Consider the following 44,829-nt stretch of genomic DNA (forward strand, 5'->3'; position numbering starts at 1 on the left):
CTTAAGGTTAATTTTTTATACTATAAAGTGAAAATATCAACATAAATAATAAAATATCCAACTATAAAGTGATAAATTTGTTTTGGGCTTAAGGCCTTTTTAGGGGTAAAGATGCATCATAACTGCCTGAAAAATTGCAGTGCAGTGAGTTGTTCGAAAACAAAGGTGACATGACACTATTGCCAGTTAAATCGGGATAGTTGAGCTGTCCTGTTGTGCTTTACTTTGAATTTTCATGATACAGGAAATTGTGAGAAGTATACCTCTATTTTGTAATATTGGGTCTATCGGCATATGTTAATATCTTTGCTGTATAACAAGCCTTAAATTATTTACTAAGGTACTTCAGGGGGAAGTCGGGTTTGGACAACCGTGATGAACGCCTCTAAATAGTGGTTGACATTGTATTCTCCTCGACAGCAAATCGTATACGCGAATTTTTCGAGTTGAGGAACTGGCAATTCTGCTTGTACGCACTCCTGAAACGGTTCGTCAGAGCTATCTTCGTCCGCTTTTGCTTGATGGGCGGATCTCAATGATCCGTCCCGATGTTCCCAATGACCCAGAGCAAGCGTATCGGGCAGTTGAGATAGATGAATGATGAGGAGAGATGCCGTCAGGAACAGGACGGATCAGTAGTGGGTGAGCAAGTATATGAATGAATGATCGGACGACATAAAATTACAGAGTAATCAACCCAACACGATGATGACACAGAACCAACTTTCAGATAACGGCTCGATTCAAATATCCGATAGTGAACTTGATGAGCTTCAAAATTTTCTCATGTCGGATGCCCTCCCTGGAGGGGCAATGTCGCTTGACACACTTGATGGATTTTTTACAGCATTGGTTATTGGGCCGGTAACCGTTCTCCCCAGTGCATGGTTGCCTTTGGTTTGGGATATGAGTGGAGGAGGAGAAGAACCGGAATTTGAGAGTCAGGAACAGGCGCAGCGCATCGTAGAATTGCTGATGAAGTTGATGAACAGCATTGTCGAGTTGTTGTCGAAGTATCCGGATTATTATGAGCCACTGCCAGATACGTATTCGTATGAAAGTGAGGTAGTCAGGGACTCGCTGATCAAGCTCTGGGCGATGGGATTTATGATCGGCGTCAGTTACAACGAAGCTGACTGGGAACCGCTCCTTTCGGATGAAGCCGCCTCAGTACTGCTATCTGCGATTGCTATGCTCGGCATAAGGCCCCACGATGCAGTTCCGCTGCCTACTAAGAAGTTTCGGGAGATTTGGGAGAATGTGCCTGATTGTGTGCTGGCACTCAATGAGTTCTGGCGCCCCTTCCGACTCGGTGAAATTATCAGTGCCAGGGGGATGGCAGGAGCCGGGCGAATCGGACGCAATGATCCATGCCCCTGCGGCAGTGGAAAGAAGTTCAAGAAATGCTGCGGGAAGTGACGTTTTCTGGCAGAATACGCTCATTTATTGATCCGTCACTTCAAGCGGCTTTGCCACTTCTTTGGATCCCGGGATGTATTTCATCGACATCCTGTTGTGCTTCCGGTGCGATGATGAGTTCAGCGGACATAACGGCTTCGTGCCCTGAGTTTTACCTCGGCCCAAGAAAGTCCCGAAGCCGGGTTGTTCGCCAAATTAGCTTTTCGTCGAGCCAACTCCTTCTTTTGCCATTCATATACAGGAACCTCTGATGGGGTCATCGCCAGATCATCCCAAAGGTCTTCTACCAGTTGAAGCTTCTCTGGTGGACTCAGATCAAACACAGAAACAGTATTGGTATTCATTGTTACCCCAGCGGTTCAGCGATGTTTTTGCAGGTTGATATGGAAAAAGCTGATGCGTAATGAATAAACAGGCAGTTGTTTGTCTACTCATTTGAAATTGAGACCATGGGCCTGACTGAATATATACTGGCGAAGGTGTACCTCCATTTTCTGGCATGGCATTACTTAACGATAAAATTTACATATTTTTTCATGATGCCCAAAGCCCTCGAATTTCATGCTATGAATAACCATGCGCCTACGTGCTTGTTGATGACACAGGTACGGTATTGCTGGCCTACAGTGCATTTTTGCGCATATCAATTAAACAGAGTGCTGCGGTCAAGATATCCCTTGTTCACGAGGGTCGTTTCAACCAATCTTGTTGAAACATTGAATCACTATAGGACTTATTCCTCGAAGCTCTGCTTCGTGATAGAATTCTTAAACATAAACTCATACCCCGTAGCTCTGCTGCGGGGTAGTTGATTGCTCACACTAATGACCATGATTCGTTGTCCAAGGGATACCTTTTGGTTGCCACGCTCTTTGCCGTGTTCCAATTGATGCTTTTCATTTCGATTTATCACAATGTGTGCAGTTTGGCAATGGCACACAACTTGTTTTTGCATGTGGTAAAGTGCTGCGCATAACCTGCGGCGCACGCCTTTCCTTGTCAGACTGCAGTCTGGCTGTCAGGTTGATGCGCCTGTTGGGCAGACCTTTTCGAGGCTGGCTTTATTACGCGAAGGTAGTCGGAGGAGGAGAGGCTCGGGCCCATCTTCGTGCCCAGCACCTCTTCTGGACACACGCTCGTGCACGTCAGACAGAGCACGCACTCTGTCGACAAGACTGGCTTGCCCTCCTGCACGTAGCGCATGACGTCGATGTCCATCGGGCAGTTGACCGTACACTTGGTACAGCGGGTGCACCTGTCGTTCTTCGGTGCGATTCGTGTCATCGAAACACTCGCTGACGGCTTGAGGAACCCGACGATAGGACAGACGTACTTGCAGAATGCACGGTTGTCCTTCAAGACGACCGCGAGCACGATTCCCGAGCCAAAGTAGAGTAGATTGCCGATAAGGAACCACCACATCTCCGGAATCATGAACATGCTGGTGTACTGTGGTGTATCGGTCTGGATCGCCTCTTTGTAGATCACGATTCCGTGCTGGCTCTCGACGGTGTAGCCGAAGATGAACACCAGACTCGCGACGAGTCCGAGAGCAAGTGCAAAGTGGAGATAGCGCAGGTGTCCCCAGCGTCCCGGAACCCGTCCGGGGGACATCTTCCAAGGCAGGAGGTCGAGTACGGCGGCTGTCCAGCATGCCCACCCGCACCAGCCTCTGTTGAAGAAGATGGGTCCGACGATCTTGGCTACGAAGTAATGGATAGCAGCGGCTTGGAAAACACCAGCGAAGACCATGAACCAGAAACCCTCGATCTCCATATTCTCCGGCACGATGACGCCGAAGCTCAAGTAGATCAGCCCGCAGCCCAGCCCGAAGAAGAGGTATCCGCCCACCAAGACCTGTGACAACCTTCGCGCCCAAGGCTTCTTGTCTCTGGGGAGCAGAGGCCAGAGACCCATCCCGAGCGAGATCGAAAGCCCGATTATCGCGAAGTTGATAAGATAGAAGGGCTGATCGAACGCCTGCCAGAACCCGATGGCCACAGTAGTGAACACAGCCATCATGAGGAACATCAACTTGAATTCGGCCAACTTCGGTCTGATCATGGTGCTGACTCCTTGAAGGGCGGTGCTCCTGAAACACCTAAACCGCAGATTTTTGAGATGAAACCTATATAATACGTCAGTCAAAAACTACTCAGAACGCTGCCAACCGCTTTCACATAATTTGCGTAAATCTCTTAGAGCTTGTTCGTGAATAAATCGAATGGCACTTGAACGCTAAAATAGCATCAGTTTTACCAACTATTTTTCATTTTTGATACTGTTGCTATAGAGGCGAACATGCAACGCTGCCTGAAATAATTCCAGTAATTTCGTACCGTGTTGTAATGGTTGAAGCACTACAGCCGACATTAAAACCGTGTGCGAATGAGCAATCATCTCATTTTTTCTCATCGCTTGTCTTGTAACCAACAACAGCCTGATGAAAGTATAGCGAAATAATGGAAGGCCATCAAAAAAAATAGCGCGATAACTATCCGATAACTACTCCCTAAAGCGCCTGTTTTCAACAATCTTGTGTTACAAGAAAGCGGGATGTAATCTGATCGTGGACGCTACATGTGATATGTGATTATACAGACCTGAACGCACAGTTCTGATTAACGGTAACCTCTTTATTTTCAGCGGATAAAAGCTGTATAGCACAAAAACACCCCTTGCAGGTGTGCTTTTGGCGACTTATACGATAATGGTCAATGTGCCGACGACAGATCTACAGGCTCCTTTTTCTGTATCCTGATCAGGAGCAGCAGCGGCAGGCAAACCGTAAAGAGGAATGCTATCAGCATGAAGGCGTCCATGTAGGCAAGGTGGTAGCTCTGGGCTGTGAGGGTTCCTTCAAGCGCTTTGAGTGCGACGGTTTCTGCTCCGGCTGGTGATAGCCCGCCCCGGATTGTGGCGGCCTGTTGCAGCAGGTTGATCCTTTCTGCGGCTGCCGGGTCGTAGGGAGAGAGGTGGCTGAGCAGCTCCACCCTGTGTGTTGCCATGCGGTTGGTGATGTAGGTGTTGGTGAGGGCGATGCCGAATGATCCGCCGAGCTGGCGCACCATGTTGTTGAGTCCGGTGGCCTGCCCGATATCTTTGCCGTGCAGCCCTGATACGGCAAGCATGGTGACGGGAATGAAGATGAATCCGAGCGCCACACCGCGCACAAGCAGTATCCAGAAGAAGTTGGATGAGCCGGACTGCATGGTCTGCTGGCTGAGTTCAAAGCAGAAGAAAATAAAGGCGCTCATGCCAACGGCCATGAGTAATTTTGGTGAAACCCCCCGTTGCAGGGCGATGCCGAGGGGGAGGGAGATAATGCCGGTGACCATGGCGCTTGGAAAGAGTACCTCCCCGGTCAGCAGTGCGGTAAAGCCGAGCAGTCGCTGCACAAAGACTGGAAAGACGAAGAGTGAGCCATAGAGGCCGTAACCGACAATAAAGGTGAGCACTGCCGCAATGGCGAGGTTTTTGCTCCGGGCCAGGACGCGCAGATCGACGGCGGGCTCTTTGGTGTGCAGTTCCCAGAAGACAAATGCAAGGAGGGCTGCCACAGCAATGAAGGTGAAAATGGTGATATAGGGTGTGTCAAACCAGTCTTTCGATTGACCTCGTTCAAGGATGAATTGCAGTGAGCCGATACCGACGGCGAGAAGTCCGATGCCCGTCCAGTCGATTGTTGTCACGGCATGGCGTCCCTTTGGTTCTCTGAGATAGGTGAAGGATGACCATGCGGCAAGAAGCCCGACCGGAATGTTGACGAAAAAGCACCATTCCCACGAAAGGTAGTCAACCAGATAGCCTCCAAGCAGCGGGCCGATGGTGGGCCCGAGCACGAGCCCCATGGAGAAGATGCCGGTTGCCTTGCCCCGCTCTTCAGGGCGGTAGGTTTCGTAGAGGATGGCCTGTGAGGTTGGCAGAAGCGCACCGCCGCCGAGTCCCTGAATGAAGCGGAAGAAGACCAGTGCCCAGATGTCGGTTGCCAGGCCGCAAAAGAGCGATGCAAGGGTAAAGAGCAGGATGGAGCCGATATAGTAGTTCCGTCGCCCAAGCAGATTGCCGAGAAACCCGGAGAGGGGAATGACAATGACGTTGGCGATGGCATAGCTGGTGACCACCCATGAGACATCCTCGATGCTTGCGCCAAGGTTTCCGCTGATCTGCGTGATGGCGACGTTGACAATGGTGGTGTCGATCAGCTCCAGCATGGCTGAAACGATAACCGTCAGGGTTATGATGATTTTGCGCAGTCCGGTGTCGTAGGTCTGGGCTGTGTTCGGCAGCATTGCCGCTACCGATGTGCCTTTCTGTTGTTCTGGTCGAGCCATGCGTCTATGAGAGCTATAAATTTATTTGACCTTTATCTCGACTACAACGTTCATGCCGGCGGAGAGTGGGCGGCTTTTGTCGGGCTTTTCGGTCAAGATGATTTTTACCGGAATACGCTGGGTGACCTTCACAAAGTTTCCGCTTGCGTTATCGGGGGGCAGCAGTGCGAATTGTGCGCCGGTGCCTGAAGAGAGCGACTCCACCTTTCCCTTGAACTCTTTGCCGGGGTATGCGTCAACCTTGATGGTGACCGGCAGTCCGGGAGCTATTTTGTCGAGCTGGGTCTCCTTGAAATTGGCTACAATCCAGAGATCGTTGCTTCCTACAAGAGCGATAAGCTGCTGGCCGGGGGCTACGTATTGCCCCGGCTGGACACTTTTTTTTGCAACGTGACCGGAGGCAGGAGCGGTAATGGTGGTGTACGATAATTGAAGCTCAGCCTGGCGCAACTCGGCTTCGCGTTTTTTTACCTCAGCTTTTTGCAGGGGCACCAAGGCAAGCGATGCCTGGTACTGGTTTCCGGCAGCAGCATATTGTGCAGAGGAGGCCTGTGCACCGGCCTTTACAGCATCGAACTCTGCCTGTGAAATGACATCCTGCTGACGGAGATTTTCGTTGCGGCGCAGGTCAGCCTGCAGCTTTCTGCTTGTTGCTCCTGCCGCATTGGCTCCCGCTTGTGCAGCATTTGCCTGATCGGCTGAGGCCGCAACGGAGGCTTGTGCACTCAGCAAGGCGGCTGCGGCAATGTCGCGGCGAACCTCATAATCGGCAGCTTCAAGCCGTATCAGGGTGTCGCCCTGTTTGACCTCCTCGTTATCGCTTGCCAGTACCGCATCAACTCTTCCGGGAACGCGTGAAATAACCGGATAGATATCTCCAACGATCTGGGCATTGTCGGTTTCAACGTAGAGGAAGGAGTGGTAGAGCTTGCTTCCACCCCAGATCAGGGAGAGGGCGACAAGCAGGCCGATAATGACCATGCGCAAAGGGCTTTTCGCTTTCGCACTCTCTTTTCCGGATGGATTTTTTTCAGCCATTGTGTTTGATTCAGGTTGTTCCATGGTCTTTTTTGTTGTTATTAGGTGTTTTCAGAATGACGACGGGACATGCAGCATGGCGCAAAACGGCTTCAGCAGTGCTTCCTACCAGAAGACGGGCAATGGCTGTGGTTCCGTGGGAACCGAGGATAATCATATCCGCATGGTGCTCTTTTGCGTAGTTGAGAATGGCTGCGGCGGGTTCGCCGTGCTCTACCGTAAAGAGCGCAAGGGCTTTGTTTTCGGAGAGGATGTCACTGTATCGCGAAAATTCATGCAGTTGCTTTCTGAGCATTCCGTTTTCACGCTCTCCTCTTGGCACAACAGAGAGGACAATGAGTTCTGCGTCACAACAGTGCATCGAGGCTGCATAATGTACGACGGCATCAGAGGAGGCAGAAAAATCGACTGCGCAGATAATTTTTTTTCGTGGCTTCTCCATTTTACCAGAAAACCTCCCCGGTTGTCCGTTTCAGCGTATAGTTGTTGATCACATAAGCGTAAGCGGCCTGCAGACGGGCAAGTTCGGCCTGCGAGAGGGCAGCTTCCGTATCGAGCAGGTCGAGCGCTGTGGCCATGCCGTTTTCATAGCGGGCCCTGACGTGACGTGCTGCAAGTTCAGCCTGCTGTACCTGTACTCCGGTTGTTGTTATTTTTTCCGAAGCTGTCTGAAGAGCGTGGATGGTTTCCTCGACATCAGTTTTTACCTGCTGTTCGGTATCGATTCTCCGCTGGGTGGCAGCCCGCATCCGGGCGGCGCTCTCCTGGCGCTCTGCGCTGGTACGGAAGCCAGTAAAAAGCGGGATTTCAAGGTGGATGCCAGCGGCAACATTATTGCGCATCTCATTGATATCAGGCTGGTAGCCGTTCGTGATGCCGTATGAGATGCTTCCGGTAACAACGGGTACTCCCTGTTTCATGGCAAGGGAGCGATGCAGTTTTGCTGCAGCTTCATTTTCTCTGGAGAGTTGCAGTTCAAGACGCTGCTCCAGAGCCTGTGCGACAAGTCCGGAGCTTACCGGAACGTTCGGGGTCAGAGCAAATGATCCCTGAAGCATCAGGGGAGCGTTTGCCGCTATGCCGGTCAGGCGCCGCAGGGTTAACTGGCTGCGAAGAAGCTCATGCTGGAGATCAAGGGTTCTGTTTCGGGCAGCCGCAATACGTACTTCGGTGGAGAGAACATCGAAGCGGGTGGCCGATCCTGCCTGGTAACGCTTTGTCGTATAGTCGAGAGCCTTGCTGAGTGCAGCAATCTCTTTCTCTTCAACCCGCAAACTTTCCTGAAGAAACAGAATACCGTAAAAGAGCTGCACAGTTTGATACGAGAGCTCCCTGCGGGCAAGTTCCAGCGACTGTTCCGCTGTTTTTTTCCCGCTCATTGCCAGATCAACATTGGCGCCTCTTTTTCCGAAATCGAGCAGGGTTGCCTTGGCCGTTACTTTGGCGTCGTAGTTGTCGTTCGGCATGAATTGAATCTCTCCGCTGCTGCCGAAACTTATTTTTGATACGGTGTCGAGCCAGGTGTATCCGGCGCTGGCGCTTACCTGAGGGAAATATGCGCTTCTGCTTTGGGTGATGCGGGCATCTGCTGCGGTAATCTCTTCCGCTGCGGCTTTTAGCGCCGGGTTGTTTTCACGGACAAGATGAATGGCACGATCAAGGGTGAGGGGCGCTTCTGCCGGTGCGCTGTCGGCTGTTGCAGGCCTTGGCCATGCAAGCATCAGCGCTGTTGCAGCGATACCGGCGGTTCTGATCAGTATACTCTTCGTTATCATAAAGCTTTTGTTTGTTCCGTTATTTCCTGTGCTACTTTATAAAGCAATTTATGTGCCAGATCGTTCAGATGAGGTGATAATCAGTGGGTTTGGTGCTTTGGCGGGTGTCGTTTTCCTCCCACTTCTTACGAAATTCTTAAATAATCAGAATATTCTGTATCATGTTTTCTTAAATTTCAGGAATATCAATTTCCTTTTTGTTGTGCCATGAGCAACTCATCCGTCCATGAGGCCAGCATGCTGATGCAGTACATCAGCGATGCCGTCGGCTCCATCCGTGATCCCCAGGATCTTTTTCGAACGGTCATCGACAAGCTTCGCCTTGTCTTCGAGTTTGATTCCGCCGCCATTCTCACCTTTGACAAAGAGTGCCGGTACAGTAATCTCTTTTTTGAAATGCTCCGCTTTCAGCTTCCTGAAACCATTGATCGTAACAAGAGGCTGATTGCAGGCTCCTGGATTGAGCCGCATCTTGGTGATCTCTCCGTTTCAGTTATCGGTATCGAGGAAGCTCTGGAGCTCTATCCTGCGGATATGCCGCTTCCGCAGATCCTCTTTGACCTCGGCATGCGGCAGGTGGTGCTTTCGCCACTGCGTACCGGGGGAAAGGGTATCGGCTTTCTCTGTTTTGTTTCAAAGGATGAAAAAAGATGGTCAGAGAGTGAAAAAGAGCTGCTTGCCACACTTTCATCACCGATCGCCGTTGCGGTCAGCAACGCCCTTGCCTATGAGGAGCTCCGGCAGCGTGAAGCGCAAACCGCTATGCAACTTGCCGTCAACAATGTTCTGCTGACCATCAAGGATAGAAACCGGATGCTGTTGGCCGTTTGCGAGCAGATCGACAAGCTTGTGCCCTGCACTTTCCTTGGCATTCGCGTCATGGGCGAAGATGGAAACTACCGCATCTTTGATAATTTCATGCGTGATCAGAGCGGGGGTTTTGTGCCGGTCTCTGCGATTGAGGTACTTGATGTTGATGATATTGAGGCGATAGCAAAGGAAAGTTTTTCCCTGATTTCCAATTCAGGCTGTTTTTGTGGTGATGCGTTTCTCCGGCTTTCCCGGCAGTACCGGATTCTCGCTCTCGTCAAAGAAAAATACGGTATCTGCTCCCTGCTTACGGTTCCGCTCTGGGATACACCGGGAAGTCGTGCCGGACTGATTATCTCCGACACCTCCCGCTCGTTCGAAGAGCATGACCAGGCAACCGTCAACCTGATCGTGCCCCAGCTCTCTTTGGCCTTGCAGAACTATCTCGCCTTTGAGGAGATTGATGAGCTGCGCCGCAAGCTGGAGGGCGAGCGCACCTGCCTCATTGAGGAGATCAAGGCAGCGCATAACTTTGAGGAGATCATCGGTAACAGCGCCTCCCTTTCTGCGGTATTGCGCCGGGTGAGCCAGGTTGCTCCTACCGATGCCACAGTGCTGATTCAGGGTGAAACCGGCACCGGCAAGGAGCTTTTTGCCCGAGCCCTGCACAATCTTTCAGCCCGCAGCAAGCGTGCGTTAATCAAGGTTAACTGTGCGACTTTGCCTGGGCCGCTCATCGAATCGGAGCTTTTCGGTCACGAAAAAGGGAGTTTTACCGGCGCCACAGAACGCCGGATCGGCAAGTTTGAGCTGGCCGAGGGGGGGACGATTTTTCTGGATGAAATTGGTGAACTCCCTCTGGAGCTGCAGGCAAAGCTGCTTCGCGTGCTTCAGGAGCGTGAGCTTGAGCGGCTTGGCGGACGGCAGGTGATCAAGGTTGATGTGCGTGTTATTGCGGCCACCAACCGTGATCTCGCGCGTGAGGTTGCCGAAGGGCGCTTCCGTGAAGATCTCTTTTTTCGGCTCAACGTCTTTCCCCTTTTTATTCCGTCACTCTCTGAACGCCGGGAGGATATTGCCATGCTTGCCGCCCATTTTGCCGCCAAATTTTCAAGGGAGTTCGCCAGGCCGCTTCGCACCTTCAGGGAGAGCGATATGCAGCGTCTGGTCGCTCGGGAATGGAAGGGCAATATCCGCGAGCTTGCCCACCTGATCGAGCAGGCGGTTATTGTTTCTGAAGGGGCGTCGCTGGATTTTTCAGCACTCCTCTCATCGTTGCCCTCCGTTCAGGATGCGCAGCACTCTCTGCGACAGAAAACCATGCGCGATTTTGAATCGGATGTAGCCATGATGGAGCGGGAGTTGATTCTGGATGCTCTCGACCACTCAAACGGCCGGGTGAGCGGTGAGGGTGGCGCTGCAGAAAAGCTTGCCATGCATCCGAAAACGCTCTACTCCCGTATTGACAAGCTCGCTATCCGTAAACGATACCAGTAGGCTGCGGGGAGTGTTGCAGCTTTATCCGAGAATCGTTTATCCACAGAACTTCCGGATGGCTGCCGCCACAATCGGAATGCCCTCGGCGATCTGCTCCGGGCTGTTGTTGCAGTAGGAGAGGCGCAGGGAGTTGTTGCGCTTCCCTTCAGGATCAAATGTTTTTCCGGCCACAAAGACCGCGCCACCTTCGACGGCTTCCATCATGATTCGGGTTGCATCAGCCTCATCCGGCAGCGTGAGCCAGATGTAGAAGCCTCCACGAGGTTCGTTCCACTGCACATAATCAGGCATATGCTCCCTGAGAGCGGCCACCATGGCCTCCGCCCTTCTCTTGTACTCCTGCCGTACTCCCGCAATATAGGTGTAGATTTGACCTGAACGTATGAAAGCATCGGCCAGAACCTGGGTGAAGCTTGGTGAGCAGGCATCGGCAGACTGCTTGATAAGCTCGCATTTCTGATAAATTTCATCGGGCGCGAGCATCCAGCCAAGCCGTAAACCGGGGCCGAGAATTTTCGAGAAAGAGCCGGTATAGCAGACGTTGATCCCTGCCGGATTGATTGCCTTGATCGGCTTTAGGCGCGGGCGATCCTCTTCATAAAAATAGAGGTCACCGTATGCATCATCTTCAATGAGCGGAATATGCTGGCCTTGAAGCGCATTGATGAGCTGCGCCTTGCGTTCAGCAGTGTAGAGCAGCCCTGCCGGATTATGGAAATAGGGGGTGATATAGAGAAATTTTGCCCTCTCTTTCCGGTCGAGTTCCTGCTGCAGCGCCTCCATTGAAATACCGTCGCGATCAACCGCGACCCCTCTCAGCTCCGCCTCACTGGCTCGGAATGCCGAAAGCGCCCCGATAAAGCAGGGATTTTCGACAAGCACAGGCTCCCCCGGATCAATAAAGGCTTTGGCCAGCAGGTTGAGCCCCTGCTGGGAGCCGGTGGTGATAAGCAGCCGGTTCTCTTTAACCGGTAACCCCTTTTTTTCAAGGAAGCCGCCGAGTGACTCAAGAAGTGAGGGAAGACCGGGTGTCGGGCCATACTGAAATGCCGCCTGCTTCTTTTTCAGGTCGAGCCCACGGAAAAGCTCTTCAACTGCTTCCACGGGAAAAAGCTCATTGCCGGGCATTCCCCCCGCAAAAGAGATGATGTCGGGCCTCGACGCAAGGGTCATGAGATCCCTGATTTCCGAAGAACGAAGCGATGATACAGCTTTTGAAAACCTTGGCATTTTCTCCCTTTAAACCTGATAGACATCCCCTTCCTGCAGCAGTTCCATTTTATGCTCCTGCAGGACAGCGATAATTTTTTCCAGTGATTCCGCCCTGATGATGACCGTTGCCTTGCAATTCCCGGAAGCGAAGGCGTACATGTAATCAATCGCGACGTTGTTATCCGAAATGATCTGCAGCGCCTTGTGCAGGCCGCCTGGTTTGTGGGGAATAATCATCCCGACAACCTCGGTCACTTTGACAGCAAATCCCGCTTTGCGCAGCACCTCAGCCGCCGCCTCGGGACGTCCGACAATCATGCGCAGAATGCCGTAGTCGGACGAATCGGCAATGCTGAATGCCGAAATATTGATATCGTTTTCGGCAAGAATACCGGTCAGTTCGGTGAGCCGCCCAGTCCTGTTTTCGAGAAACACCGACAATTGCTTGATAATCATAGCAGTACCCTTTTTTATAATAAGTTATGGCATCTGTGCCACAAAAATTACAGGATGAAAGCTTCTACCACCTGTTTACCTCATCATGACAAGAACTCGTCAAAACAAGTTAAAAACCTGAAACAAAAGAGAATGCAGGAACATACAAAAAAGCCTGCACTCGGAAATAAAAAAAGCCGGGCATAAACCCTTTTTCACAAGTTTGCTGTTGATCGAAGCTCGTTTTGCGCTGTTCGAGCTGGTTTCCTCTTTTATTGATGTGGAATATATTGTATAATGCGTGTATACTTCCCTCTCTTTTCATAGCGGTGTGGCTTTGGGCTTTGTTTAACGATTTTGCCGATCACTCTTAATTATCCCTGCACTCTCTGACGGTTTTGGTAATAGGGTGGCCGCACAGGCGCCTTTACTCTGCAATCCGGATACAGACTTTTTTTATAAAGCATAGTTCTCATGTTAATCGTCATTTAACATTATAAAAAAGGAGAAAAAAATGGCAGCAAAAAAAGATGGAAATCCAAAGGAGTACGGTGAGTTGTGCCCTTCCGGCAGGGTTCGTACGGCGATTATTAATGGTAATACGTTCAGTTATAAATCGCTTCAGTATACCGAAGTTGATGGCATGGCCATGTTCGAAGGCGATATTGTTCTCGGAAAAGTTGCCGATGTCGATCGTGATACTGAAATTCGTAAACAGGAGATGCAGGGGGTTATTGCACGAGGAATTATTATTACCGGTAATCAGTACCGGTGGCCCAATTGCAAAGTGCCCTATACCATTGATCCGGCTCTTCCAAATCAGGCGCGTGTCACTGATGCCATCGCTCACTGGGAGGCGAATACCCGCTTTCGATTTGTACTGCGAACTGCAGCAAATGCGGCAAGTTATCCAGACTGGGTAACCTTCAGGTCTGGCTCGGGGTGCAGCTCCTATGTTGGTCGGCAGGGTGGACAGCAATTTATCTCTCTTGCATCAGGTTGCTCAAAAGGTAATGCAATCCATGAAATTGGTCATACGATCGGCTTTTGGCATGAACACAGCCGTGAAGACCGGAATGCCTTTGTCACGATTCACTGGGACAAAATCATGCCGGGATATGAGCACAATTTCAATCAGCAGATAGCCGATGGCGATGATGTTGGCGCCTACGAGTATGGCTCAATCATGCACTACTCTCGCGATGCCTTTTCAATAGATGGTTCCGATACGATTACCCCCACTGATCCGTCAGCGTCGATTGGCCAGAGAACAGGGCTCAGCCCTGGTGACATAGCAGCGGCAAACACTCTTTGTCCGTTAGTTGTTTGTCCTGCGGCACCGAAAATATGTCCTTCGTCGCCAATTATCCAATGTCCTGCGGCACCGAAGGTATGCTCTCCAGCACCCCTTATACAATGTCCTGCGGCGCCAAAATTGTGTCCGCCATCCCCGCTGCAGTGTGCTGCTGGCCCCAATTGTGCTCCGGCACCAAAAATTGTATGTCTGCCATCACCGCTCCTTAAATGTCCTCCGGCTCCGAAAATCTACTGCGGGGCGGCTCCTTTGGTTAAACCTTTTCCGGGGGAAGAGATACGCCGAAAAGGTTATTCCCTTGATCCATCAACCGGTACCGGGCAGGGTGGTATGAACCAGATCCCCCAGATTGTCATCAACATTAATTTTAATGGCTATCAACCGCCGACAGTCCAGACGAATTATTCAGGAACAGATCCCTATGCTGATGAAAACAGTGACTGGACAGCTTCCGAGTACCCGGATCCGGGAGATTGTTGCGATAATTCCATGACTGATGAATCAGTCGGGAGTTCCGGAAATTTTGATCCGGAATGTTCAGAGTAAATTGATAAGTCACGGTTAACAACTACGGCAGCATCAGCTTTGGCTGGTGCTGCCGTTATTCATAATACATATATGAGTTATCCCTATTTCCCGTTTTCTCTCTGCCAGCAGGAAGATGGTCAGTTCATGCTCTCTTCGCCATACGGGGAATGCAAGGTCAATCGCGATGCAGCAGCAATCCTCAGGTTGTGTAACGGCAGTCGCTCTCTCCAGGATATTGTTGGAAAACTGCAGGCTCGTTATGATCTGGATCATGCCCTGATGCATGTAAAATCTGAAAAACTTATCAATAATCTCGCAGCCAAAGGGCTGGTATGGATCAAAGAAAAACCCATGCGCTGGTTCAACGCACCTCCGCCCCAAACGATATTCTGGGAGGTTACCTCTCGCTGTAATCTTCAGTGCCTGCACTGTGTTGTTTCCGCAGGAGAGAGTGTGACTCATGATCTTTCAACTCGGCGCTGTCTGGAGTTGATTGATGAATGGGCGGCCATCGGAGTACAGGAGATCACTTTCAGTGGGGGAGAGCCACTGCTCAGAGAAGATTTATTCGAACTGGCCGCAGCCGCAAAACAGAGAAATCTCACGATCAGTATGGCAACAAACGGTACCTTGATGACGAGGGATGTGGCTCGAAGATGCAAAGCTCTCGGTTTTGATGTGCAGATCAGTCTGGACGGATCGACTGCGGAGATTTACGGAGCGGTTCGCGGGCGTAAAGAGGCGTTTGCTGATGTCATGGAAGGAATTCGCAATACGCTTTCCGAGGGTGTTAACCTTACCGTCGGAACCGTTTTGACAAAAAATAATGTCGATGATATACCGGAGTTGCTGAAATTGGTGGAACGTTCCGGAATTCCTTATTTCCGCCTGATTCCCTTTATCCCTTCCGGTCGGGGACAACAGAACCGTGATCTTGAGCTTGATCCGCTGCAGGTAAAAAAAGTATCGGAAGAGCTTGTCGCACAACGGGATCTCTGGTCGTTTACCATTCTTCCGGTTGAATTTGAGCTCACTTTTTCAGCTCCTTCAGGCGCATCACTTGATCGGTCAAGAGCAAGTGAATGTGGTGGAGCTACTCACTATTGTACCGTTACTCCGTCAGGTGCTGTTCTTCCGTGCCATTATTTTGAAGGAGTGGTCACTCACTCAGTGAGAAACCGTTCATTCATGGAGGTCTGGAGAAATTCCCGCTTTCTTAACTATTTTCGCAGTATTGAGATTGGTGATATCAAGGGATACTGTCATGATTGCCGTTGGCTCGCTGATTGCCGGGGTGGTTGCAAGGCTGCAAATTTCAGTTATAAGGATCCTTTCCAGTCAAACAGGCACTGTTGGGTTGTCAGGGAGAACCAATAAGAGATCGCCGATGTCCTGAGGTCAATCACTTCACCATTATGAGGAAAGAGCATGATTGTTTCATACCGTATCTCGTTTCCTGAGCCTCTGATTCTTCCTTCAGCGGCTTCTCTCCGTATAGAAATCCGTGATACGTCACTGATCGATGCGCCATCCGTCACCCTTGCGGTAACGCTGTACCATGCAGATCAGCTTGCGAACAGAGCGTTCATTATCGGAACAGTTGAGCTGCCGGAGCAGATTTCGCCAAAAGCTGCGATAACGCTCTGGGCACACCTCTCCCTGAGCGGTGAAGTTCGTGTCAACAAGGAGGACTTCATCACGACAAGTGCATACCCCATTATGAAAACCGATGAGCATGGTCAGGTTGTTGTTGCGATGCAGCCGGTTGACTCATCGGCCCGTGCAACCTGACCGGCTGAGCTCTTCTATTTGAGTTTTCGTTTGTCCACAACCCGCTGTGCCTTGCCCATGCTGCGCTCGATGGTGCCGGGTTCAACCAGTCTTATGGTTGCGCTGATGCCAAGGACGCTTGCAATATTGGCCTTGATGCGTTGGCGGAGCCCTTCAAGTTCCTTTATTTCATCCGAGAAGAACTGTTCTTCAATCTCGACCTGGATTTCAAGAATGTCGAGGTTGTTTTCTCGATCGACAACCAGCAGGTAGTGCGGTTTGGTTTCGCTCATTTCAAGCAGTACTGATTCTACCTGCGAGGGGAAGACATTGACGCCGCGTATAATGAGCATGTCGTCTGAACGGCCTACGCATTTTTCCATTCGTACCAGTGTTCGACCGCATTCGCATTTGTCGGCATGGAGGCGGGTCAAATCGCGCGTGCGGTAGCGGATCAGTGGCATTGCCTCCTTGGTGGCCGGCGTAAAGACCAGTTCGCCCAGCTCTCCGTAGGGCAGCACAACGCCGGTTTCGGGGTTGATGATTTCCGGAATAAAGTGATCTTCAAAGATATGCATCCCTTTCTGGCAATGGCACTCCATCGAGACGCCAGGCCCGATGATTTCGCTGAGGCCGTAAATGTCGTATGCCTTGATGCCGAGTAATTGCTCAATCTGCGTACGCATCTCCTCCGTCCAGGGTTCTGCGCCGAAAACGCCGGCCTTAAGCTTGAGGTTGCGCCGGTCGATCTTCTCTTCAACAAGAGCTTCGCCAAGGTAGGCGGCGTATGAGGGGGTGCAGGCAATCACGGTGGAGCCGAAGTCCTCCATGAGCTGAAGCTGTTTTTTTGTATTGCCACCGGAGATGGGTATGACGGAGGCTCCCACTTTTTCAGCGCCGTAGTGCAGGCCAAGCCCGCCGGTAAAGAGCCCATAGCCGTAGGCAACCTGGATGATGTCGGTTTTACCCACTCCTGCCATGGTGAGCGAACGGGCAACCACTTCGCTCCACATCTGGATATCGTTGTGGGTGTAGCCGACGACGGTAGACTTTCCTGTTGTGCCGCTTGAGGCGTGGAGACGGACAATATCGGCCTGCGGTAACGTAAAGAGGCCGAAGGGGTAGTTGTCGCGCAGATCCTGTTTGGTGGTGAAGGGGAGCTTTTTCAGATCATCGATGGTGGTGATGTCGCCGGGCTCCATCCCCGCATCCTGAAGTTTTTTACGGTAGAAGGGAACGGTGTTGTAGACCCGTTCTACCATAGCGCTTACCCTTGCTCCCTGCAGTTTGCGGAGCTCTTCGCGCTCCATACACTCGTAATGCTCGTTCCAGATCATGACACAGTCGCTTGAGGTTGAGATAATTCCACTCCTTTTCTGAATGCCCGGATGTTCATGGCAACAATTTCTTCCCCTTTTGCCTGAAAAAGGCGACCGATGGCCTCTTCAAGTTTTTCCTGATCGATGCCGGTAAAGGGGGCGGCGGCTCCGAGCATGATCATGTTCGACGTTCTTGGGCTGCCAGCCTTGCGGGCAAGTTCCGGGGCGTTGATCAGTATGGGCTGGTTTGTGCGGTAGAGTTCCCTCATAATTTCCTCCATTGCCGGATAGCCCTCCATATTGATGAAGGGCTCTGTTGAGGTGACGACCCTGCCATTTGTAGCGAGAAAGGGCAGATAGCGCAGCGCTTCGAGCGGTTCTACCGAGAGGATCAGGTTGGCCGTGCCTTCTGCAATAAGGTCGGAGTATATCTCCCGGTCAGCAATACGGAGGTGCGACTGCACCGCTCCTCCCCGCTGGCTCATGCCGTGCACCTCTGCCTGACGGATGGTGAGGCCGCTCTGCAGTGCGGCTTGGTCGATCACTGCCGCGATGGTGAGTATTCCCTGTCCGCCGACTCCGGCAAGAATGATGTTGGTCTGCATGGTCTCGTTAAGGGTTGATTGGCTTGTTTCGCTTTTTCCTTGCAGCAGTTTCAATACATTCGCGCTGTGCAATCACCACCGATACTCCATTCCAGTTGATCTCCTCCTGGAGTATGGCAATGTTCTCTGCAAGATGCGATTTCAGTGGGATGATGGTTCGCAGATGCGCCTCTTCAACGCCGAGCCCAATGCATATTGATAATAATCTTGATCCGTTGGCCGAGGAGTCCTGGCCACCGGTCATGGCTGTGGTATCGTTATCGGCGATGATAATGGTCAGGGGAGTGCGGTCGTTGACGGCATCGAGCAGGCCGGTCATGCCGGAATGGGTGAAGGTTGAGTCGCCTATGACGGCCACTGCAGGTCGGAGTCCGGCGTCTGCTGCGCCTTTAGCCATGGTAATGGATGCGCCCATATCGACGCAGGTGTGAATGGCGTTATATGGCGCAAGAGCGCCGAGAGTGTAGCAGCCGATGTCGGAAAAGACATGTTGCTCCTTGCATGAGCTCATGACGGTGTTGAGCGCTTCGTAAAGGTCGCGGTGTCCGCACCCTTTGCAGAGTTCGGGCGGTCGGTTGACCATGATGGACGGTATGGCCAGTACCTCTTTTTTTGCCATGCCGAGCGCATGAGCGATGCTGTCGGCATTGAGTTCTCCTGCACGGGGGAGTGTGCCGTCGAGGCGTCCCCTGATCTGCTTGCCGTTCTGATGGCCAAAATATCCTCGCAGCAGCTCTTCATAGACCGGGTAGCCCTCTTCAGCGACAAGGATGGTCTCGCAGGTGTTGAAGAGCGCTTCGATCTGTTTCCTCGGCAGAGGGTAGTGGCCGATTTTGAGTATGGGAAAGTCGAGGCTGTATGCCTGTCGCACCTCCATCACATAGTTGAAGGCAATGCCGAAAGCAAGAACGCCTATGCTCCCCCTGCCGGGAAGGAGGCGATTCAGTGATGAGTTCTCGGACAGCTCTTCAAGCCGATCCTGGATGCCGAGGAGGTTGTTGTACTGACGGCGGGCATTCTGTGGCATCAATACAAAGCGTTCAGGGGCATAAAGGGCGTTGAGCGGGTTTTGCGCACGAGTTGCCGTGGCTTCCACTCCTGCGCGAGAATGCGCAAGCCTTGTAGTGAGCCGGAGCAGCACGGGCAGTTTGACCGATTCCGAAAGGTCGAAGGCATAGCGTGTGGCATTATAGAGCTCCTGCTGTGAGGCGGGTTCAAGGAGCGGTACCATAGCAAATTTGCCGTACACCCGGCTGTCCTGCTCGTTTTGCGATGAGTGCATGGAGGGGTCGTCTGCTACAGCAACCACCAGTCCACCGTTGACACCGGTAATGGCCGAGTTGATGAAGGCATCAGCCGCCACGTTCAGCCCGACATGCTTCATGCAGACCAGACTCCGTTTTCCGCCGTACGACATGCCGAGTGCGGCTTCATAGGCGGTTTTTTCATTGGCAGACCAAGCCGAGCGGACGGTTTCCTCCCGGTCATCCTTTTTTTTCTGGATGTATTCGGTGATTTCGGTCGAAGGGGTTCCGGGGTAGGCATAGACGCCTGATATTCCGGCATCAAGAGCGCCGAGAGCAATGGCTTCAGCGCCCAGTAAAAGTTGTTTGTTCATGTAAAAAACTGTTTTTCAAAAGCGCTGACTGGACTTGTCTTCAAAAGCAATTGATGTAAAGAATGGCGCCAGCAGACCCTGTGACGGAATATAAAAAAAAGCTTTACCATCTTGCATGACCGTTTTTCAGTGGAGGTTTGCCTGAAAAGAGGCTTTGCCATAAAGCAGGTTTTTCTTGCTGCTTTATGTAAAAAAAAACAACAACCATCATCAATACGAAAGAATATTTCATATTATCTGAAGGGCAGAGATGCTCTTTGTGCGATGAGGGGTTTTCTCCATCCTTCTGTGAACCTGATGACGCTGTTCAGGTGTTTTGCGATAATCACATAACGTCCCTCACAATCATGTTTCCGTCCAGAAAGAAAGCAACACTCCTTGTCGTTGAGAGTAGTCCGCTTTTATCTACCTCAACAGCACGCTTCATCAGGCAGCAGGGTTATGATGCTGTAACGGCAGATAACGGGGAGAGCTGTATGGAGTTCCTGAAAAGCCTCAAAATTGATGTTTTGTTTCTTGACATTGACATACCAGGCAAAAATGGGAGGGAAATTCTTGCGTATGTTCATGATCATTTTCCTGATCTTCCGGTGATCATGACCACATTGGTCAAGTCAGAGAGCGATGAAACGGACTCTTTTACTGCCGGGGCGTTTGATTATTTACTAAAACCGATCAATCGGATCAGGCTTGATATGACGATTAAAAAAGCGATTACTGAATCGCAGCGTCGTCAGGAGGCGAGTCTTTTCTCCGTGGTTATCACCAATAGTCCGATAGCGATTGCCATTACCGACAGAGAGGGGAATTTTGAATATGTCAATAATGCATTCTGTAGAACAACGGGTTACTCCATGGCCGATGTAATTGGCAAAAAGCCAAGCATATTAAAATCAGGGGAGCAGTCAGATAGCTTTTACAAGGAGCTTTGGGATACCATCACCAGTGGCAGGAACTGGCAGGGAGAATTTCATAACAAGAAAAAAAATGGTGAGTTATACTGGGAGAACTCTGTTATCGTCCCGATTATTGATCCCACCTGGGCTATTTCCCATTATGTGAGCATCAAGCAGGATGTTTCCCTGCGGAAAAAGGAGCTGGAGGCTTTTTCTGAAAGCGAACGTCGCTTTCAGGAGCTTGCTGATCTTTTGCCTCAGACTATTTTTGAAGTTGACCTTCAGGGCTGGATTACCTACACCAACCGTGAGGGCTTTGAGACCTTCGGATACACCCAGGAGGATTTTCAAAAAGGAGTCCACAGTATGTCTCTCTTTGTCCCTGAAGAGCGTGGACGGGTGATGCTTAATATGGAGCGTCGGATGAAAGATATTCCTTTTGCCGACCATGAATATACTGGACTGAAAAAAGATGGTACGACCTTTCCTATACTTGTCTATACCGCAAAGATTATTCGTAATGGCAAGCCAGTCGGTGTTTGGGGTATTGTGCTCGACATTACCGCGCGCAAACAGACCGAGGAAAAACTGCAGCAATTGAACCAGACGCTTGAGGAGCGCATTGAGGAGAGAACCAAAAAACTTGAAACAACTCATCAGCAGATGATTCTGCATGAAAAACTTGCTTCAATAGGCATGCTTGCTGCCGGAATTGCTCATGAGCTGAATAATCCGATCAATTTTGTCAAGATCAATTTTACAACACTCAAGGAGTCCGTTTCCGACTTTCAGGAGATGCTCAAAGAGTACCGCAGTGTCATCAGAAGCTTTGAGGCGGGAGAATGCAGCGCAGTTGAGCTGCAGCGGATGCATCAGATGGAGGCCGAACTGTATATTGATACCCTTTTTGGCGATATTACGGAGATATTTACTGAGTCACAGCGGGGTTTTGAGAGAATCACTGCGATAATTGCGAGCATGAGGAACTTTTCGTTTAGCCATGCTATCGACGAGAGGGTTCTGTTTGACATTAACCACGGAGTCCGTGATGCACTCACTATTGCACGCAATGAATACCGCAACTGCGCTGAAATTGAAACCCTCCTTGAGGAGTTGCCACTCGTCCCCTGTAATCCCGAGCAGATCAATCAGGTCTTTCTCAATCTTATTGTCAACAGTGCTCATGCCATAGCATCAGCAAAGCGCAGCGTACCTGGCAAAATCACTATTCATACCTGGTGTGATACTACTGATGTATACTGTTCAGTTGCTGATGATGGGCCGGGCATCCCGCAAGAAGTTCAGAACCGTATTTTTGATCCGTTCTTCACGACAAAAGAGCCTGGTAAAGGTACCGGGCTTGGGTTGAGTATCTCCTACGACATTATTGTCAACAAACATGCCGGGACACTCTCTGTTGAATGTCCCGCCGGGAAGGGAACTGTTTTTACGCTCTCACTTCCGCTGAAGGCAGTCTGAAGTTTCTGAAAGATCATCAAGGGCAAGGGCCTTTCATACTTGCCTTATGCTTTCGAAGTCTTTGGTAATGGAGTGAAACATTTTGTTTGTCGCGGTCTGCATGATCATCGACATCCCGGCGTTGGTCATGGCGTGAAGAATTTTTTCGGGAATGATCCGGAAGGCAGGGTAAAGAATAAATCGGACATCGATTTTTAAATCGAATTGAACCCGTGTTTTGTTTTCCTCAACGGGATGCATGTACATATCGGCAAATGCTTTTCCCTCAAAAAGATACTTTTCCGGATCCTCGATCCTGGAGGCGACAGGGTAGTGCTTCCATTGCACCTTTTTCCCGATGGTGTAGAGCTTGATCATCTCTTCGGAGAGCTCATCAGGGTTAGAGCATTCGACGTTCTCAGGCAGTTCTATCAGGAGCTCTTCACTCTGTTCAACAAAAAAGATGATATCGAAAGGGTTGCTTTGCGGATCGGTAACACGAAAAAGCCACTTGTAGACGTTTTCAGTGCTGGTGAGTTCAACGCTGTGACAGAAGGGGTTGAAGCCAAGTATTTTTTTCTGGTCCGAAAGGTAGGCCGTTGTTTGATCAAATTCTCCTTGAAATATCCAGTCTCCCCGGCTTACTCCAGTTGCATCCATTTCCATGATCGTAGTTCCACAGGTTTCATTTCATTCGAGTATGCCCACAACGCTCTCATCCATTTCAAAAATATAAGGAGAATTTGTGACAAACTCTCCTTTTCAAATGGTTGGCTTTGTTTGCAGAGGGAGCGTTTATACAAGCTCAGCCTGCAGACGTGCGGCCTGGTCATGCATTTTGAGAGCATTGATGATATCCTGAAGGTCGCCTTGCAGGATCTGTGGAAGGGCGTGGCTGGTGAAGGCGATACGGTGGTCTGTTACGCGCGACTGCGGGTAGTTGTAGGTTCGGATTTTTGCGCTCCGGTCTCCGGTTGTGACCATCGAACGGCGCAGATCGGCTCGTTGCTGCTGTTGTTCGGCAAGTTGGATGTCGTACAGTTTTGTTCGGAGCATCTGCATGGCTCTCTCCTTGTTCTGGAGCTGGGAGCGCTGCTCCTGGCAGGCAGAGACTATGCCGGTTGGCATGTGGGTGATTCTGACTGCGGTCTCTACCTTGTTGACGTTCTGTCCCCCTTTTCCGCCGCTTCGATAGGTGTCGAAGCGCAGGTCTTCACGGCGGATCTCAACATCGACTTCCTCTGCTTCCGGTAATACGGCAACGCTTACCGCAGAGGTATGAATACGCCCCTGTGTTTCGGTGTCGGGGACACGCTGTACCCTGTGTACACCGCTTTCATACTTCATGGTGCCATAGACATCATGGCCGTTGACACTGAGGGTAATTTCACGGAATCCGCCAGGAACGGAGCTTTCATTGAAGTGCAGTGTTTCGCACTGCCATCCCTGGTGTTCGGCATACCGCTGGTACATTCTTGTCAGGTCAGCAGCAAAAAGTGCGGCCTCTTCTCCGCCGGTACCCGCCCGGATTTCGATGATGACGTTGCGAGAATCGGCCTCTTCTTTTGGCAGGAGCAGTATTTTGAGCTGTTGCTCAAGTTCTGGCAGCTTTTTCTGCAGTTCGCTGATTTCAGCCTGTACAAGCTCTTTCATCTCTGCGTCGCTTTCGCTTTTCAGTAATTGGCGTGACTCATCAAGCTCTGTTTTTGTGGCAGCATAGAGGTCGTAGGCCTGTACGATTTCACGGAGGTCGCTGTACTCCTTGTTGAGTTTTCGGAAGCGGACTTGATCGGCGGCCGCATTCGGGTCAGAAAGCAGTTGTTCAAGATCAAGATGTTTCTCTTTTATGGATTGCAGTTTGTCGAGCATTGATGCCGGGCGTCAGCCTCAGGGGTTGAAAAGATCGTTGATGAGAATGTATGCGAAAAGTGACAACAGCAGGGCCATACCGATCTGCTGGATGCGCATTTTGATTTCAAAAGGGATTTCCCTGCGTATGATGCCTTCAAATGCATTCAGCACGAATTGGCCGCCATCAAGGGCAGGAACTGGCAGGATATTGATGATCGCCAGGGAGATGGAGAGCATGGCAAGAAAGAAAAGGAAGCTGACAGGCCCCTGTTCAGCGCTCTGGCTTGCTATTTTGGCAATCTTGATTGGTCCGCCTACTGATTTTCGAAAATCCTCCTTGCCCGTGAAGATTTTGGCGAATCCCTGAACGGTCATGGCGCTCATTTTCCATGTCTGGTTCACTCCGCTGACCATCGATTCCGTGATACCGACTTTTCTTCGTTCTGTTACCAGCGTCTGTTTCAGTGAAATACCGATTTTTCCGGATTCATTGGGTGTGACCGTGGCGATAAATATTTTACCTTCAGTACGGATTCGCGCCGCTGTTATTTTCTCTCCTTCGACAGGTTTGAGGTAGTGCCAGGTAATGGAGATGGGTTTGGCGGCATGTGCAGAGATGATCCCGACAACTTCCGTCCAGTCGGAGACCGTTTTGCCGTTGATTGCCGTAATGAGTCCTCCGGATTGTATTCCGGCTTTTTGGGCGGGCATGTTTTCCAGAGCTTCGTCGATGAGTGGCGGTACGATTGGACGTATGCCGAGACTCTGCGTTTCGTTGATAGTTGAAAGGATGTTTGATGGAGCCTTCAGGGTGATGCTTTGCTGGTCGCGAAGAATGGTATAGTTGAGCGACGGGGTGATGAAGAGCTCCGGATCGAGAGCCTCTTCCCAGCTTTCAAGTTTTTTGCCGTTTGCCAGTTGCAGGCGGTCGCCGGTTTTCATGCCCATGGTTTCAAAGACGGATCCTTTTTCAACGAAGGCAGGAGTGTTGACACTTGTTCGGGCTTCTCCGAGCACAAAGGTTATGCCGAAAAAGATAACTGCCGCGAGAATAAGGTTCATGGTGACCCCTCCGGCAAGCACAATCAGCCGCTGCCAGACTGGTTTGGCCCTGAACTCCCAGGGTTGGGGATCTGAGCCCTGAAAATTGGTGTCGAGGCTTTCATCGACCATGCCGGCAATCTTGACATAGCCGCCGAGAGGAAAGACGCCAATACCGTATTCGGTTTCGCCAATCTTCTTTCTCCAGATTCGCTTTTCCCAAAAGTCAAATCCGATATAAAACTTGTCGACCCTCATGCCGAACAGTTTTGCTGTCAGAAAATGGCCAAGTTCATGTGCGGTAACGAGAATGAAGATGGCGACAATGAAAAAGAATACTGAGCTCAGAAAATCCATAACGTTCCTTTATTTCAATAAAAAAAGCTGTTGCAATCATGCTGGTGTACAAGCTGTACTGCGGCCTTTTGTTCTGGTTTGTTTACCCTGTCAGGCAATAAATTTTTTAGCCATCTCGCGGGCCCACCGGTCGGCCTGGAGATATTCGTCAAGTTCGATCGGGTCGTAAGCTTCGTGAGCCTGCATGGTTTTTTCGACCGTTGCTGCGATGTCGGTAAATCCGATTTTTCTGTCAAGGAATGCGGCTACGGCGATCTCGTTTGCGGCATTAAGCACTGCCGGATAGGTTAAGCCTGCTTTCAGCGCCTCAAACGCAAGGCGGAGTGCAGGGAAGCGCTCCATATCAGGCTCTTCAAAGGTCAGCGTTCCGATTTTTGGCAGATCAAGCTTGTGGATGCCGCTTTCGGAGCGTTCCGGCCAGGAGAGGGCATAGGCAATTGGTGCACGCATGTCGGGCGAGCCAAGCTGTGCGATAACGCAGCCGTCAATATATTCGACCATGGAGTGAATGATGCTTTGTGGATGCACGACGACCCCGATTTTTTCAGCAGGCATGGAAAAGAGCCAGTGGGCCTCTATCACTTCAAGGCCTTTGTTCATCATGGTTGCAGAGTCAATGGTGATTTTTGCCCCCATTGTCCATTGCGGGTGTTTCAGCGCCTGTTCAAGCGTAACATTTTTCAGCTCTTCAGCAGAAGTGTTGCGGAATGGTCCGCCCGATGCGGTCAAAATGATTCGTTCAACATCCTCTGCCCGGTGGCCTGCAAGTGACTGGAAGATTGCTGAGTGTTCACTGTCAACAGGCAGTAAGTGCACGTTATGTTTTTTTACCAGATCAGAGACCAGCTTGCCTGCGACGACGAGCGTCTCTTTGTTTGCAAGGGCGATATGTTTGCCAGCCTTGATTGCACTGACAGTCGGCAAAAGACCGGCGGCTCCGACTATGGCAGAGACGACCATATCCACTCCTTCGGCGGAAGCAATTGCTGCGGCTCCTTCGAGACCGTGAAAAATTTCCGGTTTATGCGATCCAAGAAGTGTTTGCAACTTTTTTACCGAGTCAGCATCCCGAACGGAGACCGCTGCCGGGAGGAACTCTTTGATTTGTTCCGCCAGCAATGCAACATCGTGACCTTCGGCCAGTCCGGCAATTTTGAATTTTTCAGGGTGCTGCCTGACAACATCAAGGGTACTGAGTCCGATTGAGCCGGTTGATCCGAGTATAGCTAATGATCTCATAATGAGTAATAAAAAAGTTGCAGGGGTTGCTGGTGACTTATTGGCCTGAAGTTATGCTTTTTCATGAAGGCTTACAAATAACCGCTTTTGGCAGTATCATCGGATCCATTTTTTCTTTTTGAATTCCTGCGAATTAGTGTTATAATCAGTCCCACTCGATTGGGTTCCTAGCTCAGTTGGTTAGAGCGGCTGGTTTACACCCAGTAGGTCGGGGGTTCGAATCCCTCGGGACCCACATCTCTCCAGAGTAATGAGGCAAAAAGGCAGGTACTCCCTGCCTTTTCGCTTTTCCCTCTTTTCTCTTGCCGGGCTACTTTTCCTCTGCTTTTCGTTCCCCTCTGAGTCTTGCGACGGCCTCTTCAAGCTCGGCCTGCTCTTTGTCGCTGAACTGATCGCTGTTGTTCTGAAGGGCAGAACTCCTGGAGCTTTCTGTGCCATTTTCCGGAGCAAACTCCTCTTCAGGCTGAACAGGAAAAAGCCCTTCAGGACGTTTTCCAAGAATCTCCTCAATCTGGGGGTATTGAAGCATCTCTTTCAAGAGCAATTCACTCGCAAGCTTTTCGAGTTTTTCGCGGTTCACTGTCAGGAGATCCATCACCCTCAGGCGAGACTCTTCTACGATAGCCATAACTTCCCGATCAATGAGACGGGCAGTCTCTTCCCCATATTTCTTATCAATACCGGGACTTCCGTAATACGGATTATTGCTTTCGAAGAAGGAGAGGTTGCCGAGTTTCTCGCTCATTCCGTAGACCATGACCATGTTGTAGGCGATGCTCGTTACCTTTTCAAGATCATTTTGTGCTCCGGTTGAAATTTCACTGAAAATGATCTGTTCGGCGATGCGTCCGCCGAGAAGACCGCAGATGCGGGCAAGCAACTCGCTTTTTGTCATCAGATAGCGGTCTTCGAGCGGTATGTTCATGGTATAGCCGAGTGCACTCATTCCTCTTGGAACGATGGAGATTTTCTGAACAGGGTCGTTTTCAGGCATCATCCAGCTCACAATGGCATGGCCAGCTTCATGATAGGCGACAATCTGCTTTTCACGAGGATTGATGACCTTGTTCTTTTTTTCCAGTCCTGCCACACAGCGCTCTATGGCATCTTCAAAGTCTTTCATCTCAATGCTCACCTTGTTACGGCGTGAGGCGAGCAACGCTGCTTCGTTTGCTGTATTGGCGATTTCCGCGCCTGCGAACCCTGGAGTCTGCGAGGCCAGCGCTTTCAGGTTTACATCTTCGGAAAGGGAGAGCGATTTGGTGTGTACCTTGAAAATGTCGATACGTCCTTTGAGATCGGGTTTATCAACCATGATCTGGCGGTCAAAACGGCCGGGTCGCAGCAGGGCTGAATCGAGCACATCAGGGCGGTTTGTTGCGGCGATCAGAATGACACCCTTGTCGGTTGCAAATCCATCCATTTCAACAAGCAACTGGTTGAGCGTGTTTTCCCGCTCATCATTGGCGCCCATCATGGCGCCCTTTCCGCGGCTTCGCCCAACAGCGTCAATTTCATCAATAAAGATGATACAAGGCGCTTTTTCCTTTGCCTGTTTAAAAAGGTCGCGTACCCTTGCGGCTCCCACGCCGACAAACATTTCTACGAAGTCCGAGCCGCTGATGCTGAAGAACGGGACGTCCGCTTCGCCTGCAACCGCTTTCGCAAGAAGGGTTTTGCCAGTACCCGGAGGACCTACCAGCAGGACACCTTTAGGCAGTTTGCCACCAAGGGTGGTATACTTTTTCGGATCTTTGAGGAAGTCAACGACCTCCATCACCTCAGCCTTTGCTTCGTCGAGGCCAGCAACATCCTTGAAGGTGATGCGGGAGTGCTCGTCAAGGTTTTCGTAGAGTGCGGCCTTGTTTTTGCCGATATTCATGAATTGTGAACCCGGTCCGCCCATACGACGGAAGACAAAAAAGTAGATACCGATAAGCAGGCCGAAAGGGAGAATCCACTGGAGCAGTTCGCTGATCCATGTACTGCTCGCCATGCCCTGATATTTTATTCCCTTGCTTTCCAGCAGCTCGATGAGGGTGTCATCGCGTACCGGATTGACAAAAATTTCATCCTGTTTGGATGCTGACTGAGGCAGGAGCATGCCAGGGCCATCCTTTGGCGGTTCTTTTACGGCAATGCCTGTTTGAACTCCTGGCTTGAGTTTGATATAGATTTTTTCCGGTGCTATTTTTACCGATTCAATCTTGTTTTCAGCAATAAGTTTGCGGAAAGTGCTGTAGGGTATCTCCTGTGTCGAGCCTTGCCAGAAAAAGGCAAGCTGCACTCCTATGAGCAGAACAATGACGACCACATAATACATAATCGAGAATTTCGGTCGCGGTATGTTGTTTTCAGGTTCGTTTTTATAGGGATTTGAAGGTTTAAGCGGTTTCTTTGCCATCAATCAACAATCATGGTTATAAATTAAAAGACTCAGTACAGTGTTCACAGTTTGCGGATCCATGAGCTTCAATTTACAGGATTCTTCTATTTAATGAAGCATCTCGTAAGAAAACATTATCATATATTGGTCAGGTGTAAAATGAAAATTGCCGGTTATAAGTTTCAAAGTGCCCTTTTTGCATCTCTTTGTGTTGTTGCGCTGTGTTATTTGGGTAATAAATTTCTTTTCTAAAACAGCCTGAGAGGAACAGTTTATGAGTGTTGTTCGGGATAAGGCAAACTGCAGGATTTCAGCATTGAAATCGCTCTTGTGTGTCGGGCTTGACAGTGATCCGGAGAAAATCCCTGCTGTTTTTTTACCGTATGAGAATCCGGTTCTTGAGTTTAATCGTGCCGTCATAAGGGCGACATCGGATGTTGCGATAGCTTACAAGCTGAATACGGCTTTTTATGAGGCTCGGGGCATTGCCGGATTGCTCGATATGGAAAAAACGCTTGGCTCGATTCCGGATGTCTGCATGACCATTGCTGATGCCAAACGGGCAGATATTGGCAATACCAGTAAAATGTATGCTCAAGCCTTTTTTGATCACTGGTCTTTTGATGCTCTTACGGTTGCTCCATACATGGGGTTTGATTCCCTTGAGCCTTTTTTTGCCTATGAGGATAAACTGCTTTTTGTGCTTTGTTTGACCTCCAATGAGGGCTCTGTGGATTTTGAGGAGCAGGCGATGCAGGATGGTCGTCCACTCTACCGTTCTGTGCTTGACAAGGTTGCTTCATGGAATCGCAATGGAAACGGCGGCGTTGTTGTCGGTGCGACCAAAAGCGCTCTGCTTTCTGAGATACGTTGCGAGGCACCCAACCTTTTTCTGCTTATTCCCGGGGTGGGTGCACAGGGAGGTTCGCTTGAAGATACGGTTCATTTTGGTGTTGACGCTAACCGCCAAAGTGCGGTGATCAATGTCAGCCGGAGCTTGATTTATCCTTCGGGCTCTTTTTCGGGTATTGATGACTACGAACGGGCGGTCGCTGCAGAGGCATCAAAAATGCATAGTGTGATGAAAGCTATTCTATAAGTCTTGTTTTTTCGGGGGAGCTTGTTCTATTCATGCATTATCTCAGCAGGAGAGCCCTTCCCGGGTTTTTCCGGTTCTTATTGACTTTAAAAAAGTGTTTGTATGTGCGGAATTGTCGGCTATATCGGGTGGCAGGAAGCTTCACCACTGCTTTTGAAAGGGTTGAAGCGGCTTGAATACCGGGGTTATGATTCTGCAGGGATTGCCTTGCTTAACGGCAGTACCCTGACAGTTATGAAACAGAAAGGGAGTGTCAGCGGTCTTGAAAAGGATACTTTGGTGCTCAGAGCTTCAATGCAAGGCGCGACGGCAGGTATCGGCCATACCCGTTGGGCGACCCATGGTGAACCCAGTGATCGTAATGCTCATCCCCATTTGAATGCTGCCGGGGATATCGCCATCATTCATAATGGTATTATTGAAAACTATTCGGCCCTGAAGCAGGAGCTTGTTTCTGAAGGTTATCAATTTTTGAGTGCGACGGATTCCGAGGTGCTGGTACATCTGATTGACTGGATCTGGAAGCAAGATCCGTTGTTGGATCTGGAATCGGCTACCCGAAGCGCCCTTCGTCATGTTGAAGGCGCATATGGTCTTTGTGTGGTCTCTTCTCGTGAACCGGATAAAATCGTTGTTGCACGCAAGGGGAGCCCTCTGGTGATTGGTATCGGACTGGGGGAGTTTTTCATTGCTTCTGATGCGGCCCCCATTGTTGAGCATACCAAAAAGGTGGTTTACCTTGCTGACGGAGAACTTGCCGTAGTGAGACGGGGAGGCTATTGTGTTAAATCAATTGAGAATATCGAACAGCAAAAGACGGTAACCGAGCTTGATTTTACGCTGGAAAAAATAGAGAAAGGTGGTTTTGAACACTTTATGCTCAAGGAGATTTTTGAGCAGCCGGAGGTGGTGCATGATGTTATGCGTGGGCGTGTGCGCCTTGATGAAGGTTGGCTACGGCTTGGCGGGATAGCTGACTATCTTGATCGTCTGAAGCAGGCAAAACGTATTGTGATCTGTGCCTGTGGTACGAGTTGGCACGCGGCTCTGCTTGGCGAATATCTTATTGAAGAGTTTGCCCGTATTCCTGTCGAAGTTGATTACGCCTCGGAGTTCCGGTATCGTAATCCTCTTGTCGGAGTTGAGGATGTGGTTATTGTTATCTCCCAGTCAGGTGAAACGGCTGATACTCTTGCTGCACTTCGCACAGCCAAGGAAAAGGGCGCTATGGTGATGGGGATCTGTAACGTTGTCGGTTCCACCATTGCCCGTGAAACCGTTTGTGGTATGTATACCCATGCCGGGCCTGAAATCGGTGTTGCCTCAACCAAAGCGTTTACAGCCCAGGTGGCCATGCTCTATATGTTAGCCCTGTCGCTCAGTAAGGGCAGAACCATGTCAGACAGCGAGATTACCTTGCATCTCAGGGAGCTTTCAGAGATTCCTGAAAAAGTTGCGCGGATTCTTGAGCTCGACAGCCAGATTAAATTGATAGCGGAGCGCTTCAAGGATGCAAAAAACTTTCTCTATCTTGGACGCGGCTTCAATTTTCCGGTTGCCTTGGAAGGCGCCCTGAAGCTCAAGGAGATCTCCTATATTCATGCAGAAGGTTACCCTGCAGCGGAGATGAAGCATGGTCCGATTGCCCTGATTGACGAAGATATGCCAGTCATTATTCTTGCTACCCGTGACAATACCTATGCCAAGATTCTTAGCAACATTGAAGAGGTGCGAAGCAGGAAAGGGCGGGTTATTGCCATTGCAAGTGAGGGAGATACTGAGGTCAGTCGTCTTACCGAAGAGGTCATCTATATTCCCCAGGCATCCGGGCCGATAACGCCGCTTCTGACAGTGGTTCCCTTGCAGCTTCTTGCCTATCATATTGCAACATTACGGGGCTGCAATGTTGACCGTCCACGAAATCTGGCAAAATCGGTCACGGTCGAATAAGCAGAAAGGGTTAAGTCAAGAGGGTCGTGGGAATTATTATGTAGCACTGTTCGTTGAGGGAAAGGTCTCTTGATTGTCAGGATATCCTTTCCTTCACTGAAACTGTACAAACGTATATGCGAGGTCATGTTGTTGTTACCGGAGCTACCGGTGTGATAGGCGCTGAGCTTGCCCGGAGGCTGATTGAGCGTGGTGAGAAGCTCGTTTTGCTTGTTCGTTCGCCTGAGGCAGCTTCTCTGAAAATTCCTGGAGCGGCGGCTTATGTCAGGTGGGATTCGGAGATGGCGAGCGGTGAGTGGAGCGCTTCTGTTGATGGCGCCAAAGCTGTCATTCATCTTGCCGGAAAACCTTTGCTTGAAAGTCGCTGGAGCGAGGAGCACAAGGCGGAGTGTTATAATTCAAGAATTCTTGGTACCCGTCATATCGTTTCGGCCATTGCCAGTGCGTCGGAAAAACCTCAGGTATTTATCTCATCATCAGCCATTGGTTATTATGGCTCCTTTTTCAGTTGTGACGATACGGCCGATATTTCCGAGTCTGGCAGGGCGGGCAGCGATTTTCTTGCGAAAATCTGTTTTGACTGGGAAAAAGAGGCGCTTGAAGCTGAAAAGAGTGGCGTGCGCCTTGTGTTGTTGAGGACGGGTATTGTGTTGACGACAAGAGGCGGGATGCTGCAGAAGATGCTTGCGCCCTTCCGCTTTTTTCTTGGCGGACCCATTGGTTCAGGTCTTCAGTGCATCTCCTGGATTCATATTGATGACGAGCTTGCCTGTATTCTTGAGGCCCTTGATAATGCGGCTTACTCTGGAGCAATGAATGCGGTCAGTCCGCAACCTGTTTCCATGAATGATTTTGCCAAAGGGCTTGGAGCCGTTCTTGGCCGTCCATCTCTGTTACCGGTACCCCGGTTTGCTGTTGATATGCTGATGGGTGAAGGAGGAGAGTATGCGGTAAAAGGCCAGAGAGTAAAGCCTGTAGTTTTACAGAAGCACGGATTTGCCTTCCGCTATCCGAAACTTTCTGATGCTTTAGCTGATTTGATTGCCAATAAGAAATAACTTGTTTAACGAACGAATTAAAAAGGAGTCTGCAGATGGGTACAAGAGGTCGTGAAATAGTTGGAGAGCATCTTCCCCGTGTTCTTGAGTTGCTTAACAAGGCTTTTGCTGATGAGTGGCTTGCCTACTATCAGTACTGGATTGGGGCAAAGCTGGTTCAGGGCCCTATGAAAGATGCCGTGATTGCCGAACTTCTGCAACATGCTGCAGATGAGCTTCGTCACGCTGATATGGTATCCGCCCGGATTATTCAGCTTGGGGGAAAACCTGTTACCTCTCCTCTCGAGTGGTTTTCGTTGTCGAACTGCGGTTATGCCGCTCCTGACGATCCCTTTGTCAAAAAGATCCTTGAGCAGAACATTGCCGGTGAGCAGTGCGCCATCAATGTTTACAACAGTATTATCGAAGAGATCGGCTTCAAGGATCCGATAACGTATAATCTGGCGGTACAGATTCTCCAGGATGAGGTTCAGCATGAGGAGGATTTGCAGGCGCTTTTCGAGGATCTTGGCGTTTTTCTCGTCAGATCGTAACCTCTCTTTGTTCTTTCCCAATGGCAAAGAAAAGCCCGACAGCATGTGCACGCTGCCGGGCTTTTTTGCGTTAGAGCATAAAAATTCTACCTTAGCGTAACAAAAGATGCTGAATTTTTGGTTTTGGTTAAAAAAATAACTACATATGTGTCGCTACTATTAATTATTAAGGCTTCATTAATTTCATCTGATCTTGTTATGAGAAAAAAACTTTTAACAACACTGCTGTTTCTGCTGGCAGCATCGTTGTTTCAGGGAACAGCTCATGCTGCTGATGCCGTGGTTACCGATACCGGAACAACGTCGTGGATGCTGACTTCTACAGCACTTGTTTTGCTTATGGTTCCTGGACTTGCCATGTTTTATGGCGGACTTGTCCGGACAAAGAATGTGATTGGTACCATGATGCACAGTTTTGCCGCTATGGTGATTATTGGTGTGCTCTGGCCGATGGTTGGCTATGCGCTGAGTTTCGGCCCCGGTGTTCTTGGCGGTTTTATCGGGTGGGACAGCAAGTATTTCATGTTGCAGGGGATTGATGACACGATTATGTCAACACAGATTCCTGAATATGTCTTTGCGATGTTCCAGGGTAAGTTTGCCATTATCACGCCCGCTCTGATTGCTGGTGCGTTTGCTGAAAGGGTTAATTTCAAGGGGTATGCAGTATTTATTGCTCTCTGGAGTATTTTTGTCTACAGTCCGATTTGCCATTGGGTCTGGGCGGCTGATGGTTTCCTTTTTAATCTTGGAGCAATGGGTGCCATTGATTTTGCCGGTGGTACTGTTGTGCATATCTCTTCGGGTATTACCGCGCTTGTTGCTGCACTCTATCTTGGTAAAAGACGTGGTTATCCAAAAAATGTCATGCAACCGAACAACCTGGTGATGACTTTGATTGGCGCGGGTCTTTTGTGGGTCGGCTGGTTCGGGTTTAACGCTGGAAGTGCTATTGCGAGTAACCTTGCCACTGCCCGTGCTTTGACAGTGACCCAGATGGCTGCGGCTTCAGGTGCATTTACCTGGATGGTCATTGAGATTTTTCATCATGGTAAAGCAACCAGCCTTGGTGTTGCTTCAGGGATTCTTGCAGGTCTTGTTGCCATCACACCTGCCGCTGGTGTTGTACAGCCTGTTGGTGCGTTTGCGCTCGGTATGCTGGCTTCAATATTCTGTTACTCTGCAATTTTGCTCAAGAGCAAGCTTGGTTATGATGACAGCCTTGATGCTTTTGGTGTCCATGGTGTCGGTGGTATTGTTGGCGCTATTGCGCTTGTGTTTTTTATTCGTCCGTCATGGATGGCCGATGCTGCAGCGAAAACGGCTGATCATAGCTGGACGATGTGGCAGCAGCTTGGTGTTCAGGCAACAGCCGTAGGAGTGACGGTTGTCTATGCTGCAGTGATCTCTTTCATTCTGCTTTTCCTTGTTGAAAAAACAATCGGCCTTCGTATTTCCGAAGATGATGAAATGTCCGGTCTCGATCACAGCATGCACGGTGAGCATGGATATGGTCTTATCAACCTTAACTAACCTGTAGCAATGAAACTTATTACAGCAATCATTCAGCCTGACAGGCTCGATCATGTGCGCGAGGCACTGATTCAGGCAGATATAACAAGGATTACCGTCAGTCGTGTAACTGGCCATGGCCGACAGGAGGATATTGAGATATACCGCGGCCAGAAAATAGCGCCAAACCTGATTCCAAAAATCCGACTTGATATTGCCGTCAATAATGAGTTTGTCGATATAACGGTCGATACCATCATTAGCGCTGCAAGTCATGGTGTTGGTGAAATCGGTGACGGGAAGATCTTTATCACCCCGCTTGAAGAGTGCATCCGTATCAGAACAAGGGAGCGTGGCGGAAAGGCGATATAACAAACCGTTCATAGCAGACGAAAGGGCAGTTCCGGTAAATTTGGGACTGCCCTTTTTTTTTATGGCGCGGGAGAGGGTGGCAGTTCTCGCCATCCAGGATAATAGGTGTTCAGCCATCTTTCTGCGTTATGATCGCGCAGGAGTGCCGCATTGCGGAAGTCATCAAAGCGTCCGGCGAGGTCACCGATTTTACTTTTTGCGATGCCTCTGTGGAAAAATGCCTCAGCCATTTTTCTGTCGAGCGCAATGGTCTGGGAAAAATCAACAATTGCCCCGGTAAAATCGCCGGTCATGTTTTTTACGATACCCCGGTTGTAGTAGTTGACACTTTTGAAAGCGTTGTCACCAAAGGTTATCGCCATGGTGTAGTCGCTGATGGCTTGCGGATATTTTTTTAACTGCTGCTGTGCGATGCCCCGCATTTGGAATGCCATGGCAAATGCGGGGTTAATTTCAATGGCTTTTGAATACAATCTTATGGCTGTGGGAAGGTCGCCTTGCTGATGCTTTTCAAATCCGAGGTTAAAAGAGCTGTTGGCCGATTCTGCCAACGTGATGCCGACCGTCAGCAGCATCAACGCTGTGACAAGAGGGATACAACACAAAATCTTTTTCATGTGATACTGCAGGGGTCTAAAGTATAAAAAACAGAAGCGCAGCCGACCATTTTCAGTCGCTACGCCCTACATACTAATAGTTTTCGGGACTTTGAAGTTCCTTTTTTTATGCCTTGAGCGATGAGGGTATTCAATCTCTTTCTTTGTGCCTTTTTCACTGCTTTTTCTATCTTGTCCCTGTCACTCATGGCAACGCATCTGCCCTGAAAACTAACATCTAATCGTTGCTTTCCATGCCCGAAATTATACCTTTTAACGGGATTCTTTATAGTCCCGAACTGCTGAAAAGCGCATCAGAGTTGATTTGCCCTCCTTATGATGTCATTTCGGCAGCTTTTCAGCAGCGCCTCTACGGCAGCTCACCCTACAACGCCATACGTCTTGAACTGCCACTCGAGGCCGATCCCTACAGCGCAGCCGCAGAGCGTCTCGCTGAGTGGCTTCAGGGTGGTGAACTGCAGAACGATTCCGTTCCGGCCATTTATCCCTATTTTCAGACTTTTGAGGATTCCGACGGCGTTTCGCATACCCGCTGCGGTTTTTTTGCCGCCATGCGCCTGTATGATTTTTCGGAAAAGAAGGTACTGCCTCACGAAAAAACCCTTTCAGGTCCCAAGGCCGATCGGCTCAACCTCTTCAGAAAAACGAAGACCAACATCAGCGGCATATTCGGTCTCTATGCCGATGAAAGCAAAACTGCGGATTGCCTGATGAAAGCTTTCACCGAGAGCCATGAGCCGATTGTTGATGCACATTTCGAGGGAGTGAGCAACCGGCTGTGGCGCATCACTGATCCGGAGATTGTCGGCCAGTTCCAGCAGTCGCTGCAGGATCGAGCGGTCTATATTGCTGATGGCCATCACCGTTATGATACCGGCGTCAACTATCGCAATGAGCGTGCGGCAGCGAACCCTTCTCATACCGGCCAGGAGCCCTATAACTTTATTTTGACCTATCTGGCCAACATTCATGACGAAGGGCTGCTGATTTTCCCGATCCATCGCCTTGTGCACAGCCTCGAAGGGTTCGATGCCGCTTTGCTGAAGTCGCGTCTTGCAGAGTTTTTTACCGTAACCGAACTGCATGACAGAGCCGCACTGAAGGCATTTCTTGATGGAGAGCCATCGAGTTATGCTTACGGCGTTGTCACTTCCGGCATGGTTCTTGGTATTTGCCTGAAAACCGATCCAAAGCCCCTGCTTGATCCTGCCCGTCCGGAAGCTCTGCAACGCCTCGGTCTGGTGCTTCTGCACGATCTTATCTTGTTCAGATTGCTTGGCATCTCCCAGGAGGCGATGGCAAAGCAGAGTAACCTGACGTATGTCAAGGATGACCGTGAAGTGTTCGACGCGATTGATTCCGGTAAGGTTCAGGTTGGATTTGTGGTCAAGCCAACGACCGTTGAGCAGGTTCTTTCCGTATCGGAGACGGGAGAGGTGATGCCGCAGAAATCGACCTTCTTTTACCCGAAACTGATGACCGGTATGCTTTTTAACCCGCTTGACTGAGAGTTCGTAATGACCGAAGAGTTTCTCTCCCTCTCCGCTGAAGAGAGCTGCCAGTATGCCCGCCGGTTTGCTGCAACCCTTCAGCCTGGCGACATGGTTTCGCTCTGTGGACAGCTCGGCGCGGGCAAAACCGAGTTCATGCGGGGGGTTACGGAGTATTTCAACTGCGACGACCAGCTCTCAAGTCCCACCTTTCCCCTTTTGAACATCTATGAGGGCTCTCTTGATGGCGAGCCGGTAACGCTGCACCATTTCGATCTCTACAGGATCAACTCACAGCAGGAGCTTGAAGGGATTGGTTTCGACGAATATCTCTCCAGCGGTGATTTTTCCTTTGTAGAGTGGGCTGACCGTTTTCCGGAATATGCTACGCGCTATACCGTAACCGTCACCCTTGAATATGCCGGGAACGACAGCCGCAGAATTGTTATTAAACGCAAATCGTGATGAATATTCTTGCCATAGAGTGCACCCATGCGGCCCTTAGTGTTGCGGTCACGAACGCCGGTGTCGTTACCGAAGCCCGGAGCGCCGACTGGAAGAAGGCTGCTGAAACACTTGTTCCCTTGATCGAACAGGTGATGGCAGAAAGCGCTCTCGATCTCAAACAGCTCGACTCCATCGCTATTTCATCCGGCCCCGGCTCCTTTACCGCACTGCGTATCGGGATGGCTATTGCCAAAGGGGTTGCCTATGGCCTCGGAATCCCGCTTGTTCCGGTGCCCACCATGCCGGCAATGGCCGCCTCACTGCATGCTGAATCCGGTTCCATAATGGCGGTTATTCCATCCCGCAAAGGGGAGTATTACTATGCGTCGTATTTCCCTGAGGAGCTTGCTTCAGGCCTCTGGCACGATGAGGTCAAGCGAGGTTCTGCTGCTGATGTTGTGGCTGCCATTTCTTTAGTTAATGGTGGAGCCGTTGTTGTCGGGCGTGGACTCAATGAGCTTATCCCGTTGCTCGCCGATTCCGGTGCGGTTTACAGGGAGGCAGATCTCTTTTCCGCCAGATCCCTTTTCCCCGCAGCCCTAAGGCTCTTTGCCGGGGCCGATGCCGCAGAGCTTAACGGAGTTACCCCCGATTACCGGCAGATGTTTACTCCCAATGGCGGAAATTGATGTATCAATAAACAGAAGCGTTTCGATGATGCCGATTATGTTTTTTTTGAAGGAGAAGATAAAATGGCACAGCCTTTCTTGCGCCTTGGCCGATAAAGATTACGGCGCAAGAAAGTGGCCTCAAATCTATCTGAACGAAGTGGTCGGTGTTTTCGATACTTTTTCTGCTTTGCCGTCGTATAAGTATATAAAACCGAATGTTATATTAGCCGTTCCTCCATTTTGAGGAGCTGGATGATAAACACTGAAGTGTAGGCCTATCGCCAAAGCTTCACCGGGCGGGATTTTTGTGTACGTACCCTCTTCCCGTTCTTTCCCAGACATTTCGTACGAACTCATGCTGATCCCTTCTTGATATAACATTTCAGACGTATGACCAGAACTATCATCGATTAAAACCGGACGTTGTGCGTTGTTTAGAGAAATATAAACAGGCTGAGAGGTGGTGTTCCTGATAGTGGCCTTGACATGGATTTCGTTATCAATAGTTGCCGGAGAGAGCGAAACCGTGAATGGCTCAATTTTTGCCGGTCGATAAGATGGCTTAATCAAGGTAGGTTCCGGTATGGCTACCCGTTGTGTTTCTGGACCTGAAACAGTTAACTGTGGTGCAACCACAGCCATGACACCGGAAGCCATCCCCTTTTGAAGTTTCATGACAGGATTCCAGTCAGGTGCTATGGTTTGAACAACCATAACAGCTAGACTCACGAAAGCACTAATAGCTACAGTGATAGCTCCAATTGCTGCAAAGAGGTAGGTAAGCCACTTGAATATGGGTTTATAAAAGCTTTTTACACCACTTATTGCAGGCCCTTTCCTGTCAAGGCCCGCGCTCTTTTTTGATTTGTTCAAAATATCTAAAACAGCAACGTAGCTGTAGACTGTAGTTGCAACAGACCCTATTGCCGAGAAAAGGGTAGACGCAATACTCCATTTATCTTGCATAGTCGTGAAGGAATTTATGTGAAGTAAATCTGATGGTTTACTTCTGGAAAAATAGATAATTTCGCGCATTTTTCAATAAAATTTTTACGTCATTCCGTGTTGTTTTGATACTATCATGAAGAGAAATGAGTAGTCGTTGATCGCTTTTTCCCCTTCTTGGCGCAAAACCGGACAGGATTGTATTTTCGACCCATCTTGGGCCTACTGGAATCTGAAATGCGGTATACAACCAGCACCATATCTGCCGACCTGTGCCACTCTTCTATAGGGCTGCTACAGCTTCGTGATGTTGAGTCATAGAGGTACCTCATATGGAGAACAACACAGGGCTTTTTGAGCTGGTCTCAGATGGTTATGAAGCTGGCGGAATAACAGCGTCATCCGATGTGCTGTCAGAAAGATAAAATTGTATAATAAAAGTGAAATCTCTGATAGGTTGTCAAATAATCTCATGCAATCTCAAGGACAAAGTCGGGCAAACAGAGTAAATTAAGGGACTGGTTGATATCATGTATACAGTTCATATTTTTTAAGGGAGAAAACATGACACAGCTTATTATTCATAAAGATAAGATGCAGGAAGCTCTGATGCGTTTTTTGAGCACTATCCAAACTGATGAGATTCGTCTGGAATTTGATGACAAGCATTTTTTTGCTGAACCAGTTCAGGGAAAATCGGTTCTGGATATTTTGGCAGAGCAGGCGGAGGATATGGGTCCGGAAGATTTATCCCTTAATGTGGACCACTATCTTTACGGACTATCTAAAAGGTCGGAAAAATGATCTATTTCCTTGATACATCCTATCTGGTTGCCCTGACTCACAGTAGAGATCAATTTCATCAAGAGGCTGTAAGCATAAGTAAAACACTCATACAGCCGATCCGACTTGTTACAACTTCAGCGGTTCTCATGGAGTTTGCCAACATGCTTTCTTCTCCTCATCTTCGAGGCAAAGCGTTCAATTATATTCAATTACTGAAGAATGACATTCATACCGAAATTGTTTGTGTTTCTGAGGAGCAGTTTGAATCAGGGTTGATAATGTTCGGGAAATATCATGACAAAGAATGGGGTTTGGTGGATTGCCTATCATTCCTTGTCATGAAAGAAAAAGGAATTACACTCGCCTTGACTTCTGATGACCATTTTGAACAGGCCGGTTTTACGACTTTATTACAACTCTGATGACGTGCTGGGTATGTAATGCTTAATGAAGCTGCAAGTCCATGCTCTCCAGTTGTTGATTTTACTGTATGTTGTCGTGATGCCTTTGTCAAAGCCTCCTTTGTCCCATTGTGCGAGTGATACTGTTACGGTGCCATCTCAACATCCGGCAAGATTTCGATATCCATCCAGTCCATGCCGGAATTACTCCCCGGCTTTTTTTGCGGTCAGTGAGCTGGCTTTTTCGTATGTTGAGGAGTTACCATTATTGCCATAGTGGGGTTGTTTTGTTGCCTGTTGGCGGTAAGTTGTTGTAAAATATAGTTCATTTATGAAGGATAGAGGTTTATGAGTAGCTTGAAAGAGGAAGAGATGGTGAGTGCCACACAGGTAAAAGAGGTAGCTGTTGGTGAGCTGCTGGCAAGAAGGGCTGCTGAGCTGGCGCTGGAAAAAAAGTGTGAAGAGGTCAAGATTCTTGATCTCCGGGGTTTGACATCGGTTACCGATTATTTTGTGATTGTGACTGCCGATTCTGATCGTAAGGCAAAGGCCGCAGCGGAGCATATTATTGATGAGCTCAAGGTTGATGGCGAGCGTCCGATGCATGTTGAGGGAATGGATTCCATGCACTGGATTCTCCTGGACTATATCGATGTTGTTGTGCATATTTTTATGCCGGATGAGCGCCATTTTTATGACCTTGAATCCCTCTGGTCGGATGCACCTGTAATTACACTGAGCTGATATTATCCACATTTTTTTGCAGTTAGCTCTTTTCAGGCGTACTGCATTGTTCAGAATTCAGACGGATTTTTATACATTACGCCGTTGAGTTATTTATATCAATTATCACCCAGGATTTACCTATGCAGCGCGAAAGAATAGTCCCGATCAGTATTGAAGAAGAAATGCGGGGTTCTTATCTCGATTATTCGATGTCGGTCATTGTCAGTCGTGCGCTGCCCGATGTGCGGGATGGACTGAAGCCGGTTCACCGAAGGGTTCTTTTCGGTATGCACGAACTTGGTCTGCAGGCAGGTAAACCGCATAAAAAGTCTGCCCGTGTTGTTGGTGAAGTGCTTGGCAAGTTCCATCCCCATGGCGATACCGCTGTCTACGACAGTCTTGTGCGTCTGGTGCAGGAGTTTTCCATGCGTTATCCCCTGATTGACGGTCAGGGAAACTTTGGTTCGGTTGATGGTGACTCTCCTGCTGCCATGCGATACACGGAGGTGCGCATGAAGAGCATTGCCGGGGAAATGCTGAAGGATCTCGACAAGGCTACCGTTGACTTTTCCCTTAATTTTGATGACTCGCTTGAGGAGCCTACGGTTCTTCCGTCGGCGATACCCAACCTCCTTGCGAATGGTTCGTCAGGTATTGCGGTCGGTATGGCAACCAATATTCCACCCCAGAATCTCCGGGAGGTTGTTGATGGCATGATCGCCCTGATTGCAAATCCGGAACTGGAAGTGGCTGATCTCATGAAATATGTGATCGCACCTGATTTTCCAACTGGCGGAATTATTTATGGTTATGAGGGTGTTCGTTCGGCTTATATGACCGGCAGGGGTAAGGTTGTGATCCGGGCGCGGGCCATTGTTGAGATTACTCCGAAAAACAGTCGGGAATCGATTGTTGTTACAGAGCTTCCTTATCAGGTGAACAAGGTGCGGCTGATCGAGAAAATCGTTGAGCTGGTGCACGATAAAAAAATTGAAGGTATTGCCGATATCCGCGATGAGTCTGACCGTGACGGCATGAGGCTGGTGATTGAGCTGAAGCGGGATGCTGTGGCTATGGTTGTTCTGAATAACCTGTACAAGCATACCCCGATGCAGGATACGTTCGGGGTGATCATGCTTGCGCTGGTTGATGGGGTGCCGAGGATCCTCAATCTCAAGGAGATGATGGTCTATTATATCAAGCATCGCAATGAGATTGTTCTGCGCCGTACACAATTTGACCTTGCGACAGCCGAAAAGCGGGCCCATATTCTTGAAGGACTGAAGATCTGTCTTGATAACCTTGACGAGGTGATTTCAACGATTCGTGAATCACCGGATGCCTCAACGGCTCAGGAGAGGCTCATTGAGCGTTTCGGACTGTCGGAGTTGCAGTCGAAGGCTATTCTTGAGATGCGTCTGCAGCGTCTGACCGGGATGGAGCGCAAGAAGATCGATCTGGAGTACACGGAGGTACTTGCCTTTATTGAGGAGCTGCGCTTTATTCTCGGCAGTCCTGAGAAACAGATGCAGATTATCCGCGAAGAGTTGCTGAAGGTCAGGGAGGTCTATGGTGATGAACGCCGGACTGAAATTGTGCCGCAGGAGGGTGATTTCTCCATCGAAGATATGATTGCCCAGGAAGATGTGGTGATCACCATTACCCATGAGGGCTTTATCAAGCGTTTCCCGGTTTCGGGTTATCGCCGCCAGGCACGGGGTGGCAAAGGGGTCACAGGGGCTCAGGCCAAGCATGACGATTTTGTCGAGCATATGTTTATTGCCTCGACCCATAATTATATACTCTTCTTCACCAACAGGGGCCGTTGTCACTGGCTGAAAGTGTACGAAATTCCTGAAGCTGGACGTGCTGCGAGGGGTCGTGCGCTGGCCAATATCATGGAGTTGCAGCAGGGCGAGAAAATCAGAGCCTACATCAATATCCGCAATTTTGATGAGCCGGGGTTCATTGTCATGGCGACGACCAATGGTATCGTGAAAAAAACACCGCTTGAAGATTTTTCTCATCCAAGAAAGAATGGTATTGCTGCCATTACTATTGATGAGCATGATGAGCTGCTTGATGCCCGTCTGACTGATGGTGATCATCAGATTATTCTGGCCAAGAATTCCGGTTTTGTCGTACGCTTTCCCGAGGCTGAGATCCGCTCGATGGGACGTACTGCCATGGGCGTCAAGGGTATCACGCTTGACGAGGGTGAGAAGTGTATTTCAATGGTGACCACCAAGCGCTTCGATACGGCGCTGCTTGCTGTTACCGATAACGGTTTTGGCAAGAGAAGTCGTGTGGAGGATTATCGACTGACGCGGCGCGGTGCTCGCGGGGTTATTACCCTTAAGGCTCATGAAAAGGTTGGTGCACTGATTGGTCTGTTGGATGTCAATGATGACGACGATCTGATCATCATTACAGCTCAGGGTATCGTGAATCGCCAGCATGTCTCCGATATACGGTTGACTGGCAGGAACACTTCCGGAGTCAGGCTTGTCAGGCTGATGGCCGGGGATATCATTTCTGCTCTGGCGCGAGTGCCGAAGAGCGATGAAGAGGTTGATTCTGATGTGCTTCTGGAAGATCCTGATGGTCAGATTGACCTGTTTTAAGTCACTGCCAAACATGGGAAAGTATGGATCCGTTCTGTGACGGTTCCCATGAGGCAGAACAATAACGATAGCTTTTATTTATCATTAATCAAGGACGGACGGTTTCATGGCTCGACCGAAAAATGTGAAACATATTTTTGTGACCGGCGGGGTGATCTCCTCGCTCGGCAAAGGGATTCTGTCGGCCTCTCTCGGGATGCTGCTGAAGTCGCGTGGCCTGAAGGTGGCTATACAGAAATATGATCCCTATATCAATGTTGACCCTGGTACGATGTCGCCCTACCAGCACGGGGAGGTCTATGTGACTGATGATGGAGCTGAGACGGACCTTGATCTTGGCCATTACGAACGTTTTCTCGATGAGTCGACGACGCAGTCTTCAAATCTGACGATGGGGCGGGTCTATAAATCGGTTATCGACAAGGAGCGTCGAGGCGAATATCTTGGGGCAACGGTTCAGGTTGTGCCACATGTGATTGATGAGATCAAGGATCGGATGGCCGAGCAGGCTAAAAACGGGGATCTTGATGTGCTTATTACCGAGATCGGCGGGACGATTGGCGATATCGAGTCGCTCCCTTTTCTTGAAGCGATGCGGCAGATGAAGCTTGAGATGGGTGACAGCAACCTGCTGAATATTCATCTCACCTTTGTGCCCTACATCAAGGCTGCCAGTGAACTGAAAACGAAACCAA

At 49.7% G+C, this 44,829-nt stretch carries 39 protein-coding genes and 1 tRNA gene (1 of these 40 cut by a window edge); 22 read left to right on the forward strand and 18 right to left on the reverse strand.

Features of this window, described 5'->3' with window-relative positions; translation table 11 throughout:
- Positions 1–514: 514 nt before the first annotated feature.
- A complete protein-coding gene (locus tag AC56AD_RS00265; RefSeq protein ID WP_397234073.1) occupies positions 515–601 on the forward strand; it encodes a hypothetical protein in 87 nt (28 codons plus the stop codon).
- 104 nt (positions 602–705) lie between these two features.
- On the forward strand, positions 706–1,419 hold the full coding sequence (locus AC56AD_RS00270; protein ID WP_012506914.1) for a UPF0149 family protein: 714 nt from the start codon (positions 706–708) through the stop codon (positions 1,417–1,419).
- A gap of 119 nt (positions 1,420–1,538) precedes the next feature.
- Here the strand turns inward: AC56AD_RS00270 and AC56AD_RS00275 are convergent, their stop codons facing one another.
- From AC56AD_RS00275 to AC56AD_RS00300, 6 genes are all read right to left on the reverse strand, one after another.
- Positions 1,539–1,763, reverse strand: coding sequence for an addiction module protein (locus AC56AD_RS00275; protein ID WP_012506915.1), 225 nt, complete (start codon positions 1,761–1,763; stop codon positions 1,539–1,541).
- A 655-nt stretch (positions 1,764–2,418) separates the two neighbouring features.
- The gene (locus AC56AD_RS00280; RefSeq protein ID WP_012506916.1) at positions 2,419–3,483 is read right to left on the reverse strand and encodes a 4Fe-4S binding protein; all 1,065 of its coding nucleotides are present in this window, start codon (positions 3,481–3,483) and stop codon (positions 2,419–2,421) included.
- Positions 3,484–4,133: 650 nt separating this feature from the next.
- Positions 4,134–5,711 carry a DHA2 family efflux MFS transporter permease subunit gene (locus tag AC56AD_RS00285; protein ID WP_041526591.1) on the reverse strand — a complete coding sequence of 526 codons (1,578 nt, stop codon included), beginning with the start codon at positions 5,709–5,711 and terminating at the stop codon, positions 4,134–4,136.
- 63 nt (positions 5,712–5,774) lie between these two features.
- The gene (locus AC56AD_RS00290; RefSeq protein WP_012506918.1) at positions 5,775–6,815 is read right to left on the reverse strand and encodes an HlyD family secretion protein; all 1,041 of its coding nucleotides are present in this window, start codon (positions 6,813–6,815) and stop codon (positions 5,775–5,777) included.
- Positions 6,802–7,233 (reverse strand): universal stress protein, encoded by a 432-nt coding sequence (locus AC56AD_RS00295; protein ID WP_012506919.1) that lies wholly within the window; start codon positions 7,231–7,233, stop codon positions 6,802–6,804. Before AC56AD_RS00295 ends, AC56AD_RS00290 begins: the two co-directional genes overlap by 14 nt.
- 1 nt (position 7,234) lies before the next feature.
- The gene (locus AC56AD_RS00300) at positions 7,235–8,566 is read right to left on the reverse strand and encodes a TolC family protein (RefSeq protein ID WP_012506920.1); all 1,332 of its coding nucleotides are present in this window, start codon (positions 8,564–8,566) and stop codon (positions 7,235–7,237) included.
- A gap of 207 nt (positions 8,567–8,773) precedes the next feature.
- Between AC56AD_RS00300 and AC56AD_RS00305 the strand changes: the two genes are divergently transcribed.
- Positions 8,774–10,873, forward strand: a complete 2,100-nt coding sequence (locus AC56AD_RS00305) for a sigma-54-dependent Fis family transcriptional regulator (protein ID WP_012506921.1) — start codon at positions 8,774–8,776, stop codon at positions 10,871–10,873.
- A 36-nt stretch (positions 10,874–10,909) separates the two neighbouring features.
- Here the strand turns inward: AC56AD_RS00305 and AC56AD_RS00310 are convergent, their stop codons facing one another.
- Together AC56AD_RS00310 and AC56AD_RS00315 are read right to left on the reverse strand one after the other, a co-directional pair.
- Positions 10,910–12,103 carry an aminotransferase-like domain-containing protein gene (locus AC56AD_RS00310; RefSeq protein ID WP_012506922.1) on the reverse strand — a complete coding sequence of 398 codons (1,194 nt, stop codon included), beginning with the start codon at positions 12,101–12,103 and terminating at the stop codon, positions 10,910–10,912.
- A gap of 9 nt (positions 12,104–12,112) precedes the next feature.
- On the reverse strand, positions 12,113–12,541 hold the full coding sequence (locus tag AC56AD_RS00315; protein WP_012506923.1) for an ACT domain-containing protein: 429 nt from the start codon (positions 12,539–12,541) through the stop codon (positions 12,113–12,115).
- Between the two features lie 493 nt (positions 12,542–13,034).
- On the opposite strand from AC56AD_RS00315, the gene legP reads away from it, so the two are divergent.
- The 3 genes from legP to AC56AD_RS00330 all read left to right on the forward strand — a co-directional run bounded on the left by legP (position 13,035) and on the right by AC56AD_RS00330 (position 16,154).
- Complete coding sequence (legP, locus tag AC56AD_RS00320; protein WP_012506924.1) at positions 13,035–14,381, forward strand: Dot/Icm T4SS effector Zinc-dependent metalloprotease LegP; 1,347 nt, start codon at positions 13,035–13,037, stop codon at positions 14,379–14,381.
- Positions 14,382–14,453: 72 nt separating this feature from the next.
- Positions 14,454–15,740: a radical SAM/SPASM domain-containing protein gene (locus tag AC56AD_RS00325; RefSeq protein ID WP_012506925.1), complete on the forward strand. Its 1,287-nt coding sequence runs from the start codon at positions 14,454–14,456 to the stop codon at positions 15,738–15,740.
- A gap of 51 nt (positions 15,741–15,791) precedes the next feature.
- A complete protein-coding gene (locus AC56AD_RS00330; RefSeq protein ID WP_012506926.1) occupies positions 15,792–16,154 on the forward strand; it encodes a YbaY family lipoprotein in 363 nt (120 codons plus the stop codon).
- A 14-nt stretch (positions 16,155–16,168) separates the two neighbouring features.
- Here AC56AD_RS00330 and AC56AD_RS00335 read toward each other — a convergent pair whose 3' ends face one another.
- From AC56AD_RS00335 to AC56AD_RS00345, 3 genes are read right to left on the reverse strand one after another with little or no spacing between them, the layout of a single operon-like run.
- The gene (locus AC56AD_RS00335) at positions 16,169–17,470 is read right to left on the reverse strand and encodes a phenylacetate--CoA ligase family protein (RefSeq protein ID WP_012506927.1); all 1,302 of its coding nucleotides are present in this window, start codon (positions 17,468–17,470) and stop codon (positions 16,169–16,171) included.
- Complete coding sequence (locus tag AC56AD_RS00340) at positions 17,467–18,057, reverse strand: indolepyruvate oxidoreductase subunit beta (protein ID WP_012506928.1); 591 nt, start codon at positions 18,055–18,057, stop codon at positions 17,467–17,469. The genes AC56AD_RS00335 and AC56AD_RS00340 overlap by 4 nt, the downstream gene beginning before the upstream one ends.
- A gap of 7 nt (positions 18,058–18,064) precedes the next feature.
- Positions 18,065–19,675 carry a thiamine pyrophosphate-dependent enzyme gene (locus AC56AD_RS00345; protein ID WP_012506929.1) on the reverse strand — a complete coding sequence of 537 codons (1,611 nt, stop codon included), beginning with the start codon at positions 19,673–19,675 and terminating at the stop codon, positions 18,065–18,067.
- 347 nt (positions 19,676–20,022) lie between these two features.
- Here AC56AD_RS00345 and AC56AD_RS00350 point away from each other — a divergent pair, with 347 nt between their 5' ends.
- Entirely contained in the window at positions 20,023–22,050 is a 2,028-nt protein-coding gene (locus tag AC56AD_RS00350) for a PAS domain-containing sensor histidine kinase (RefSeq protein ID WP_498983901.1), read from the forward strand.
- A 33-nt stretch (positions 22,051–22,083) separates the two neighbouring features.
- Here AC56AD_RS00350 and AC56AD_RS00355 read toward each other — a convergent pair whose 3' ends face one another.
- From AC56AD_RS00355 to AC56AD_RS00370, 4 genes are all read right to left on the reverse strand, one after another.
- On the reverse strand, positions 22,084–22,695 hold the full coding sequence (locus tag AC56AD_RS00355; protein ID WP_012506931.1) for a DUF1997 domain-containing protein: 612 nt from the start codon (positions 22,693–22,695) through the stop codon (positions 22,084–22,086).
- A 129-nt stretch (positions 22,696–22,824) separates the two neighbouring features.
- Entirely contained in the window at positions 22,825–23,898 is a 1,074-nt protein-coding gene (prfA, locus tag AC56AD_RS00360; protein WP_012506932.1) for a peptide chain release factor 1, read from the reverse strand.
- Between the two features lie 18 nt (positions 23,899–23,916).
- Entirely contained in the window at positions 23,917–25,278 is a 1,362-nt protein-coding gene (rseP, locus tag AC56AD_RS00365) for an RIP metalloprotease RseP (protein ID WP_012506933.1), read from the reverse strand.
- A gap of 90 nt (positions 25,279–25,368) precedes the next feature.
- On the reverse strand, positions 25,369–26,517 hold the full coding sequence (locus AC56AD_RS00370) for a 1-deoxy-D-xylulose-5-phosphate reductoisomerase (protein WP_012506934.1): 1,149 nt from the start codon (positions 26,515–26,517) through the stop codon (positions 25,369–25,371).
- A 161-nt stretch (positions 26,518–26,678) separates the two neighbouring features.
- Between AC56AD_RS00370 and AC56AD_RS00375 the strand changes: the two genes are divergently transcribed.
- Positions 26,679–26,752: transfer RNA gene (locus AC56AD_RS00375), tRNA-Val, on the forward strand.
- 75 nt (positions 26,753–26,827) lie between these two features.
- On the opposite strand, the gene ftsH is transcribed toward AC56AD_RS00375, so the two are convergent.
- The gene (gene ftsH / locus AC56AD_RS00380; RefSeq protein WP_012506935.1) at positions 26,828–28,921 is read right to left on the reverse strand and encodes an ATP-dependent zinc metalloprotease FtsH; all 2,094 of its coding nucleotides are present in this window, start codon (positions 28,919–28,921) and stop codon (positions 26,828–26,830) included.
- A 256-nt stretch (positions 28,922–29,177) separates the two neighbouring features.
- Here ftsH and pyrF point away from each other — a divergent pair, with 256 nt between their 5' ends.
- The 6 genes from pyrF to AC56AD_RS00410 all read left to right on the forward strand — a co-directional run bounded on the left by pyrF (position 29,178) and on the right by AC56AD_RS00410 (position 35,427).
- Complete coding sequence (gene pyrF, locus AC56AD_RS00385; protein ID WP_012506936.1) at positions 29,178–30,002, forward strand: orotidine-5'-phosphate decarboxylase; 825 nt, start codon at positions 29,178–29,180, stop codon at positions 30,000–30,002.
- Between the two features lie 102 nt (positions 30,003–30,104).
- Positions 30,105–31,952: a glutamine--fructose-6-phosphate transaminase (isomerizing) gene (gene glmS / locus AC56AD_RS00390; protein ID WP_012506937.1), complete on the forward strand. Its 1,848-nt coding sequence runs from the start codon at positions 30,105–30,107 to the stop codon at positions 31,950–31,952.
- Positions 31,953–32,068: 116 nt separating this feature from the next.
- Positions 32,069–33,010, forward strand: a complete 942-nt coding sequence (locus AC56AD_RS00395; protein ID WP_012506938.1) for a TIGR01777 family oxidoreductase — start codon at positions 32,069–32,071, stop codon at positions 33,008–33,010.
- Between the two features lie 35 nt (positions 33,011–33,045).
- Positions 33,046–33,543, forward strand: a complete 498-nt coding sequence (locus tag AC56AD_RS00400; RefSeq protein WP_012506939.1) for a ferritin-like domain-containing protein — start codon at positions 33,046–33,048, stop codon at positions 33,541–33,543.
- Between the two features lie 198 nt (positions 33,544–33,741).
- Positions 33,742–35,076: an ammonium transporter gene (locus AC56AD_RS00405; protein ID WP_012506940.1), complete on the forward strand. Its 1,335-nt coding sequence runs from the start codon at positions 33,742–33,744 to the stop codon at positions 35,074–35,076.
- Positions 35,077–35,085: 9 nt separating this feature from the next.
- On the forward strand, positions 35,086–35,427 hold the full coding sequence (locus AC56AD_RS00410) for a P-II family nitrogen regulator (RefSeq protein ID WP_012506941.1): 342 nt from the start codon (positions 35,086–35,088) through the stop codon (positions 35,425–35,427).
- A gap of 59 nt (positions 35,428–35,486) precedes the next feature.
- On the opposite strand, the gene AC56AD_RS00415 is transcribed toward AC56AD_RS00410, so the two are convergent.
- Positions 35,487–36,044 (reverse strand): tetratricopeptide repeat protein, encoded by a 558-nt coding sequence (locus AC56AD_RS00415; RefSeq protein WP_012506942.1) that lies wholly within the window; start codon positions 36,042–36,044, stop codon positions 35,487–35,489.
- A gap of 233 nt (positions 36,045–36,277) precedes the next feature.
- Here AC56AD_RS00415 and AC56AD_RS00420 point away from each other — a divergent pair, with 233 nt between their 5' ends.
- Genes AC56AD_RS00420 through tsaB form a run of 3 tightly spaced genes read left to right on the forward strand, consistent with a single transcriptional unit; the run spans position 36,278 to position 38,670 of the window.
- Positions 36,278–37,552, forward strand: coding sequence for a DUF1015 domain-containing protein (locus tag AC56AD_RS00420; protein WP_012506943.1), 1,275 nt, complete (start codon positions 36,278–36,280; stop codon positions 37,550–37,552).
- A gap of 9 nt (positions 37,553–37,561) precedes the next feature.
- Positions 37,562–37,999: a tRNA (adenosine(37)-N6)-threonylcarbamoyltransferase complex ATPase subunit type 1 TsaE gene (gene tsaE, locus AC56AD_RS00425; protein ID WP_012506944.1), complete on the forward strand. Its 438-nt coding sequence runs from the start codon at positions 37,562–37,564 to the stop codon at positions 37,997–37,999.
- Complete coding sequence (gene tsaB, locus AC56AD_RS00430) at positions 37,999–38,670, forward strand: tRNA (adenosine(37)-N6)-threonylcarbamoyltransferase complex dimerization subunit type 1 TsaB (RefSeq protein WP_012506945.1); 672 nt, start codon at positions 37,999–38,001, stop codon at positions 38,668–38,670. Before tsaE ends, tsaB begins: the two co-directional genes overlap by 1 nt.
- A 126-nt stretch (positions 38,671–38,796) precedes the next feature.
- On the opposite strand, the gene AC56AD_RS00435 is transcribed toward tsaB, so the two are convergent.
- Positions 38,797–39,618, reverse strand: a complete 822-nt coding sequence (locus AC56AD_RS00435) for a hypothetical protein (RefSeq protein WP_481859546.1) — start codon at positions 39,616–39,618, stop codon at positions 38,797–38,799.
- Between the two features lie 543 nt (positions 39,619–40,161).
- Between AC56AD_RS00435 and AC56AD_RS00440 the strand changes: the two genes are divergently transcribed.
- From AC56AD_RS00440 to pyrG, 5 genes are all read left to right on the forward strand, one after another.
- Positions 40,162–40,401 carry an AbrB/MazE/SpoVT family DNA-binding domain-containing protein gene (locus AC56AD_RS00440; protein ID WP_012506947.1) on the forward strand — a complete coding sequence of 80 codons (240 nt, stop codon included), beginning with the start codon at positions 40,162–40,164 and terminating at the stop codon, positions 40,399–40,401.
- On the forward strand, positions 40,398–40,805 hold the full coding sequence (locus AC56AD_RS00445) for a type II toxin-antitoxin system VapC family toxin (protein WP_012506948.1): 408 nt from the start codon (positions 40,398–40,400) through the stop codon (positions 40,803–40,805). Before AC56AD_RS00440 ends, AC56AD_RS00445 begins: the two co-directional genes overlap by 4 nt.
- Before the next feature lie 327 nt (positions 40,806–41,132).
- On the forward strand, positions 41,133–41,528 hold the full coding sequence (rsfS, locus tag AC56AD_RS00450) for a ribosome silencing factor (protein ID WP_012506949.1): 396 nt from the start codon (positions 41,133–41,135) through the stop codon (positions 41,526–41,528).
- A 122-nt stretch (positions 41,529–41,650) separates the two neighbouring features.
- On the forward strand, positions 41,651–44,134 hold the full coding sequence (gene gyrA / locus AC56AD_RS00455; protein WP_012506950.1) for a DNA gyrase subunit A: 2,484 nt from the start codon (positions 41,651–41,653) through the stop codon (positions 44,132–44,134).
- A 106-nt stretch (positions 44,135–44,240) separates the two neighbouring features.
- Positions 44,241–44,829, forward strand: the 5' portion of a protein-coding gene (gene pyrG / locus AC56AD_RS00460; RefSeq protein WP_012506951.1) for a CTP synthase. Its footprint extends 1,109 nt past the window's final position; 589 of the gene's 1,698 nt are visible here — the first part of the coding sequence; the start codon lies at positions 44,241–44,243; its stop codon lies off the right edge, out of view.

The sequence above is a fragment of the Pelodictyon clathratiforme genome (genome assembly GCF_982375515.1).

What these genes read in the sequence shown, in the direction of transcription:
- AC56AD_RS00270 (WP_012506914.1), top strand. Translation starts at nt 706, where the DNA reads ATGATGACACAGAACCAACTTTCAGATAACGGCTCGATTCAAATATCC.
- AC56AD_RS00275 (WP_012506915.1), bottom strand. Translation starts at nt 1,763, where the DNA reads ATGAATACCAATACTGTTTCTGTGTTTGATCTGAGTCCACCAGAGAAG.
- AC56AD_RS00280 (WP_012506916.1), bottom strand. Translation starts at nt 3,483, where the DNA reads ATGATCAGACCGAAGTTGGCCGAATTCAAGTTGATGTTCCTCATGATG.
- AC56AD_RS00285 (WP_041526591.1), bottom strand. Translation starts at nt 5,711, where the DNA reads ATGCTGCCGAACACAGCCCAGACCTACGACACCGGACTGCGCAAAATC.
- AC56AD_RS00290 (WP_012506918.1), bottom strand. Translation starts at nt 6,815, where the DNA reads ATGGAACAACCTGAATCAAACACAATGGCTGAAAAAAATCCATCCGGA.
- AC56AD_RS00295 (WP_012506919.1), bottom strand. Translation starts at nt 7,233, where the DNA reads ATGGAGAAGCCACGAAAAAAAATTATCTGCGCAGTCGATTTTTCTGCC.
- AC56AD_RS00300 (WP_012506920.1), bottom strand. Translation starts at nt 8,566, where the DNA reads ATGATAACGAAGAGTATACTGATCAGAACCGCCGGTATCGCTGCAACA.
- AC56AD_RS00305 (WP_012506921.1), top strand. Translation starts at nt 8,774, where the DNA reads ATGAGCAACTCATCCGTCCATGAGGCCAGCATGCTGATGCAGTACATC.
- AC56AD_RS00310 (WP_012506922.1), bottom strand. Translation starts at nt 12,103, where the DNA reads ATGCCAAGGTTTTCAAAAGCTGTATCATCGCTTCGTTCTTCGGAAATC.
- AC56AD_RS00315 (WP_012506923.1), bottom strand. Translation starts at nt 12,541, where the DNA reads ATGATTATCAAGCAATTGTCGGTGTTTCTCGAAAACAGGACTGGGCGG.
- legP (WP_012506924.1), top strand. Translation starts at nt 13,035, where the DNA reads ATGGCAGCAAAAAAAGATGGAAATCCAAAGGAGTACGGTGAGTTGTGC.
- AC56AD_RS00325 (WP_012506925.1), top strand. Translation starts at nt 14,454, where the DNA reads ATGAGTTATCCCTATTTCCCGTTTTCTCTCTGCCAGCAGGAAGATGGT.
- AC56AD_RS00330 (WP_012506926.1), top strand. Translation starts at nt 15,792, where the DNA reads ATGATTGTTTCATACCGTATCTCGTTTCCTGAGCCTCTGATTCTTCCT.
- AC56AD_RS00335 (WP_012506927.1), bottom strand. Translation starts at nt 17,470, where the DNA reads ATGATCTGGAACGAGCATTACGAGTGTATGGAGCGCGAAGAGCTCCGC.
- AC56AD_RS00340 (WP_012506928.1), bottom strand. Translation starts at nt 18,057, where the DNA reads ATGCAGACCAACATCATTCTTGCCGGAGTCGGCGGACAGGGAATACTC.
- AC56AD_RS00345 (WP_012506929.1), bottom strand. Translation starts at nt 19,675, where the DNA reads ATGAACAAACAACTTTTACTGGGCGCTGAAGCCATTGCTCTCGGCGCT.
- AC56AD_RS00350 (WP_498983901.1), top strand. Translation starts at nt 20,023, where the DNA reads ATGTTTCCGTCCAGAAAGAAAGCAACACTCCTTGTCGTTGAGAGTAGT.
- AC56AD_RS00355 (WP_012506931.1), bottom strand. Translation starts at nt 22,695, where the DNA reads ATGGAAATGGATGCAACTGGAGTAAGCCGGGGAGACTGGATATTTCAA.
- prfA (WP_012506932.1), bottom strand. Translation starts at nt 23,898, where the DNA reads ATGCTCGACAAACTGCAATCCATAAAAGAGAAACATCTTGATCTTGAA.
- rseP (WP_012506933.1), bottom strand. Translation starts at nt 25,278, where the DNA reads ATGGATTTTCTGAGCTCAGTATTCTTTTTCATTGTCGCCATCTTCATT.
- AC56AD_RS00370 (WP_012506934.1), bottom strand. Translation starts at nt 26,517, where the DNA reads ATGAGATCATTAGCTATACTCGGATCAACCGGCTCAATCGGACTCAGT.
- ftsH (WP_012506935.1), bottom strand. Translation starts at nt 28,921, where the DNA reads ATGGCAAAGAAACCGCTTAAACCTTCAAATCCCTATAAAAACGAACCT.
- pyrF (WP_012506936.1), top strand. Translation starts at nt 29,178, where the DNA reads ATGAGTGTTGTTCGGGATAAGGCAAACTGCAGGATTTCAGCATTGAAA.
- glmS (WP_012506937.1), top strand. Translation starts at nt 30,105, where the DNA reads ATGTGCGGAATTGTCGGCTATATCGGGTGGCAGGAAGCTTCACCACTG.
- AC56AD_RS00395 (WP_012506938.1), top strand. Translation starts at nt 32,069, where the DNA reads ATGCGAGGTCATGTTGTTGTTACCGGAGCTACCGGTGTGATAGGCGCT.
- AC56AD_RS00400 (WP_012506939.1), top strand. Translation starts at nt 33,046, where the DNA reads ATGGGTACAAGAGGTCGTGAAATAGTTGGAGAGCATCTTCCCCGTGTT.
- AC56AD_RS00405 (WP_012506940.1), top strand. Translation starts at nt 33,742, where the DNA reads ATGAGAAAAAAACTTTTAACAACACTGCTGTTTCTGCTGGCAGCATCG.
- AC56AD_RS00410 (WP_012506941.1), top strand. Translation starts at nt 35,086, where the DNA reads ATGAAACTTATTACAGCAATCATTCAGCCTGACAGGCTCGATCATGTG.
- AC56AD_RS00415 (WP_012506942.1), bottom strand. Translation starts at nt 36,044, where the DNA reads ATGAAAAAGATTTTGTGTTGTATCCCTCTTGTCACAGCGTTGATGCTG.
- AC56AD_RS00420 (WP_012506943.1), top strand. Translation starts at nt 36,278, where the DNA reads ATGCCCGAAATTATACCTTTTAACGGGATTCTTTATAGTCCCGAACTG.
- tsaE (WP_012506944.1), top strand. Translation starts at nt 37,562, where the DNA reads ATGACCGAAGAGTTTCTCTCCCTCTCCGCTGAAGAGAGCTGCCAGTAT.
- tsaB (WP_012506945.1), top strand. Translation starts at nt 37,999, where the DNA reads ATGAATATTCTTGCCATAGAGTGCACCCATGCGGCCCTTAGTGTTGCG.
- AC56AD_RS00435 (WP_481859546.1), bottom strand. Translation starts at nt 39,618, where the DNA reads ATGCAAGATAAATGGAGTATTGCGTCTACCCTTTTCTCGGCAATAGGG.
- AC56AD_RS00440 (WP_012506947.1), top strand. Translation starts at nt 40,162, where the DNA reads ATGACACAGCTTATTATTCATAAAGATAAGATGCAGGAAGCTCTGATG.
- AC56AD_RS00445 (WP_012506948.1), top strand. Translation starts at nt 40,398, where the DNA reads ATGATCTATTTCCTTGATACATCCTATCTGGTTGCCCTGACTCACAGT.
- rsfS (WP_012506949.1), top strand. Translation starts at nt 41,133, where the DNA reads ATGAGTAGCTTGAAAGAGGAAGAGATGGTGAGTGCCACACAGGTAAAA.
- gyrA (WP_012506950.1), top strand. Translation starts at nt 41,651, where the DNA reads ATGCAGCGCGAAAGAATAGTCCCGATCAGTATTGAAGAAGAAATGCGG.